General features: G+C 42.6%; 46 protein-coding genes (2 of these 46 cut by a window edge). 19 read left to right on the forward strand and 27 right to left on the reverse strand.

The window, feature by feature from the left end:
* Window positions 1–431: the 5' portion of a transketolase family protein gene (locus ATC1_RS03340; protein WP_201777235.1), read on the reverse strand. It extends 589 nt beyond the left edge of the window; 431 of the gene's 1,020 nt are visible here — the first part of the coding sequence; its start codon is at window positions 429–431; the stop codon falls past the left edge of the window.
* The gene (locus ATC1_RS03345) at window positions 361–1,299 is read right to left on the reverse strand and encodes a transketolase (RefSeq protein ID WP_269079290.1); all 939 of its coding nucleotides are present in this window, start codon (window positions 1,297–1,299) and stop codon (window positions 361–363) included. The genes ATC1_RS03340 and ATC1_RS03345 overlap by 71 nt, the downstream gene beginning before the upstream one ends.
* 167 nt (window positions 1,300–1,466) lie before the next feature.
* Between ATC1_RS03345 and ATC1_RS03350 the strand changes: the two genes are divergently transcribed.
* A complete protein-coding gene (locus ATC1_RS03350) occupies window positions 1,467–2,426 on the forward strand; it encodes a sugar-binding transcriptional regulator (RefSeq protein ID WP_062278377.1) in 960 nt (319 codons plus the stop codon).
* Between the two features lie 32 nt (window positions 2,427–2,458).
* Here the strand turns inward: ATC1_RS03350 and ATC1_RS03355 are convergent, their stop codons facing one another.
* The 3 genes from ATC1_RS03355 to ATC1_RS03365 form a co-directional block, all read right to left on the reverse strand.
* The gene (locus tag ATC1_RS03355) at window positions 2,459–4,651 is read right to left on the reverse strand and encodes a DUF6541 family protein (RefSeq protein WP_062278379.1); all 2,193 of its coding nucleotides are present in this window, start codon (window positions 4,649–4,651) and stop codon (window positions 2,459–2,461) included.
* A 324-nt stretch (window positions 4,652–4,975) separates the two neighbouring features.
* Entirely contained in the window at window positions 4,976–7,321 is a 2,346-nt protein-coding gene (locus ATC1_RS03360) for an ArnT family glycosyltransferase (protein WP_062278381.1), read from the reverse strand.
* Window positions 7,290–7,760 (reverse strand): GNAT family N-acetyltransferase, encoded by a 471-nt coding sequence (locus ATC1_RS03365; RefSeq protein WP_062278382.1) that lies wholly within the window; start codon window positions 7,758–7,760, stop codon window positions 7,290–7,292. The genes ATC1_RS03360 and ATC1_RS03365 overlap by 32 nt, the downstream gene beginning before the upstream one ends.
* A 513-nt stretch (window positions 7,761–8,273) precedes the next feature.
* Between ATC1_RS03365 and ATC1_RS03370 the strand changes: the two genes are divergently transcribed.
* Together ATC1_RS03370 and ATC1_RS03375 are read left to right on the forward strand one after the other, a co-directional pair.
* Window positions 8,274–9,047: an MBL fold metallo-hydrolase gene (locus tag ATC1_RS03370; protein ID WP_062278384.1), complete on the forward strand. Its 774-nt coding sequence runs from the start codon at window positions 8,274–8,276 to the stop codon at window positions 9,045–9,047.
* Window positions 9,025–9,960 carry a DMT family transporter gene (locus tag ATC1_RS03375; RefSeq protein WP_062278385.1) on the forward strand — a complete coding sequence of 312 codons (936 nt, stop codon included), beginning with the start codon at window positions 9,025–9,027 and terminating at the stop codon, window positions 9,958–9,960. Before ATC1_RS03370 ends, ATC1_RS03375 begins: the two co-directional genes overlap by 23 nt.
* Before the next feature lie 93 nt (window positions 9,961–10,053).
* Here the strand turns inward: ATC1_RS03375 and ATC1_RS03380 are convergent, their stop codons facing one another.
* The 6 genes from ATC1_RS03380 to msrB form a co-directional block, all read right to left on the reverse strand.
* Window positions 10,054–10,731 (reverse strand): DUF6320 domain-containing protein, encoded by a 678-nt coding sequence (locus tag ATC1_RS03380; protein WP_062278386.1) that lies wholly within the window; start codon window positions 10,729–10,731, stop codon window positions 10,054–10,056.
* 3 nt (window positions 10,732–10,734) lie between these two features.
* Entirely contained in the window at window positions 10,735–12,003 is a 1,269-nt protein-coding gene (locus ATC1_RS03385) for a hypothetical protein (protein ID WP_062278388.1), read from the reverse strand.
* Window positions 12,004–13,350: 1,347 nt separating this feature from the next.
* Window positions 13,351–14,298, reverse strand: a complete 948-nt coding sequence (locus tag ATC1_RS03390) for an ABC transporter substrate-binding protein (RefSeq protein ID WP_062278390.1) — start codon at window positions 14,296–14,298, stop codon at window positions 13,351–13,353.
* Window positions 14,299–14,353: 55 nt separating this feature from the next.
* Window positions 14,354–15,331, reverse strand: coding sequence for an ABC transporter permease (locus ATC1_RS03395; RefSeq protein ID WP_062278392.1), 978 nt, complete (start codon window positions 15,329–15,331; stop codon window positions 14,354–14,356).
* An 11-nt stretch (window positions 15,332–15,342) separates the two neighbouring features.
* Window positions 15,343–16,830 carry a sugar ABC transporter ATP-binding protein gene (locus tag ATC1_RS03400; protein ID WP_062278394.1) on the reverse strand — a complete coding sequence of 496 codons (1,488 nt, stop codon included), beginning with the start codon at window positions 16,828–16,830 and terminating at the stop codon, window positions 15,343–15,345.
* A gap of 788 nt (window positions 16,831–17,618) precedes the next feature.
* Window positions 17,619–18,557 (reverse strand): peptide-methionine (R)-S-oxide reductase MsrB, encoded by a 939-nt coding sequence (gene msrB, locus ATC1_RS15025; protein WP_062278397.1) that lies wholly within the window; start codon window positions 18,555–18,557, stop codon window positions 17,619–17,621.
* Between the two features lie 345 nt (window positions 18,558–18,902).
* On the opposite strand from msrB, the gene ATC1_RS03415 reads away from it, so the two are divergent.
* The 8 genes from ATC1_RS03415 (at window position 18,903) to arsB (ending at window position 27,668) form a co-directional block, all read left to right on the forward strand.
* The gene (locus tag ATC1_RS03415) at window positions 18,903–20,105 is read left to right on the forward strand and encodes an MFS transporter (RefSeq protein ID WP_172667702.1); all 1,203 of its coding nucleotides are present in this window, start codon (window positions 18,903–18,905) and stop codon (window positions 20,103–20,105) included.
* Entirely contained in the window at window positions 20,105–21,319 is a 1,215-nt protein-coding gene (locus ATC1_RS03420) for an MFS transporter (RefSeq protein ID WP_062278402.1), read from the forward strand. The genes ATC1_RS03415 and ATC1_RS03420 overlap by 1 nt, the downstream gene beginning before the upstream one ends.
* 249 nt (window positions 21,320–21,568) lie before the next feature.
* Complete coding sequence (gene arsM / locus ATC1_RS14560; RefSeq protein ID WP_082174640.1) at window positions 21,569–23,002, forward strand: class I SAM-dependent methyltransferase; 1,434 nt, start codon at window positions 21,569–21,571, stop codon at window positions 23,000–23,002.
* A 24-nt stretch (window positions 23,003–23,026) separates the two neighbouring features.
* Window positions 23,027–24,508 carry a permease gene (locus ATC1_RS03430; protein ID WP_062278404.1) on the forward strand — a complete coding sequence of 494 codons (1,482 nt, stop codon included), beginning with the start codon at window positions 23,027–23,029 and terminating at the stop codon, window positions 24,506–24,508.
* A 138-nt stretch (window positions 24,509–24,646) separates the two neighbouring features.
* On the forward strand, window positions 24,647–24,886 hold the full coding sequence (locus ATC1_RS03435) for a thioredoxin family protein (RefSeq protein WP_062278982.1): 240 nt from the start codon (window positions 24,647–24,649) through the stop codon (window positions 24,884–24,886).
* Between the two features lie 272 nt (window positions 24,887–25,158).
* Window positions 25,159–25,638, forward strand: coding sequence for a thioredoxin family protein (locus ATC1_RS03440; protein ID WP_172667703.1), 480 nt, complete (start codon window positions 25,159–25,161; stop codon window positions 25,636–25,638).
* Window position 25,639: 1 nt separating this feature from the next.
* Entirely contained in the window at window positions 25,640–26,317 is a 678-nt protein-coding gene (locus tag ATC1_RS03445) for a cytochrome c biogenesis CcdA family protein (RefSeq protein WP_062278407.1), read from the forward strand.
* A 292-nt stretch (window positions 26,318–26,609) separates the two neighbouring features.
* Window positions 26,610–27,668: an ACR3 family arsenite efflux transporter gene (arsB, locus tag ATC1_RS03450; RefSeq protein WP_062278408.1), complete on the forward strand. Its 1,059-nt coding sequence runs from the start codon at window positions 26,610–26,612 to the stop codon at window positions 27,666–27,668.
* 763 nt (window positions 27,669–28,431) lie between these two features.
* Here arsB and ATC1_RS03455 read toward each other — a convergent pair.
* The gene (locus ATC1_RS03455) at window positions 28,432–28,731 is read right to left on the reverse strand and encodes an ArsR/SmtB family transcription factor (RefSeq protein ID WP_062278410.1); all 300 of its coding nucleotides are present in this window, start codon (window positions 28,729–28,731) and stop codon (window positions 28,432–28,434) included.
* 248 nt (window positions 28,732–28,979) lie between these two features.
* On the opposite strand from ATC1_RS03455, the gene ATC1_RS03460 reads away from it, so the two are divergent.
* The gene (locus ATC1_RS03460; RefSeq protein ID WP_062278412.1) at window positions 28,980–29,852 is read left to right on the forward strand and encodes a DMT family transporter; all 873 of its coding nucleotides are present in this window, start codon (window positions 28,980–28,982) and stop codon (window positions 29,850–29,852) included.
* 174 nt (window positions 29,853–30,026) lie between these two features.
* On the opposite strand, the gene ATC1_RS03465 is transcribed toward ATC1_RS03460, so the two are convergent.
* Window positions 30,027–33,332 (reverse strand): UvrD-helicase domain-containing protein, encoded by a 3,306-nt coding sequence (locus ATC1_RS03465; RefSeq protein WP_062278414.1) that lies wholly within the window; start codon window positions 33,330–33,332, stop codon window positions 30,027–30,029.
* A complete protein-coding gene (locus ATC1_RS03470; protein WP_062278415.1) occupies window positions 33,329–36,388 on the reverse strand; it encodes a PD-(D/E)XK nuclease family protein in 3,060 nt (1,019 codons plus the stop codon). The genes ATC1_RS03465 and ATC1_RS03470 overlap by 4 nt, the downstream gene beginning before the upstream one ends.
* 130 nt (window positions 36,389–36,518) lie before the next feature.
* On the opposite strand from ATC1_RS03470, the gene ATC1_RS03475 reads away from it, so the two are divergent.
* Window positions 36,519–37,007 carry a heme-degrading domain-containing protein gene (locus ATC1_RS03475; protein ID WP_062278417.1) on the forward strand — a complete coding sequence of 163 codons (489 nt, stop codon included), beginning with the start codon at window positions 36,519–36,521 and terminating at the stop codon, window positions 37,005–37,007.
* A gap of 111 nt (window positions 37,008–37,118) precedes the next feature.
* Here the strand turns inward: ATC1_RS03475 and ATC1_RS03480 are convergent, their stop codons facing one another.
* The 6 genes from ATC1_RS03480 to ATC1_RS03505 form a co-directional block, all read right to left on the reverse strand.
* The gene (locus tag ATC1_RS03480) at window positions 37,119–37,943 is read right to left on the reverse strand and encodes an undecaprenyl-diphosphate phosphatase (RefSeq protein WP_172667704.1); all 825 of its coding nucleotides are present in this window, start codon (window positions 37,941–37,943) and stop codon (window positions 37,119–37,121) included.
* Between the two features lie 183 nt (window positions 37,944–38,126).
* Entirely contained in the window at window positions 38,127–38,753 is a 627-nt protein-coding gene (locus tag ATC1_RS03485) for an HAD family hydrolase (protein WP_062278419.1), read from the reverse strand.
* 21 nt (window positions 38,754–38,774) lie between these two features.
* Entirely contained in the window at window positions 38,775–39,014 is a 240-nt protein-coding gene (locus ATC1_RS03490) for a hypothetical protein (protein ID WP_062278420.1), read from the reverse strand.
* Between the two features lie 285 nt (window positions 39,015–39,299).
* Window positions 39,300–39,941 (reverse strand): hypothetical protein, encoded by a 642-nt coding sequence (locus tag ATC1_RS03495; RefSeq protein WP_062278422.1) that lies wholly within the window; start codon window positions 39,939–39,941, stop codon window positions 39,300–39,302.
* A 3-nt stretch (window positions 39,942–39,944) separates the two neighbouring features.
* Window positions 39,945–41,090, reverse strand: coding sequence for a carbohydrate kinase family protein (locus ATC1_RS03500; RefSeq protein ID WP_062278424.1), 1,146 nt, complete (start codon window positions 41,088–41,090; stop codon window positions 39,945–39,947).
* Entirely contained in the window at window positions 41,078–41,755 is a 678-nt protein-coding gene (locus ATC1_RS03505; protein ID WP_062278425.1) for a D-lyxose/D-mannose family sugar isomerase, read from the reverse strand. Before ATC1_RS03505 ends, ATC1_RS03500 begins: the two co-directional genes overlap by 13 nt.
* 445 nt (window positions 41,756–42,200) lie before the next feature.
* On the opposite strand from ATC1_RS03505, the gene ATC1_RS03510 reads away from it, so the two are divergent.
* From ATC1_RS03510 to mmsB, 6 genes are all read left to right on the forward strand, one after another.
* Entirely contained in the window at window positions 42,201–43,226 is a 1,026-nt protein-coding gene (locus ATC1_RS03510; protein WP_062278427.1) for a LacI family DNA-binding transcriptional regulator, read from the forward strand.
* Window positions 43,227–43,500: 274 nt separating this feature from the next.
* Complete coding sequence (xylA, locus tag ATC1_RS03515) at window positions 43,501–44,811, forward strand: xylose isomerase (RefSeq protein WP_062278429.1); 1,311 nt, start codon at window positions 43,501–43,503, stop codon at window positions 44,809–44,811.
* 4 nt (window positions 44,812–44,815) lie between these two features.
* Window positions 44,816–46,339, forward strand: a complete 1,524-nt coding sequence (xylB, locus tag ATC1_RS03520) for a xylulokinase (protein WP_062278431.1) — start codon at window positions 44,816–44,818, stop codon at window positions 46,337–46,339.
* Window positions 46,340–46,746: 407 nt separating this feature from the next.
* Window positions 46,747–47,841: a multiple monosaccharide ABC transporter substrate-binding protein gene (gene chvE / locus ATC1_RS03525; RefSeq protein WP_062278433.1), complete on the forward strand. Its 1,095-nt coding sequence runs from the start codon at window positions 46,747–46,749 to the stop codon at window positions 47,839–47,841.
* A gap of 378 nt (window positions 47,842–48,219) precedes the next feature.
* Complete coding sequence (mmsA, locus tag ATC1_RS03530) at window positions 48,220–49,788, forward strand: multiple monosaccharide ABC transporter ATP-binding protein (RefSeq protein WP_062278434.1); 1,569 nt, start codon at window positions 48,220–48,222, stop codon at window positions 49,786–49,788.
* The gene (gene mmsB / locus ATC1_RS03535) at window positions 49,772–50,953 is read left to right on the forward strand and encodes a multiple monosaccharide ABC transporter permease (RefSeq protein WP_062278436.1); all 1,182 of its coding nucleotides are present in this window, start codon (window positions 49,772–49,774) and stop codon (window positions 50,951–50,953) included. The genes mmsA and mmsB overlap by 17 nt, the downstream gene beginning before the upstream one ends.
* A 398-nt stretch (window positions 50,954–51,351) precedes the next feature.
* Here mmsB and ATC1_RS03540 read toward each other — a convergent pair whose 3' ends face one another.
* From ATC1_RS03540 to ATC1_RS03570, 7 genes are all read right to left on the reverse strand, one after another.
* Window positions 51,352–52,911, reverse strand: a complete 1,560-nt coding sequence (locus ATC1_RS03540; RefSeq protein WP_152024211.1) for a hypothetical protein — start codon at window positions 52,909–52,911, stop codon at window positions 51,352–51,354.
* 358 nt (window positions 52,912–53,269) lie between these two features.
* A complete protein-coding gene (locus ATC1_RS03545) occupies window positions 53,270–54,010 on the reverse strand; it encodes a hypothetical protein (RefSeq protein ID WP_062278439.1) in 741 nt (246 codons plus the stop codon).
* 18 nt (window positions 54,011–54,028) lie between these two features.
* Window positions 54,029–54,679 (reverse strand): hypothetical protein, encoded by a 651-nt coding sequence (locus ATC1_RS03550; protein WP_062278441.1) that lies wholly within the window; start codon window positions 54,677–54,679, stop codon window positions 54,029–54,031.
* A 184-nt stretch (window positions 54,680–54,863) separates the two neighbouring features.
* Window positions 54,864–55,520, reverse strand: a complete 657-nt coding sequence (locus ATC1_RS03555; RefSeq protein ID WP_062278443.1) for a GDSL-type esterase/lipase family protein — start codon at window positions 55,518–55,520, stop codon at window positions 54,864–54,866.
* The gene (locus tag ATC1_RS03560) at window positions 55,517–56,083 is read right to left on the reverse strand and encodes a 4Fe-4S single cluster domain-containing protein (RefSeq protein WP_062278445.1); all 567 of its coding nucleotides are present in this window, start codon (window positions 56,081–56,083) and stop codon (window positions 55,517–55,519) included. The genes ATC1_RS03555 and ATC1_RS03560 overlap by 4 nt, the downstream gene beginning before the upstream one ends.
* Complete coding sequence (locus tag ATC1_RS03565) at window positions 56,084–56,305, reverse strand: DUF2997 domain-containing protein (RefSeq protein WP_062278447.1); 222 nt, start codon at window positions 56,303–56,305, stop codon at window positions 56,084–56,086.
* 223 nt (window positions 56,306–56,528) lie between these two features.
* A protein-coding gene (locus tag ATC1_RS03570; RefSeq protein WP_062278449.1) for an Hsp70 family protein crosses the window boundary here: on the reverse strand, window positions 56,529–57,671 show its 3' portion. It continues 426 nt past the right edge of the window; only the last 1,143 of its 1,569 coding nucleotides appear in the window; the start codon falls outside the window, past its right edge; its stop codon occupies window positions 56,529–56,531.

Genomic DNA, 57,671 nt, shown 5'->3' on the forward strand with positions numbered 1-57,671 from the left:
CCCAGTCCACCATAACTGACGCCGGAACTGATACCCAGCAGTGCGACCGGATTATTAGAATAAGCCACATCGTTTTTCACCTGTTCAAATGAACGTGCCGATAAAAAGCTTCCCGGTGAAATCGTGAACACTTTTTTCCCGCAGGAAGCCAATCCAGCAGAAATGCCCACAGAGTTCTGCTCAGCAATGCCCACTTCGATGAGTTGTTGGGGGAATTGCTCACTGAATCCAGTAACACGTCCTGAGCCGCGTGAATCACTGGTTACGATCATCAGATTCGGATCATCTTTTGCTCGATTGATCAGAATCTGTGCCATGTATTCCAAATTGGGTAATCCTTTTTTTAATGGAGGCAGCATGTCAAAGAGCCTCTCTTTCAGCTTTAAATTCGCGCAACGCCTGCTGTAATTGATCTTCTGAAGGTACGCCATGATGCCATTTCGCCTGATTTTCCATGTAGCTGATCCCTTTTCCTTTAATCGTATTGGCAAGGACCAGGCTCGGTTTTCCCTTTTCAAAAGGAACTGCCTGAAAAACAGCCAGCAGTGCATCCGTATCATTCCCGTCAACTTCCCGCACCGAGAAACCGAACGCTTCGAATTTTTCTTTTAGAGGTTCCAGGCTCATCACATCTTCCGTGGAACCGGAAATTTGAAGCCGATTTCGGTCGACGATAGCAATGAGATTATCCAGTTGATAATGGGCAGCCGCCATAGAAGCTTCCCAGATCGAACCTTCAGCCAATTCGCCGTCGCCCATCAGGCAAAAAACGCGGTAGTTCCTGTTATCCAACTTGCCGGCAATGGCCATCCCGACAGCAATAGACAAACCATGACCCAACGCGCCAGTGCTCTGTTCAACGCCAGCAATTTTACGGGTGGGATGACCGGCAACAGGAGAAAGGTACAATCCAACTCGCTCGCTCCATGATTCTGGCATAAAACCGCGTTCGGTTAAAATTGCATAGAGTGCTTCCGCAGCGTGACCTTTGGACTGAACATAACGGTCACGGTTCGGATCATTCATACGATCCGGTGCGACATTCAGAATCCGGTTATATAGCACATTCAGAATATCAATGCAGGAAAGATCACCACCTGTATGACCGGCATTTGCTGCTGTGATAATTTTCAGAGTTAATTCTCTATAAAAGATTGATTTTTCTTTTAGTTCCTGATCACTCATTTTCAACCTATCGTCAGTAAATCGAAAGTTGGAAAGGCCTTTTTCGAAACGAGAGGAAATTCGTTGTCCTGCTATTTTTTCAATATTTCGATTCGTTGACCTATTGTGGTACACTATAATTGAATAATTATTCAATTATAGATATTCATGCTTTTTTATTTTTACTAATCATACCCGAAATTTTTGAATATATTATCAAATATGAATAATTATTCATTTATGTGACAAAATCGTGACGAAAGTCATTGATTGTCATACCACTGACGTTCAAGGGGGACAAAATGGGGAGAAAAGAAGATCCACGGCTCATTGCTCGCGTTGCGAGGTTATATTATGAATCCCGTGTGCGCCAAAACGAAATTGCTGAACAATTAGGACTTTCTCAGGCGGCTGTTTCGCGTCTGTTGACGCTGGGTGAAAAAGAAGGCATTGTCAAAATTGTCGTCAATATTCCACGCGGTGTTTATACCGAGATGGAGGAAAACCTGGTCGCAAAGTACGGGTTAAAGGATGTGGTAATTGCTGACTGCGCCTCCGAAGAGGAAGGTCCCGGCATGATTCGAGAAATCGGAGCGTGCGCTGCGAGTTACCTGGAGAATACCATTCGCCCCAATGACATCATTGGATTGTCCTCCTGGAGTTCGATGCTGATCTCCACGGTCAACGCAATGACACCTGTTCCGCGAAAAAACGGCATACAGGTCGTTCAGATTCTGGGAGGACTCGGGAATGCCAGCTCACAGAATCAATCTGCCTACCTCGCCAGCCACCTGGCTTCACTTGTCAATGGTACTGCTTACTTTTTACCGTTGCCGGCGGTCATTAAAACTGATGAAGTTTATCAGACGATTATTCAGGACAAATCGGTCAGTGATGTCCTTTCACTCTTTCCTTTCGTGAACACAGCACTGGTCGGAATCGGTGCGCTGAATCCATCCAGTCTGCTGGCAGCCAGCGGTAATGCGCTTTCCGAGAAAGATATTCGCATTTTGGAGAGTAATGGCGCTGTGGGTGACATCCTGCTGCGGTTTTTTGATCAGAATGGCAATGAGATGGATCAAAGTCTGCTGACAAGCCATGTGATTTCCATGGAAATTGCGCAATTAAAAAAAGTGGAAAGGGCTATCGGGATTGCCGGTGGACGGCGCAAATATCGTGCGATCCGTGGTTCTTTGCGCGGCAGATTGATCAACATTTTGATCACCGATCAATTTACGGCACAGCGGTTGCTGGAAGAATGAAAGCGCTTTTCTCTACCCCCTATCAGGAGAGTTCAGGCATCGATTTTTCGACGGCGAAAAAGGAGGATCAGAATCAGTGTGATTAAGCTGACTCCCTCTGAAATGCGCTGCACAAGCGTTTTGGCATACCACACAAAAAGGGTTCCACTTTTTACATCCGGATCGATCTGTACACTAGTCAATCCGTGTGGCCCCTGAAATACTTTTTGCTCTGATGGATCGTTGCTGTTTTGTTCCAGTCGCGCTCGATATCCGGTGTAATACAGCAAAGGGATTTCCACCAATACGGGATCCGCAGGTTCGCTGTTGATTTCGAAATCCACGGAAAAAGTAAGACCTTTCCGTCGAAAGGATTTGGTCACATAATCCGAGACGGATGCCAGCACCGTATTTCCATTCTTATCAATGAACTCACTGTCAGCATTTATTGGCAGCCATTCAGCTCCGGAAATGCGGTTGCTTTCAAGCTGAAAATCTTCTCCATGGTACATCTTTTGATTCATGAGATGAGAAAAGAACGGGATCACGCCGATCAGGCAAACAGTCAGTGTTCCCAGAATTACCCATGCATGTTTTTTAGAAAAAAGAGTTTTCCAAATCAGACCACCAAGTGCGGCGAAACAACACACAGGAATCATCAGTGTCCGCCAAGGGAATTGAATCCGGTTATAAAACCATGCAAAGTGTAACCACGGAAAACGATTGGTACTGGCCGCCAGAAAGAGCAAACCTGTCAGGAATAGCGGAAGCGAAAATCGGAACAAGTTATTCTGTTGGCGTATTTTTTTTGCAGCAAATAAAAAGATCAATGGAATCAGAATCAATGGATAACCAAAATAAAGCCGCTGGTAAATATTGTTATACTCAGTAAAAAAAGAAAAAATTTCGCGCAGAGTTAGCAGATAACTGCTATTGATTTGATCCGCCTGATTGGAAAACAGAAAATTGGCTTTAATCGGATTGGTCAGAATTTGTTCTAACATCGGACCCCAGAAAAAAGCCGTGACCAATACGGTTACGATAAAAGCTTTTCCTATAGCGATTGGAATTCGGCGATCTTTAACGATCCGATCAAGATAAAAAAGCAGGATGAACATGGTCATGACCCCGCTGATCGCCAACCCAATCAGATGGGACAACAGCAATCCTGCGAAACCGGCAGCAAAAACCAGCCAATGGTCTGGTCGGTTATTTAGAATATCGAACAATCCCCACAAAACAAGCGGAAGAAAGATAAAAACCTGCATCTCTCCCAACGCTCCGCGGAAGTAAATCACTGCCAGCCTGTAGACTGCCAAACTGTAAAAAATTGCTGCAACCAGGCCAGCAAAGCGCGACTTAGCGATGCGGCTGATAAAAAGATACATGCTCAGCATTGAAAAGAAGTTGCACAAAAATGTAAAAATTTTATATGCGGTGAGAATATGGAAACCCAACAGCCGCAGAATTGCCGGAAAATACAGGAAGAGATCCGGATAAAACAAGCCCGAGCCGTACCCGTAACCATTCAATGTGTATTCATAAATTCTTGCCGGCAGATAACCAGAAACAAGACTCTCTTTGATGCCTTCGATGCGCATCAGATGAAAAATCAGATCCGTCGACTGCGGAAAACCGCTGTTGAGTAAGGGAGCAGAGACTATGAGGGATACCAGAAAAATAAAAAGACTGGTTTTCTCGGTGAGCGGTTCGGCAAATCTGCCCATCCGTTTTCGGTATTGCGCCGTAGCGAATACTCGGAAATATAGCAAGATCAAAAATGCCAGCAATACAAGCGAACTAAACAGGTGTCGGATGATGTTCTCTTTTAAAATGACGAAATCGGATATGATCTTGATGTGTTCAATACGAAAAGCACCAGAAGACTGACTGTAATAGACCCCGATTTGCATATCTGCGGCGGATGTTTCAATTGAAAAAGGGATCACATCATCGATCGTTCCGACATCAAAGGTATCCGTTTTGACCAGCTCTCCATTCAGATATAGATTGTAGCCGTTGTACTTATTCTCATTGACACCGGACAGAACTGCCCGGTAGGATCCCTGAGACAATCGGATGCGCTGTGTCACAGGTTGATTGCCTCTGGTATCGGAATCGGGATAGAAGGATCTGCGAACAGGAATGACTTGTTCAAAATGAAACATGTCCATATTGACAAGAATCAGAATGATTGTGCAAAGGATGAACCATGCAGTGATATTTTTATATTGATGTTTCTTCATCTTTCCATGTAAGTCCGGATTCTGATTAATGATTTTACGTCTATAGTAAAAATTTCTTTGATAATATGTCGAATCAATGGTTGTACTGAAGAATTCGAATTTCCCGTCTGCTTTTCAATTTTCCATAGTCAAGGAAAAACAGCAATTCAAACTATGATGGCGTGTCTTGTAGTTCATTTATCCGTGTGCGAAGCACATAAATAGATCGACAATGGAAATTTGCAATAGATATTAATTCTCAACTATTCGAAATTCGAATTTATTTGAATCAATCGTGTAAAATGCATTTATTTTAACGATTCATCCAAAGGTATTGAGTTTTTTTCATTCCTTTCCATAACCTTCTGGCCAGATTGCATCGGTCGGTCCTTGATTGACGACAGCGGACAAATCAATCTGATCCAGGAGTGCTTTGACTGCCTGTAAATTGAAATGGCTGCTTTTCTTGAAAATCCAGACTGGTGGATGATCATAGACGCTGAATGCTTCCTCCGCAGACCAGATGCTCAAATTTTTAATCGGCAGCTGCGGCTGCTGATTCCAGGATACTGTGCCGGCCAGGTCGGAGATAACCAGCGGACCGATGCGAAACGGACGCTGAAACGCTGCCACTAGTTCAAAGCCGAGATTGCCGTCAAACAGCGCCTCATAATACGCTATGGTCATCGGGTACGTCAATGGAATTCTGCAGACACTCCACATGCCCCGCTGGCTGGGCAAGATCAAGTAATCGGATTTATCGAGTGTATCCAGCAGCATTTTCTTTTTTTCTTCGTTGTCGCTCCAGCGCACCTGGTTGGTTATTCCGTTATACAATTGGCCGAAAGGATCGTATCCATCCAGAGGAAACGGCAAACCTTCATCCCAATTTTCATTGGCGATCACGTTTCTCCGCAGCATGAGTTCCGATCCTGAACGCAGGTTCACCCGAATGGAATAACGCTCCCCTTTTTTTAAATAGGTCGAATTCAGTGGGATATCCACCGAACCGTCCTCCAGTTTTTTGGGAAGCGCTGCAATCGAATCCGATATCACTTGCTGATAAGGATCGATGATCTGAACTTCCAGCATTCGTGTTTCTTCTGATTGAGAAACGGAGCGGACATGCGGCATGCTCAATTGGAAGATCCGGATATCGCGGGCGGGAATGAATGTCTGCTCAAAGGTGGTTTGTATGGAAAGCGGCACGACACTGTCGGCGTTGACCGGGATACTGATGGGGTTCTCTCCGCTTTCATCCGTACCGGCAAGTTGAAAGACGGCTGGGATGTTCTCGTAGATCCAGCGCACCGCTTCGACACGGGAGTGTTCCTGCCCATAAATGGTATTTACGAATACCGCTGCCCAGATAATAGCGCCGGAAAGGACGAAACAGGTTGCTGCAGCTGGAAATGCTTTTTTCCAGCCATTTGCTCGCTTCCAGAATGCTGTCAGTCCCCAGGCTGCCAACAGACAAAACGTCGGGTAGACCGGCAGCATGTAGCGGATACACTTAACAAAGCGTGTCCCCATAAACAGAAAGAAGAAGAAGGACCAAACGACCGGAATCAGCAGGGCTTTCCATTCGCTGTTTGTTGAACGGATAATGCGCAGAATTGCGTATAGTCCGGCGATCCAGACGGCAATTCCCAGTGGGACGCCCATGCCGTAAAAAATCATATTGATCAGCGGAAAGAGCACTGGAATACGGTGTGCCCATTGTTCAGATGGCGGACCTCCGCCGATTCCACTGGATTCAGCGGCAGCCACTTGCATACTATCCCACCAGTCTCGATTGATATGCCAGGTCAACAAGGACGTATTTCCGGTAGGAGCGCGAAAACTCATCGGCTGAAAAAGGCGGAAGGATAAGACCATCATGATGGCGCTGAACAGGCACATTCCAAGTGCCAGCAGGATAATGCGCCTGAGTTCTTTTTTTGAGCTCAGCTTTTGCTCTGCGATGGCAATGAATGCTGCAACAACGACCATCATGCCCAGTACGGCATGGTTGATTTTACAGCTGATCGCCATTCCCAGAAAAATGCCGAAAAGGCCGAACCATAGCCATGCTCGGCTGGTGATCTGCCAGATGCCACGTGTGTCTTTTCGGATTATATCGGATTGGGAAATTTTTACAGCTGCCAGCAGCGTCAGCATGCAAAAAAAGACAGCAAAGGTGTCGACAGTCATAAAATGGGACTGCTGTATCTGCATCACTGCCATACTGCTTAATGCGGTACTCAATAATGCCATGGTGACACTATGGAACAGCATCCAGGTCATTAGAAAAAGCAGGATCAGCGTGCCGGTATCAATTATCGCTGAAACATACCGACCTGTGCGCCGCAATTCGGTATAGCCGGTCGTGTCGACGGCTTCTGCCGTCAGGCGGATAATCAGCATCGGAAGCTGTCCCCAGCGCATTCGGTTATCTGGACCATCGACGGTTTTTTGACCGTTCAGGTCGTATTGGTTGTAGGGACTGAGTGTTGATTCACGCGTATTAAAATAATTGCTGATGGATCGTGGAATGGAAAGTCGTGTCAGTGTATTGGTCAGTCCATATTCATCTGGATGCAACAGTGCACCGGAATCCCAGTCCATGTTGGTAAAGCGGAAACATATACCGGTAAAAATGATGCACAACAAAAAGAAATTAAAGAGCGTCTGATATCGATTCTTGTTCATTTTTTTCCATCACAATGGCATCGCAATGATCGGCATAATAAGATGGCCAGATCCCGACCTCGCGGTAGCCAATATTTTTATAGAGATGAATTGCTTCATGGTTCTTCGTGCTGACGCATAAACGAATTTTAAGCGGCAACAAGGCTTTTTCGCATGCTTTCAGTAGAGCCGATCCAATTCCTTGTTTACGGTATTGCGGAAAAACCCCCAAGGTGATGATCCAGCCGGTTTGTTCGGATTTGCGGATTTCAGCCGCGGCAAATCCAGCCAGTTCTTCGCCATAGGCGGCTTTATAACGGATGATGTCTGAGGCGATCAGTGTGCCGGCTACGTCCAGAAATGTCCAGGCATCTTTAGTAAAGCAAACCTGCTCCAGTTTGAGAATTGCATTTAGATCACGCAGCGAAGCTTTGGTAATGATAAAACCCATATTCATCATTTTATCTCATTCTTCCGCGATGTCATTAATTCGAAATATGAAACAGAAAATCCAAATTTGGAAAGATTTACTTGTTGTTGTGATGTCTTTGAGTGAAACTCAAAAACATCACAACAACAAACTTTCTCAATTTATTTGAAAAGGATGTCAATATTTCGAATCGCTGCCGCGATGTATTTCATTGTGAGCCTTGTAATGGAAAACCTGTCATTGCGAGCCCCGCAGGTGGTGTGGCAATTTTCTTGCTCCATCAAGTAAAGGGGGCTGTACGAATAGAGATTGCTTCGTCGGGCGGATACCCTCCTCGCAATAGCAGAATACTGTCTAAACTCCGCAGATGCGAAGAAATATATTGGTAAAACACATATTCACCATTCTATCTTATTCTTCCTGTCATTGAAAATTTTCTCTCTAAATCTGGCGATATACCAACAGCTTCAATCAATATTTCTTTAAAAATTCACCCTCATGTAAGTTTTTTGAATTTCCATCTCCTCAGTTATAATCATTCGAATGATTCGAACAACTCACATTGATGATTTTTTTACGATTGCGCAGGCAGATTTTTTTCCCAATGAAAAGTTACAGGTTAACAGTGCCATTCTGAAAGGCAGGGATTATTGTGTTGTCTGGGATACATTTTCCTATCCCAGGAATATGATGGAATTCTCTCAACATCTTGAGAAAAAAACTGCGATGGCTGTGTATAGTCATGCTGACTGGGATCACTGCTGGGGCACTTGTGGATATCCTTTTGAGCATGTGGTTGCACATACCAATTCATTGGACCGTTTTGAAAATGAACTCCCATCCACATTGAAGAAGATGCGGAACGAGCATGCGAATGGCTGGAAGGGTGTCAAACTGATCACACCGGACGTCACTTTTGATGAAAAATTGACAATTGACATGGGCTATTATTCCCTGGAGCTTTATCAGTTTCGCGGGCATACTTCGGATAGCATCGTTGGTTTCATCCCGGAGTGGGGTGTTTTACTGGGCGGGGATTCGTTTGAGGCGGTGCCTGTGATCAATGATCCGGCTGAGGTCCCGCTCTGGCTTCACAACCTGGAATCCTGGATTAAACGCAGCGATGTGAAAAAAGTTTTCCCGGGGCACGGCAGTTTGACCGATAAAACCATTATGGTAAAGAATTATGAATATTTGCAGGGATTGTCAGAGAAAAAGATGCTGCCAGCTCCTGTGGATAGTAAATTTTACCAGCAAGTTCACACGGATAATCTGAAAAAGATGGGAGTTGTACTTGGAAAACAGTCAAAATCTTGAGAATGTAAAAACAAAGCAATTCATTTCCGAAGGGATGCTGCTGACGACAGCAATTATTTGGGGCAGCGGATTTATTCCTCAGAAAATTGGCGCGGATAATTTATCCGCTTTTGCATTTAATGGCATTCGTTATTTACTTGCAGCTCTTTTCATTCTTATTTTGGCTAAGTTTCAACTTCCTTTTTTCAAGGAAGGCGGACTGCTGACGTTTTTCTCAGGATGTATACTATTTATTGCAGCGGCGCTTCAGCAGTATGGTATGAAACAGACGACAATCGGTAATGCCAGCTTTATCACAACCATCTATGTAGCACTGGTCCCTTTTCTCTCATTTCTTTTTTTCCGACAGAAAATTAAACGTAGCGCTTTTATCGCGGCAATTTTTGCAATCACTGGATTGTACTTTTTAAGTACGGCAGGCAAACCGCTGGATCATTTTGCCATTGGTGATGCAATTGTTTTTATCGGTTCCAATTTTTGGGCACTGCATATCATAATTGTCGGTAAAGCATCCAGAAAGACGGATCCGATTCAATTTTCAGCCGGGCAATTTCTGGTTTGCGCTACTTTAAACTTACTGTGTTGGGGAATTTTTGAACAGGGCGACACAAACGGCAAATTGGCTTTCACCTTTCCGTTTATTCTTTATTCCGGAATTTTGGTCATCGGCGGGGGGTTTACGCTGCAGGCAATCGGTCAGAAATATGCCAAGCCGTCCAAGGCTGCTATTATTCTTGGACTTGAATCGGTTTTCGGATCCATTTTCGGAATGATTTTCATGCATGAGACATTTACGGGAATTCAAATCTTTGGCGCTGTGTTGATCTTTATCAGCGTGCTGGTGGCTGTTCAGGATGATCGTGCGTGGAAGGATACTTTATTGTTCCGGATTTTAAACAGTTTGAAGACTTAATTTCAAGTCTGAATTTTACATCATTCAACGATGTATATGAGCTTTTTCAAAATCCAGCGATTCAAAAAGTAAGTTAATAATTCCATTTCCTGGCTACAGATTCATTCTTTTACGAATTTCTTTTTTTAATTTATCGCGTCCGAAGATGAATAAACCGCAGATCAATAAGACGGCGAACATCATCGCAGTGTAGCTCGGCCAGAGCACATCGATAACACCGAACGCAATCAGAATCAGCGGGTAAAAACCGATCACAGCCATGATAACTGCAGTGATCAGGTAATCATGCCAGGCGATACGATAGATGATCACAAATAAAACAATAACGATGGCAACTGCGACATATAGCAGCGGATAGACATAATTAAGAGACCAGCCTTTATTGCCGAAAATCCGATCGATCAGATACAGGTAAATCTGAACACCGATCATCTGGTCAATCAGCATAAAATTCAGATTCATTGTCTTCAACAGCGGCAGACCTACCAGCAGCCAGGAAATGATGATCCCGCCAGCGACGACCAGTGACCAGGGCAGACCGTTCCACGTGAGCACATTCACAAAAAAACAGATCAATGAAGCTGCAATCGAAATAAAGAAGAAAATTTTCGCAAGAAAATTCATCTTTCTTTTCCCGTGTCTGTTTTTGGAATAAGATGGGTACAAAAGGGTGGTTTCGGACTGTCCCAATTGATTCAATCCAACACCGCATAAGGGACAGCGGATGGCATTGGTGTTCACCCAGACATTACATTCAAGGCATTTTTTCATCTATTAACCTTCACTGGTTTCAATCGTGACTTGCAGCCCATCTTTTGCTAAAAAGCGGAAGAATTCTTTTTCCAGTGTTGTCTCTTTAATGGAGGACGAAAAAGTAATTGAAACAATCCCTTTATATGAGCAAACGCTGCAATTCACCGGAATTTTATCCGAAGTGCTGAGCCCAAAATCAAAGCGAGCGATGAAAGGCCGCATGGAATCTGGAATCCCGATCACACCGATATTGGAAAGACTGCAGGTGAAAAGGTCTTCGCCGATCATCTGGTGAACTTGTCGGATGACCGCCAGTTTCACATCCAACGGCACCGCGCGGATGGCAGCATTTTTTTCGAAGGAGACGTTAGGATTCATTCTGGCAAGGATTTTTTCTCTTTGAAGCTGCTCCTTCATCTGTTCCGATACTTTTCTTAAAAGTGATTCAAAGCGATCATCTTTTTGCTGATATTTCTCACCGATGTTCATATAAAAAGAGAAATTACGAACAGTCCGGCTTGGAAAAATTGCACGCAGGTTAATCGGAACCGATATTTTTACAATATCTTCCGACTTAATCAGGGATTCTGAGGCGTTGAAATAAGCTTTAATTAAAACTGCTGTCAAGTATTCGGTCACAGTTGCATGATATGCATGAACTTTGTCCAGCAGATCTTCTGTGGATATCAATCCGTGGATCAGACGCGAATGTTGAAACGGGAGACTGCTTCCGGAATAATGAAATGCTTTTTCCTCAGCACGGCTAGTCACGATTTTTGGATCATAATAGCGGACAAAACTGTTTTCAGTTTCTTCAGGATCAATTTTTGTCTCTAAAGTCCGTATCAGACCCTGTGTAGCGACAACTTTTCCCTGAAGACTGAGATAATAGAATACCAGGGTCTTCAAGAACTCAATTCCTCCCGTAGCATCCGCGATTACATGGAAAATCTCCAAATTGATCCGTTTGCCAAACCAGGTCACTTGAAAGAGAAAGTCGTTGTTTTTGGATGCGTCCAGCATCTGGCAGGGGTAAGCGGTTTCTTCACTGACTGTTGGATGGTTGGTGTTCGGTTCAAAATAATTCCAGAATACACCCCGTTTCAATCGGACATTGAATGAAGGATAGCGCTGAATCGTGACATACAATGCGGTTTGCAGCATTTCCGGATCCACTGGATCGGTCAAAGTACAGCTAAGCCGAAAAACACTTGCTTGTTTAGGAGACATTATCGCAGGGTATAGTTTTGCTGCCGTATCTAATTCAAACCACGTATCTTCTTTTTTCATTCCCAACTCTGATTATAAAAAGTCTTAATCCGTTTTGTGCAATTTATTGTACATCTCAATTATCTGTTTTCTTATTTAATAATAAAGATTGCTTCGTCGGGCTTATGCCCTCCTCGTAATGACAGGTCGTGACGGGAGTCACACAGAGGCGATATTTGTCATAGCGAGCCCCGTAAGGGCGTGGCAATCTCCTGCCATAGTTGAAAAGATTGCTTCGTCGGGCTTAATCCCTCCTCGCAATGACAGGTCGTGACGGGAGTTACACAGAGGCGATATTTGTCATTGCGAGCCCCGTAAGGGCGTGGCAATCTCCTACCAAAGTTGAAAAGATTGCTTCGTCGGGCTTAATCCCTCCTCGCAATGACAGGTCGTGACGCGAGTCACACAGAGGCGATATTTGTCATTGCGAGCCCCGTAAGGGCGTGGCAATCTCCTGCCATAGTTGAAAAGATTGCTTCGTCGGGCTTATGCCCTCCTCGCAATGACAGGTAGTGACGGGAGTCACACAGAGGCGATATTTGTCATAGCGAGCCCCGTAAGGGCGTGGCAATCTCCTGCCATAGTTGAAAAGATTGCTTCGTCGGGCTTAATCCCTCCTCGCAATGACAGGTCGTGACGGGAGTTACACAGAGGCGATATTTGTCATTGCGAGCCCCGTAAGGGCGTGGCAATCTCCTGCCATAGTTGAAAAGATTGCTTCGTCGGGCTTAATCCCTCCTCGCAATGACAGGTCGTGACGGGAGTTACACAGAGGCGATATTTGTCATTGCGAGCCCCGTAAGGGCGTGGCAATCTCCTGCCATAGTTGAGAAGATTGCTTCGTCGGGCTAATGCCCTCCTCGCAATGACAGGTCGTGACGGGAGTCACACAGAAGCGATATTTGTCATAGCGAGCCCCGTAAGGGCGTGGCAATCTCCTGCCATAGTTGAGAAGATTGCTTCGTCGGGCTAATGCCCTCCTCGCAATGACAGGTCGTGACGGGAGTCACACAGAGGCGATATTTGTCATTGCGAGCCCCGTAAGGGCGTGGCAATCTCCTGCCATAGTTGAGAAGATTGCTTCGTCGGGCTTAATCCCTCCTCGCAATGACAGGTCGTGACGGGAGTTACACAGAGGCGATATTTGTCATTGCGAGCCCCGTAAGGGCGTGGCAATCTCCTGCCATAGTTGAAAAGATTGCTTCGTCGGGCTTAATCCCTCCTCGCAATGACAGGTCGTGACGGGAGTCACACAGAGGCGATATTTGTCATAGCGAGCCCCGTAAGGGCGTGGCAATCTCCTGCCCCATGAGAATTAAAAAGAGTCTGGCAAATGCAGCCAGACTCTTTTTTGATTGTTCTTCCGGATTATTTGATATCCTTCAGGTTTTCTTTTGTGGCAACAGTAACACCAGTGTCGACAACAAAAGCTTCTTCGTCAGCAATTTTTTCGCCATTGATCAGCTTCCAAGCTGCCTTGACGCCTTCGTTACCCATTACCCACGGATTCTGAACCATGGTTGCTTGAATTACGCCGCGTTCCACCAGATCTTTAACCTCATCGGAGAAATCGAAACCGACCACTTTAATGGTGCCGGCTTTTCCAGCCTGATCGACTGCATTGCCAGTGCCGACGGTGGATCCTTCGTTGCAGGCATAGAAGCCAGCCAGGTCAGGAGTCTGCATCATGAAGTCTTCAGCATAGTTGAGGGCTTTCTGTTTATCGCCATCGCAGTACTGCACACCGACGATTTCGATATCGGGGAATGCTTTTGCCATTTCATCGCGGAAGTCGCCTTCGCGGGTCATGGTTGTCTGGGAACCAGCCTGGGCATTGATGATGGCAATTTTGCCTTTCCCGCCCAGCAGTTTACCAAGTTCCTGAGCAGCAGTGCGAGCAGCAGCGCCATTGTCGGTCTGGTAAATCACCTGGAATTTCTTCGTATTGGCGAGTGTATCGATCAAAATCATCGGAATTCCGGCATCATAAACGGCTTCGATGGCAGGAGCAAGCGCTTCTGCATCCATCGGGGCGACCATGATTGCATCCGCTTTATTGGTGATCTGATTTTCAACCATGCTTGCCTGTACCACGGAGTCAACTTTTGTGGAAGGTGCATCGAAGACCAGTTTTACATCATTTCCTGCAGCGACTAACTCAGCTACTGCTTCTTCAGCGCCAGCTTTTACCTTCAGCCAGTGCTGGTCCATGGAATCCATCGTGATCAATGCAATGGTGTAGCTATCTGCAGCTATTGCGGTGGTGCAAATGGAAAGCAGCATAGCTAATACTAAGAACAACAACGCTTTTTTCATTTCCTATCTCCTTTAGACTATTACTCAAACTGCCCACGGCAGTTTTATTCACCAATTAATCATTGCGGCGGAACCGATCAATGAAAACCGCTCCGATGATCACAATACCAATAATCATTTTTTGAATAAATGGGGATGCACCGGATAAGTTTAATCCGTTGCGCAGTGTTGCTATGACAAGCGCTCCTAATACAGTCCCGGGGACGATTCCCTCGCCTCCCAGTGTGCTGGCGCCGCCGATAACAGACGATGCGACTGCATCCAGCTCATAGCCATCTCCTGCTGTGGGAGCGGCAGAAATGACATTGGCTGTCATGATCATGCCCGCCCAGGCTGCCAAAAATGCGCTGATGGTATAGACGATTATCAATGTCTGATTCACATTGACGCCGGACAGACGAGTGGCTTCATAATTGGATCCCATCGCGTAGGTGTATCGTCCGACTTTTGTTTTTGCCAGTACAAAGCCAAAAATCACCGCCAGAATGAACATAATCCAAACTTGATTTGGAACATTAAACAGCCAATTTCGCTGTGTACCAATTTGTGTAAAGGATTTTGGCAGGCTTCCGATCGGAATTCCTTGCGTCAGGAACAGAGCCAGACCGCGAATCGTGGTCATCGTTCCCATTGTCGCGATAAATGCAGGAAGCTTGCCGTAAACGATCAAAACACCATTCAATACACCGACACCTGCGCCAAACAGCAATCCTGCAATCATCGAAAGCCAGACTGGCCATCCTGCACGCATACAAATTGCAGCGACGATACCGGAACATGCGATTACGGAACCGATGGAAAGATCAATACCGGAGGTAATCAACACAAAGGTCTGTCCGATAGCAATGATGATAATCGGTGTCGCCTGTTTGAGAATATTTAAAATATTCATTGATGAGATAAAATTCGGATTGGCAATTGTAAATACAATTGCCAAAACAAGGAGTGCACCTGCTGTACTGACGATTTGTCTCGTTTGTCGGGAAATCTTTCTTCTTTTATTCATGGTTGGTTTTGCTGCAGCTTGATTCATAGGATCCTCGTTTACATGTATTGTGTTGCGTACTGCATAATCAATTCCTGGCTTGCTTCGGATGCGTCTAATTCCGCTGTGACCCGTCCTTCACACATGACGACAATACGGTCAGCCATTCCCAATATTTCTGGAAGTTCTGAAGAAACAAAAGCAACACCGATCCCTTTTTTCTTCAGATCATTCATCAGATTGTAAATATCCACTTTGGCGCCGACATCGATACCCCGCGTTGGTTCATCAAACAGGATGACGTGAGCCGGTTTCACCAGCCATTTCCCGACAACCACTTTTTGTTGATTTCCGCCACTGAGGTTTTTCACGGTCTGGCTGACGGTCGGAGTTTTAATGGTTAATTCATTAATCATCTCTTCGGCAATAGCGATTTCTTTTCGGGTGTTCACAATACCATTTACTGTAACTTTTTCCATGTTGGGAAGGGTGGCATTTTGGTATACCGGCATGGAGATGCATAAACCGTCTCGCTTTCGATCCTCAGGGACACAGAAAACTCCGGCTTCAATTGCTTCCAGCGGTTTATGGATGTGGATCTCTTTCCCGTGCAGAAATAGCTGTCCGCTTTCTTTTTTATCTGCGCCAAATATTGCCCGTACCGTTTCAGTTCTTCCGGCGCCCATTAATCCGGCAATTCCAAGGATCTCACCTTCCCGTACCTGGAAACTCACATTTTTGACTGCTTTTCTGGCAGTAAGGTTTTTCACTTCAAAGATGATTTCACCGGCTTGCGTTTTGATCCGCGGGAATTTCTCTTTCAATTCACGTCCGACCATATAGCGGATAATCTTTTCCTGTGTTGTATCCTTATAATCCATAGTGATAATATGTTGTCCATCACGGATCACAGTCACTCTATCAGCGATGGAAGCCAGTTCATCCAATCGATGAGAAATATAGATAATGCCATGGCCTTCCTGTTTCAGTACATGAATGATCTTAAATAATTCGTCGATCTCTTTGATCGTAAGCGCCGATGTCGGCTCATCCATGATAATAATCTTCGCATTCGTTGAAATTGCTTTACCAATTTCAACCATCTGTTGTTTCGATACTGTCAATTCACTGACTCTGGTTGTCGGATCCAGATCGACATCCAATCGTTTCAGTATTTTTCGTGTATCTTCAATCTGTTTTCTTTGATTGACAAAGAGACCCTGGTAGGGTTCTCTTCCTAAATAAATGTTTTCCGCGATGGATAAGTGACGGCAAAGGTTTAATTCCTGATGAATGATACAGATGCCCATATCCTGGGCAGCTCTTGGGTTTTGAAATTCTACTTCCTGCCCGTTGACGATGATTTTTCCTTCGTCTTTTGTATATACGCCGGAAAGGATTTTCATCAAAGTAGATTTGCCTGAACCATTTTCACCCACCAGAGCATGTACTTCACCTGGTTTCAGATCGAAGTTCACATGGTCTAATGCTTTGACTCCGGGGAATGATTTCGAGATATCAATCAGCTCGGCTAAAAGATCTCCCATAATAAAATTCCGCCTTTCCTATTTTTTTGAATTCTTTTTCGAAAACCAGTTTGAAAATGCAAAGAATTTATCGTGTTCATCGTTTTGTAAACGTTTACTTCCGGTCAAAAAAAAAGATGATTCGTTATTGAGCATTTTTTCTGTCTTTTGATGAATAAGCAGCGTGGCGATTCAAATTGTGATTGGGATGTGTTGTTTTTGCGCAAAAACAACGTAACAACAAATTTTCTCTTTTTTCTTATCGGGCTTTTTCAAATTATGAATTGCTTTAAACAGAGACAGGTCCTTGATTATTTCGATAAATTTCCGCAAGATCAATTTATTCTGTAAAAAATATAAACAGATTTTAAAAAGTATATACCATTTTCTATTTTTGAATAATCGCCATTCTGCGGTAAAAGATGTTTGTCATGTTTTTTGATGATTTAATTCGCAGTACTTGTGCTCTAAAAATACACAAAATAATAACTGATTTTCCCATGATCATCCTTCTTTTGCAAATAAATCATTTGATATCTGGATTTGTCATTGTTTTCTGTTCGCTTGAATATCTATCCTCCCTCAGCAATTCGGAATTCAAAAAGTAAAATTGCTATTGAGAAGTATTTGTATATCATGTAGAGATAACTTAAAAGTAAAATTTATTGTTCTTCTGGTTTTACGCTATGTGTAAAACCAGAAGAACAATACTGAATTCTTTTCATATTTCGAATTATTTGCTTCTTTATAGGAATAGTTGTTTGTTGTTTCGAGTTTCTGATGGTTTCGAATCCAATAACTTGTTACCATTAGAACTGGTTCAATAAATAGCCATACCCTTCTGCTTCCATTTCGTCTTTGGGGATGAAACGCAGCGCTGCGCTGTTGATGCAATAGCGCAACCCTCCAAGTTCTTGCGGTCCATCCGGAAAGAGGTGCCCTAAATGCGAATCACCGCTGCGGCTGCGGACTTCAATTCTGGACATGTTGTACCGGTTGTCTTGTTCATAGGTTATCACTTCTTCCGCAATTGGTTTAGAAAAACTTGGCCAACCACAGTCGGAGGCAAATTTGTCTTTTGATATAAAAAGCGGTTCTCCGGTTACGATATCCACATAAATCCCTTCTTCAAAAGTATTCCAATACGAATTGGTGAATGGACCTTCCGTTCCGCTGTTCTGTGTTACATCCAATTGTATGGGTGTTAAACGCTTTTCTAATGTGCTTTCGTCCGGTTTGGGATATAGATCAGGATTAATCAGAGGTTTTTTTGCAAGATCCAGATCGATATGGCAATATCCGCCGGGATTCTTTTCGAGATAATCCTGATGATATTCTTCTGCAGGGTCAAATCGGATCAGCGGCATCACTTCCACAGCGATTTTCTTTTTATATCTTGTTTGAATGCGAGCGATTTCGGCATCAATGACCGCTTTGTCCGCTTCGTTGACATAGTAAATGCCGGTTCGATATTGAGATCCAATGTCATTTCCCTGTCGATTGACGCTGGTTGGATCAATAATTCGAAAATAATGCTGCAGGATTGCGCTCAGGCTGATAATTTGCGGATCATATTCAAGTTTGACCGTTTCCGCATGGCCAGAATCGTTGTAGAGCAGATCCTCATAACTCGGATTCTCGGTTTTCCCATTCGCATAACCGACAGTTATATCGACAATTCCATCAATTTGGGCAAAATACGCTTCAACTCCCCAAAAACATCCACCAGCAAGAAATATGATTTCCATGGATCCTCCTTAAGAAATAACTTCGGGGTACTCTTTTTCACTATTTCGTTTCCTCAATAAAATCATAACAATAAATTCTGCGAATATCACAAATCGTTTCAGTAATTGGAAAGATAAGAGGATTATTTGTAGTTGTGATATTTTTGCGCTTCGCGTAAAAATATCACAACTACTTTTTTCCCCCGATTGATTTAAATAGCAAAGTTGATGTTTTGAATTACTGATATCGCGCAAAAACATTACACCAACAAAGAATCATTCCCATATTTCAAATAGCTGGAAAACTGGTTTCTATGTTGAATTCTTTACTTTATGTATAATAATGTGGAAGGATTACCCGAAACTATGATTCAAAACTGGACTGCGAAAAAAAAAGAACTGGCAAAAAATCGGAAATTCTATGCCTTTATCTATTTACTTAGTTTCCTGACGATTGGACTGGAGTCCGCCGCACTGGGGCCGACGATGAAACTGCTTGCAGTATCAACCGATAGCACGCTCGCTGCGGTCACCGTCTTTGTGACCATTAAATCGTTTGGTTATATGACCGGTTCCTTTATCGGTGCAAAATTTTTTGACCGTTTTCGCGGTCATCAGGTGTTGATTCTTAGTATTGCAACGATGACGGCCATCATGTTGTTTATCCCGTTTGCCGGCAGTTTCATTGCAGCCGTTATTCCGATGTTCCTTCTGGGTTTTGCCGAAGGAATTACGGATATCGGAGGCAATCTGATGATCATTTGGGTTTTTCAGGATAATCTGGCGCCCTATATGAACGCTTTGCATTTTATGTTCGGTTTCGGATCTCTATTAGCACCAATGATCACGGCGAGTTTTCTTTCATTTGAAAACAGTCTGCTGTTAACCTATTGGGTGATTGCACTGCTTTATCTCCCTTCCATGATCGGATTATCTCTGCTGCCGAGTCCGGAACGGATTGAGAGTACAACGCTGAAAGAAGAAAAAAACCGGCAGACTCGCTTGATCATCCTCTTCTCATTAATATTTTTTGCTTATGTGGGTGTGGAAATCACCTTTGGAAACTGGATTTTTACCTATGCCAGTGAATCCAGACTGGCAACGGATCTTCAGGCCGCTTTCCTGAATTCAACGTTCTGGGGCTCATTTACAGCAGGCAGACTGATCGGTATCTTCCTGTCGAAAAAGGTCAAACCGAAAACTATGCTACTGATAAACTTTACCGGAACGGTTTTCTGCCTTCTATTGTTGGTTCTGTTCAGGGGTAGTGTCACAATTTTATGGACAGCTTCGATGTTGCTGGGTCTTTTCCTGGCTACTTCCTATCCGACACTGATGGTTTTTGCCGGCAGTCTGTTTACAATTACCGGATCGATCACACGCTGGTTTATGGCTGGATCTGGTCTGGGTGTGTTGTTGATCCCATTTGTTATGACCTATCTTTTCGATAAATTGGGAATTCGTGTTGTACCAATTGTATTATTTATTGTCAGCCTGGTTGGATTGATGAATTTGATGGTTATGCTGTTTTTCGCTGATAAAACGATACAAAAAACGGTGAAAAACTGATGATCCACACTCCGACCTTATTTGAATCCAGACTTCAAAAACATCGAATTTTTTATGCCATTATCTATCTGCTTAGTTTTTTGGCGATTGGACTCGAATCAGCCACGTTAGGTCCAACCCTGAAACAACTTTCCATTGCAACAGGCAGTTCGCTGGCTGCGGTTACGACCTTTATCGCGATCAAAGCACTGGGATATACGGCGGGTACTATTATCGGATCGAAATTATTCGACCGATATCAAGGGCATAGGATCATGGTGATCAGCATCGCATTGATGTCTTTTGGAATGCTGATGATCCCTTTTGCTCGAAATTTTGTGGTGGCGGTTTCATTGATCACAGTTTTAGGATTTGTCGAAGGTGTGATTGATATCGGTGGCAATCTCCTGATTATGCGAGTATTTCAAGACAATCTGCCTCCCTATATGAATGCCCTGCATTCTATGTTTGGGGTTGGCTGCCTGTTTGCGCCGCTTATTACCGCACATTTTATGACTGCCGGAAACAGTCTGCAAATGACTTATTGGGTAATTGCTTCCTTCTTTATCCCTTCAATGGTTGGATTTTTGCTGCTTCCAAGCCCGCCAGTGATCTCAGCCGTCAAAATGGAAGAAAGCGGACGAAAACTGCATGATCAGGTTGTCGTCTTATTCGCAATGTTGTTTTTTGCATATGTAGGGGTTGCAATCACTTTTTCAAATTGGATTTTTACTTATGCCAGCGAATCGAAAATGATGTCAGATATTTCTGCTGCGTATCTGAATTCACTTTATTGGGGTTCATTCACGTTGGGTAGATTGATTGCAGTTTTCCTTTCCCGTAAAATTGAACCGAAAAAGCTGCTGATCTGTGATTATATCGGATCCGCTTTAACGTTAGGTTTCATGATGATTTTCAGAGGGAATTCTGCAGCGTTATGGATCGGCACAGTGTTCCTCGGTTTATTCCTGGCAACCGTTTATCCGACAATGATGGTCTTCGCCGGTTCGCTTTTCCCGGTTACTGGTTCGGTCGCAAGCCGCTTTATGACCGGTTCTGGAATGGGTGTGCTGACTATTCCATTCCTGATGACCTACCTGTTCAATCGCATCGGAATTTCTATTGTACCGGTTGTCTTATTCATAGTCGGTTTGATTGGCTTGATCCTGTTCTTGTTGACGTTGCTCCTGATTGAAAAGAAAAAAGTCCGAAATAATCCATTTCCCGAAATTTAATAAAACTCTTTTGTGATAATAGCGAAAATATGTTGTTACATGATGTTTGTGTAGAGCACAGACATGGTACAACAACATATTTAACCGCCCATATTTCGAGTTATTGGGTATACCGATTCAGCAGTTTTATCAATGATTTGATTCTGTCATTGAATTTTATAAATACTTCTCAATCAATATTGACTTTTTAGGATGTGAGTTGTATATTTACATATTGAAAATATTCTATATGAAAAGGATGACAGAAACATGGCATCGGAGACTTCCTTGAAGTATTTCAATGATAATGCACCTGATTGGGACAATATGCGGACTGCTTTTTTCAGCGAATCAGTTCGCGAGGCATCGATTGCAAAGGCATGGCTGCGCCCCGAAATGGCTGCTGCGGACATTGGCGGCGGGACGGGTTTTATAACTGCCGGGATAGCTCCATTAGTTCGTGAAGTTCATCTGGTTGACCAATCGTCGTCTATGATTGAAATCGCTCAACAGAAACTCTCTTCTTTCACAAATATTCGTTATCATGAGGCGGATGGAAGACAAATTCCGCTTCCGGATGGTGCTGTGGATGTAGTTTTTGCGAACATGTACTTGCATCATTGCACGGATCCTTTGCTTTCAATTCAGGAAATGGTTCGTATTCTGAAACCGGGTGGCAGAATCATTATTACGGATATGGATGTCCATCCGTTTACCTGGTTGAAAGATGAAATGTCGGATGTCTGGATGGGATTTCAACGCACACAGATTTATGACTGGTTTAAAGCAGCTGATCTTGTCAATATCATAATCGATTGTACCGGACAGGATTGCTGCGCTCAATCTCACTGTGAAGTAATAGGGGAATCGGATCGAAATGCAAAGATCAGTATTTTTATTGCAACCGGAACACGAAGACAAATCAGACAGAAAGAAGTGAAGAATACTTATCGTGTCATTGCTGAAACACCAACGGGTTGTTGTGATTCGATTTCCTCAAATCAATGCTGTTGTACAGCGCATTCGGATATCTTTCAATCCCCTGTGAATTTTTCTACCGGTTATGACCAGGAAGAAAAAGCTGCAATTCCAAGAGAATCAGAAGCGCTATCCCTGGGATGCGGAAATCCGACGGCGATGGCATCGTTGAAACCCGGTGAAGTTGTTTTGGATATCGGATCAGGCGGAGGTGTCGACTCCTTCCTGGCTGCCCGAAAAGTTGGTCCGTCAGGAACGGTGATTGGTGTTGATATGACACCAGCCATGCTGGAGAGAGCCAGAGCATCTGCTCAGAAAAATGGATATTCCAATGTTGAATTTCGATTCGGCCAGGCAGAATCACTGCCGGTTATTGCCAATTCTGTCGATGTAATTATTTCGAATTGTGTTATCAATTTATGCGAAGATAAAGGACAGGTTTTTCAAGAGGCCTTTCGAGTTATAAAACCAAATGGACGGCTGGAAGTCAGTGACATGGTCAGCAGTAAGGCGCTGCCGGCACATATTCAGGCAGCGAATTGGTCCGGTTGTGTATCCGGCGCATTGCCGGAAGGTGAATACCTGGATTTAATTCGGCAAGCTGGTTTCATAGATATCAAAACTAATCGAAGTACCAGCGCGGGTTTCATAGAGGATGTGGATGTATATTCCGTGATTGTTTCGGCAGTAAAACCGGTGAATCAGGAAAATTGCTGCTGTCAGTAAAAAAAATATTGTTGAGGTGGTCTTATGGAAATTACTACGTTTTTATTGAAATTGCTTCAGGGAGGGCTGGGAAACCTTGCTTCTTACCTGGCAGCACACGTATTGCTATGCCTGGTTCCGGCATTTTTTATTGCCGGCGCTATGACTGCACTGATCCCGAAAGAGAGCGTAACACGCTTCTTAGGCCGCAATACGCCAAAATTTATATCTTATCCAGCTGCTGCGCTGGCTGGATCGGTTCTGGCAGTTTGTTCCTGCACAATTGTGCCCCTGTTTGCCGGTATTTATAAGAAAGGAGCTGGACTTGGTCCTGCCATTACTTTCCTGTTTTTTGCTCCGGCTGCGAACATATTGGCTTTGGTGTATACCGGCGGCGTGATTGGTCCGGATCTGGCTTTTGCCCGACTTTTCCTCTCACTCGCATTTGGAATAGGAATCGGGTTGATCATGGCACTAATCTTCAGCCGTTCCGACGTTGCGCATGACAAAGCTGCGGATGAGGGATTTGCTGGAAAACAAAATCAAGGTATGCGAAAAATTGTGGCGGCATTTTTGCTGATTTTAGTAGCTTTATTGCTTGCTGGAACGCTTAAAGTCAATCTGTTAACGGATTCTTATGCTCAGATCACGCTGCCAGTATCCGGAGTAGATCGCTTTCAGGACTTCCTATACCGATTAGTACCCTATGATGCTACGAAGGGTGAGGAAGGCATCACGGCTCAGGGTGCTTTCTTGATTGTTTTACTCATTCTCATCGGGTTATCTGCCTGGAAAGGATTTGAGAAAATCCATGAAGGCTTCAGTCGATGGACCTGGTTTACATTTATCCTGGTCGGATTGACGCTGCTCACAGCAGCGCTGGGAGTTCAACCGCATTCTGCAGGTTTGGACATTCTCTTTACGGGAAAATTTTTCGCTGAATTATTAGCCCTGCTGGTCTTGGGATGGATTCTGCGCAAGCATCTGAGTGAAGACGAGCAGCGCAATTTTATCTGGGAATCCTGGCATTTCATGAAACAAATCTTCCCGCTGCTGATTATCGGCGTTTTCACAGTTGGTATTATTCGTGTTTTAATTAGACCGGAATGGATTGAAGCATTGGCCGGCAGTAACACATTGCTCGGGAATCTGGCTGGTGTCATTTTTGGTGTATTTATGTACTTTCCGACATTGGTGGAAGTACCGATTGCCAATATGTTCCTTGGGCTCGGCATGCATCGCGGTCCGCTCCTGGCTTATCTGATGGCTGACCCGGAATTGAGCTTGCAAAGTATTCTAATTACTGCGACAATTATTGGTAAATTGAAAGCCTGGGTGTATGTGTTTTGGGTAGCACTTTTTAGCACATTAGCTGGTTTAATCTATGGAGCTTGGGTGGATGGAACAAGTCTGGCTCTGCTTTTGTTATACCTTGCGATTTTCCTGGGAATATTAATCATGCTGCTGATCTGGTTTGATCGCCGTAATAAAAAACGGATCAATGCCGAGCATATTTCATCCAATTAGGCAGCGTTTCTTCTAATGGAGTACAATAATTTTTTCCCTTAATCGTACGGCTGAGAATGTCGATAATGAAGGTCAACAAACGGTTTGGTTCTTAAAAAAACAGGGATATGAACCGAAGGAAAAATGAATGAGGTCAAAATGATAACAATAAAAGTTTTAGGTTCTGGTTGCCCCAATTGTAAACGCGTTGAAGCGCTGTCACATCAGGCAGCTGATGCGTTAAAGTTGGATGTCGAAGTGATTAAGGTTACTGATTACAATCAGATTCTTGATTACAATATACTGTCTACTCCCGGGTTGGTGATTAATGAAAAAGTAGTCTGTTCAGGGCGAATCCCTTCTCTGGAAGAAATCAAGACCTGGCTGCAGAACGCCTGAAGGCAGCTTTATTGAATGGTAACCTGTGCATTCTCCAAAAGAAAATGCACAGGTTTTTTGTATAAATTCACCAATTCGAAATATTGATTAACATTTCGAATCAATCGAAAAAAATGTTGTAGTATTGTTTTTGCGTGGATCGCAAAAACAATACTACAACAAAGAATCCTTCCCAAATTTCGAATGAGTATGTATGAATTCTTTACCGTGCATATTTTTTAATCCTGCTTTCTGATATAGTATTATTTTAAAATTGGAAACAGGGGATGCTTATGGACACCGATCAAAACTTGGAAAAGAAGAAAAATATCCGTACAATTCTACTGATTCTCGGCATTCTGATTTTAATTATTGCTGTTTATTTTCTGAAAACTCAAAAAAAACTTTGGGACGATACTGCTAATGACAACCCAAAAGCAGTACTTGCAGGTGAGACCGCAGAAGAACGCTACGAACGTTTAATCCAGAATGGGGAACCAATCTTTATGTTCTTTCGGTCTGACAGTTGTGAAGCCTGCCTTGAAATGAAAAAGATTGTTGACCAAATTTTTCCAGATTATGAAGAGAAAATTGCTTTTATTGATGTAGACGCTTATGATCCGCAGAATAATTCCTTAATGAAACGAGCCCATATTCAAGCGATTCCGACGTTGTTTTTTATTGACAAGAACGGACAGGCAAGCTATGCTGTGGGCGTTATGGAAGCCGAACAATTTCAGGATCAACTGCAGCTGTTAATCGAAGCGAACTGAAATGAATATTGATCCATCTCTCTTACAACCGACATCCATTCTTGGTTACATCCTGGTCTTTCTGGGTGGAATCGTCACATCGATAGAACCTTGTAACATTGCGATGATCCCATTAATTATGGGAATTGTCAGCGGAACGAAGAATTCCTCTCGTCTGCGATCTTTTGCTATCTCATCCTTTTTTGCCCTGGGACTGGCCGTTACCTTTACGGCAATGGGAGTAGTGGCGGCATTGGTCGGTGGATTAATTGGCGGCAATTCCCGAATATGGTATTATCTGGTCGCATTCGTCTGTTTCATCATCGGCTTTCAAATGTTTGGTCTCATTCATTTGTCTTTTCCCTCCAGTTTCGGAAATATCCGCGAAAGGATCCAGCGGAAAGGCCTCCCAGGAGCTTTGTTGTTGGGACTGGTCTCAGGGTTGGTTTCATCGCAATGCGCGACACCGGTTCTGGGCGCCATCCTGACCTATGTGATGGCACAACAGAGCGGTTTGCTATATGGAGCCATTTTATTGTTTGTTTACGCTCTCGGGAGGGGAATTCCGATCATCCTGGCAGGAACGTTTACCGGCTTTCTGAAGACATTCCGCGCTTTTGGACGCTGGGCCGGCATTGTTGAAAAAGTCGGCGGGATTATCATGATTGGCGTCGGCATTTACTTCCTGTGGATTGCCTGAAACCTGTAATCGATCTGCAATTCGATATTCAGATGAATCATTCAAATCGAGCAAAAAAATGTTTTGTGTTGCTTTTGTGGCACTATGCAAAGGCGATTGAACAAAAAAATTTCTTCCCCATTTGAAAATTACTGAATTCGTAATTTCCATTGTCTTTTTGAATTTTAAAATTTCCTTCATTTCGATTAAAAATTGGATATTCATAGATTGATAATTTTCTATATGAATGATAAAATTTCGCATAAATACTGCGTTGTAAGGTTTTATCTTTTGTACGAAAGAGGAGAGAATAATGGAAAAAGGAAAACAAAGCAAATTGTCGTTTCTTGACCGGTTTTTGACATTATGGATATTCATCGCTATGGCGATCGGCGTTCTTGCAGGGTATTTATTTCCGGGACTGGCTGATTCCATCAGTCGGATGAGCACCGGAACCATCTCCTGGCCGATTGCGATTGGCTTGATTGTTATGATGTACCCGCCATTGGCCAAAGTAAAGTATGAAGAAATTGGGAAAGTGGCTCAAAACAAACAGGTGTTTAAACTTTCCCTGATTCAAAACTGGATCGTCGGACCGTTGTTAATGTTCGTTCTCGCTATCCTGTTTCTTGGCGATAAACCCGGATTTGCCACCGGGCTGATCATCATCGGCCTGGCACGGTGTATTGCGATGGTTATCGTATGGAATACACTGGCAAAGGGAGACAACGAGTACTGTGCTGCGCTGGTTGCCCTGAATTCCATTTTCCAGATCCTACTTTATACCGTCTATATCTATATTTTTGTCACATTGCTGCCCAAATGGCTGGGATTGTCCTGGGGAGGACAGGTTGTCAATGTGTCCATGCTCGAAGTAGCAAAAAGTGTGTTGATTTATCTCGGTATTCCATTCGCAGCCGGATTTATTTCCAGATTTGTTTTGATCCGTACCAAATCGAAATCCTGGTATGAAAATGTATTCATCCCTAAGATTTCGCCGCTTGCACTGATTGCACTGCTTTACACGATTATCATTATGTTTATCACAAAGGGAGAACAGATTATTCGCAATCCGATTGATGTAATCCGTATCGCCATTCCTTTGCTGATTTACTTTGCAGTCATGTTTTTTGTCAGTTTCTACATGGCATACAAAAACAAAATCAATTATGAACAGTCCGTAACACTGGCATTCACAGCTGCCAGCAATAATTTTGAACTGGCCATCGCGGTAGCTGTGGCGATTTTCGGAATCTCTTCGGATGTTGCCTTTACTGCAGTGATCGGTCCATTGATCGAAGTACCGGTCATGATCGGTCTGGTAAATGCTGCGTTGTATTTTCGGCGAAAGTACTTTCATATCGCAGGATAACAGAAATCTGACTGTAGCAGGATGCAGCGCTGTCAAAAAGCGCGATCCATAAGAAATGCAATTAACATAGAAGAGTCTGCCCAACCAGAAGAAGCAGACTCTTTTTTGTTTTAGCTCTTTGCTCTCAAATAAATCAGGCTGGTGACAGCAATTCGAAAAATGGAGAGGATTCAATAATGTTGTGATGTTTTTGCGCTTCGCGCAAAAACATCACAACATCAAGTTTTTCCCGATTGATTCGAACTGCAAGTCTATTTTCGAATTACTGGGCTGGTGATTTGAAATCTGAAAAAGTCTTTTAAAACCTGAATTTCTCACCTTTTGAAAAAAGAAAGTCCAATTTTACGCTTAAATTTGGTGAATTCAAAACACTAATTCGAAATACTCAGGGGAACGCACATGGTAAATTGTCATCGCGAGGAGGGCATCAGCCCGACGAAGCAATCTTATCTCACATGATAGAGGATCGCTATTAAACGGACATGAACTCATGATCTTACACCACCGATCAGTTAGCTTGAGTGACGAAAGAAAAGATCAGATGTCTGATTCCCCCGATTGCAATAACAACGGAAGTTGATATATCCTTTTCAGTCATTCCTCATACGGTGATGAGGAAGATCTCAAACGCCAACACATCGATCCTACCCTCTCAAGCAATAGCTTTTTCTCCACCGATTCGAACTATGGGAAAAATTCTATATTGCCAGCGTAAATCAGACTTCGAAAGAAACAGGATATGAACTATCACCCAATCCGATCATCAGCACTCGCTATCACTGTTGGTACAGATGATTGCATTCAGAAAATTTTTAAAATCATGGATACAATCCGTATTCAATGAATAGTGCATCCATTTTCCTTCTTTTCGAGCACGGACAACACCTGCATCGCACAACACTTTCATGTCATGGGAAAGTGTAGGCTGCGTAATCTGAAACTCTTCCAAAATCTTGCAGGCACATAATTCACTGTTGGAGATCATCGTGATTATCTTCAGTCTTTTGGGATCAGCTATTGCTTTCAGTATTTTTGATTTTTCAATATAGATCTCTTCAATCATTTCTTCCTTTTTATGAAGCTTCTGTTTATTCCCATTTTCGATTAATTGTTCGTATTACGGCAATTCGAAATTTATATCATCCTTTCGAATTAAGAGCATAACTTTCTCTTTTTGTTCAAAAGGTTGTACCAATTTTCGAAATACTGTTTACGTCATGATCAAGTGATCGTTGATCATGAAGATGATTATAATTTGACTCACTCTTTTTGTCGGGACATCCATTTCTCGTATGTCTTTAAGGACTTTTCATGAAGATAAAAAACAATTATCACATCTTTGCAATTATAGCAATTCTTGGCTGGACATTGGCATATGTTTATACCAAACTTTCTTTGAAATACTATTCTCCCATGTCCGTAGGATTTTTGCGATACTTCATTGCTTCCATCATTCTGGCGGCTTTCCTGATTATCGGGAAAGTCAGACCTCCGCAAAAAAAAGATTTCTTGTGGTTCCTTGCATCAGCCACCTCCGGTTTTTCGTTGTACATGATCGTCTTTAATATCGGAATGTTACAGGTAACTGCAGCTACCAGCAGTATCGTCATTGCTACCGCCCCAATTTTTACTGCGTTACTTGCCTGGATTGTACTGAAAGAAAAATTGAAGACTTACCAGTGGATTGCAGTATTTCTGGAGTTCGCCGGTATCGTGATTCTCACGTTAATTGGAGACCGTTTTTCTTCTAATACTGGTGTACTGCTGCTGCTTTCCTGTGCGATCATGCTGGCTATCTACAATCTGCTTCAGAAAAAATTGACAAAAACATATTCGGCATTGCAGATCACTGCCTACAGCATTCTGATCGCAACAGTGATGTTGTCCATTTTCTCTAAGCAGGCATTTCGCGAGTTGAAGGCTGCTCCGCCTGATCAAATTTTCAATATTTTCGTTCTGGGAATCATTCCCAGCGCAATTGCTTATGTCTGTTGGACAAAGGCGATTGCATTGGCGCCAAAGACATCCCAGGCGACCATCTATATGTTCTTTGTTCCGCTTTGTACAGCCATTGCCGGAATTCTGATTGCCGGAGAAAACTTGGATCTTTCCACCATTTTTGGCGGAACTGTGATTCTGTCGGGTATGCTGTTATTCAATCGAGAGGCTTTTTCAAAAAGTTAATTTTTTGATTCTCGTCTTATGCAGAGAAGAGCGTTTGATTCTTTATGGCTGCAATTCGAAACAGGGAAAGAAATACTTGTTGATGTGTTATTTCTGCGCGAAGCACAAAAACAACACATCAATAAGATTCCCCTTTTTTCTCACAATGCTTTCCCACATTTCAAATGATTGACTTTATGGAAAAAGCAGCGTATCAAACGCTTTTTGATTGTACTTCAGATCATCATTTTTCCAAAAAACGCTCGTTTTTCCGCAATCATCTAAAAAACAAATCGCCGCACTGACAGGACAACGCAACATCAATTTCGCAGCGCGTTCGTAACGTCTGATCTGTTTGGTATACTTTTTTTCCAGAATGAACCGCTCGTCTGGATTTCTTATTGCATCTGTCTTGAAATCCAGTATCTTCCATTGGTTTTCAAAGCGGTACAAAAGATCGATTACGCCGTGTTCTGGATACGCAACACCCGGCATATCATAGGGAATCTCATGATATCGTGCATCGGCTGCATTGATTTCCTGCCAAATTGCGGATTCTTGGAAAGCGGACAATAATTGAATCGTCCTTTGTATGGCTGACTCCTGTTGCGATTCGGTCAATTCTTTCAATTCGAGGGACATCTGTTCCATTAATGGGCTAAATCCGGTTTCTTGCGGAAAAGTCCAAATTTCTAACGCCTTATGTACGAGAATTCCCACTTTCTTGCCTAAAATGCCTTCCTGAATTTCTGCCGGTTCCGATTCAAATTCCGCAGATGTCGTTGATGAAATTTTCTGCATCAATGAAATGGAAAGGTGTTTTTGTTCATTTTCACAGGATACGTTATCGGAATCTTGTTTTTCGTAGATTGGTATTTCCTGTTGACTCGATGTCGCTATCCTGACCAGGAAAGGTTTTCCATCGCGCGTTTTCATCTGTCTCTGCGATTGCTCTCGGATTTCTGACAGCTCATCTTTCCAGGGATCGAGCAATTCGCTGATCCATCCATTCAATCGTTTCTCCGTGAAATGTCCGCTGATGATTAATTTATCTTTAGCCCGTGTGAATGCAACATATAACAGCCGTTTTAATTCCGCTTCATTCTGTTCTTTTTCATCTTTCTCGGCAAGAATATAACCCATTGATTCAGGCTCAGTGCGAATTTGAATTCCGAATTTTTGAGATATGATCCAGGATTCTGCGGAACGGTTATTCTGATGAGCGGCATCAGCAACAACGACAATCGGAAATTCGAGCCCTTTCGATTTATGAATGGTCATCAATCGAACCGCTCCGATAGCGTCAGATGGAGCTTCTCCTTCTCTTGTGCCTGAATCATTCAAATTACGTAAATAGGATAAAAAATCATTCAGTGAAATCATTCCGCTTTGATGGGCATCCGAAATGAGTTTATCCACGTTTCGCGAAAATTGTTCATTTGGCATGGATGCCAGCAGAGATCGGTATTTTGTCAGCTGGATTAATTTCGACAGAACGGTTTCGACGGATGCTCTGCCGGATAGAGAGAATAATTCTTGCAGCACATAGAATACACGTTCTGCAGCTTTCTTGTCATTAGCGGATAAAATTGACTGGTTATTTTGCAGGGATTCCCAGAGATTGGCAGGTTTTTCAGGTTTGCCACCTTTCGTAAGATTCGGCCAACGCAGTTGAAAAAGGCCATTTTTTGACAGGTGAAAAACCGGACTGAGGAGCATACCTGCCAATGCGAGATCATCTGCAGGGTTTGCCGCTGCGGAAAGCATGTTTAAAATATCTCGGATTTCCGGGCGATCATAGAATCCTTTGCCCGATACTGTCACAAATGGAATACCGCTTTTTTCGAAGACCGATTCATAGATTGCAAATCCGCTTGATGCTCGGAACAGCAAGGCTACATCATCCCAACTCTTCATAAAATCACTGTTTTTCAGCTCTTGCAGTCTGGCTGCAAGCTGTGCTGCAGAGGTTCTTTTTGCTTTATCAACTGATCCCGGATCGTATCCAAGCAAAAATTCGAGTTCCGGTTCCTTTGGCTGTTCGATTCTTGTTCTCATAGAAGCCAGTGGAGCAAATGGAATCCAGTAGGACTTGTTGGGGATGTTCTGGGTTCCCATCAGACGGCTGAGAAATTCACCACTTGCGTCTAATAAATCAGGGTCTGTACGATAAGTTGAATCCAGGTCAATGGACAATCCTTCCTTCTTGCAGATACCCCGTTGTACAGAGCGGAAAACGGTTACGTCTGCTCCACGGAATCGGTAAATACTTTGCCTGGCATCTCCCACTGCAAAAAAGCTCCCGGGCTTATCAGATATAATTTCAAGCAGGTGTTGCTGCCGGTAATTGGTGTCCTGAAATTCATCTACCAAAACGGCTCTGATCTTTTCTCGCCATATTTTTCTCACAGCCGGATTTTCCAATACAATCAGCGTTTTCTCTTCCAGATCATCAAAATCCAAAACCGTTTGCTGATGCAGAATATCTTGATATTGCTTCAGTAATCCCTGAAATGCAATTCGAAAAAGATCGATAAGCTGCTGATATTGGTCTTCATTTTCCTTGGATGGCATCCGGTTATTTTTATCCAGAATGTTTTTCCAATTCAAATCAAGATATTCTCGAATGATTTTTAGCGCACGTTTTGCTTCAGATGTAGCCTTTCCGGCTGATAATTTCATTTTTTCTGTATAAGCAGCCTGCAATACCTTGATCGAAGCAAAGGAATCACCTTCCCGAAAATAGGCATCCGCCTGTTTCCAGAGGACAATAAATTCATCAAGCTGCATAGCCAGTTTGTCACCCGCATCTGCTGTCAATTCCGCTGGATTCAGCCCTGCGATCCATTCAAATTGAGTTCGAACATTCTCATCCGAAAACAATTCTTGCAATTTTTCGTGGATCATCGATTGCAAATCAAATGTACGCTCAAAAATCCCCTTTGTTTCAAGACGCCGATCCAGCATTCCGGCAAGAATTTTGCGTATTTCATCGATTCTAAATGTCTGAAAAAGCGGATGGAAATTGTTCTTTTCTGTCATGAATTCGAGCCATTCTTCTATGGCTCTAACTTTTACCATGGAACACTGTTTTTCATCCAGAACGGAAAAATCAGGATCAATTCCCGCTTCTGCAAAACTGGTTTTTAATATTTGAGAACAAAGACTATGGATAGTTCCGATTCTTGCTGAATCCATCGCATTTAACCGATCCAGCCATTTTTCCCGTTCTTCTGGATCAACGCTTAATTGAGAAATTTCAATCAGCTTGCTTCGGACGCGGGATTTCATTTCGCGGGACGCTTTGTCCGTAAAGGTAATTGCAGCGATTTCCTCCGGTCTATATCCATCATCCAGTAAGGTCAGAAACCGTGCAACCAGGGTATGCGTTTTGCCGCTTCCGGCTCCTGCAGTGACAATCACATCCCGCTTTCTCTCATTTGCAGCCTGTTTTTGTTTTTCTGATAGTTTGTCGAGAAGTTGAATCAGCGCTCTTGTCATGGTCTATCTTCCCTTTGAAACAGGGCACACCACGTGGCTGCACTGCAGTAGGATGGACATTTTCCATCGATCGGATTGGCAGGAAATTCCCCCACTTCTAAAATTTGATAAAACTGTTTGATTTTTTCCATAATTAAAGCCCGAAATGTGGCCGTTCGATCCATTTCCTGCGGATCCATAAAACCGGAAAGTTTCAAAGAGCTGGCTTTTGCAGATAGAATTGCCCAGTAAAATCCTTCTTCTATACGGCCGATTTTCAATGCATCGGCTGCAGCTAAAGCATAAAGGAACAATTGCACACGTCTTCCGCTAAAAACATCATCTGCCGAAAAATGGGTACCGCCAATCTTGTAATCGATGATGCGCAGATTCCCGTTGCGGTTACGGTCGATCCGATCAATGATTCCACGAAAGTTGAGAGATATTCCTTCGATATCGATTTTCAGAAACGGCTTACCGCGTATTCCAAAAGCGGATTCTGCCGCAACCATTAACCATCCTTCACTGATTTCAGATAACTTTTCGATTGTTTGCATCAGTTGTTTTTTTAACTGATTTTGCTGAAAGATCCATAATCCTGATGGGCGGAATTGATAAATGATCGGGGCTTTCGGAAAAGTGCAATTGCAGGCTTTCTCCAGTTGTTCCAGCAAGAATGTTTTATCGGTTAAGTTTTCCGCTTTCTCAAAGGTTAATTGAAGAATCCGGTGCAGTAATGATCCCAATTGTTTTGTATCCAATTCGAACGCCGGTTCTTTTATCGGTTCCAGAAACAAGATATTACTGATAAAGTATCGAAATGGGCAGTACAGACCATTTTCCAACTGAGACGAGCTGAAGATCTGCTGGCTTCGAAATTGTTCCGGCAAATTCACACAAGAATCACATGCGCCGGATGACAGGAGTCCTTCTAACATCGGATCCCTTTGAGATGCTTCAAGCATATCCTGATTATTATCATCGTCGGCATATTCATCTCGTTTTCTCTGTAGAACAGCCCAGTATTCTTTTTCATCCTCCGAGGCTGCTTCCGAAAGCGGCCTTTTCGTTGAAGAACGAATTCGCTGGACGGTATTCTCCGGGACGATTTGTCTGATTGCATTCCAATAAAGCGATTCCTCCCATTCATCTCCCGCATCCGTGATACAAGGACGGCTGATCAATAATTTCTCGTCAGCTCTTGAGAGAATCTGGATCAATAATCCGCTTTGATCGTTATCAGCAGACACAGGTATCTGTAATAAATCCTGAAATTCTTTTTTGATAATGACATCTTCTGCGACAGCAGATGGGAATATGCTTTCTCCAAAGCCTAAAAAGGCAGCTGCCTGAAAGCGAATACCGCGAGCCCAGGTAATTTCACCGGTGAATATGGAATTTGCGAATTGTTGCGTGGGATTACTTCGCTCTGAAGCTGTGATGGTTTCTGTCAGTGCACTCAGAAAGTCGTTATAATCGATATTTTGCCGTGGAACCATACGATCTTCTATGATCAATTCTTCGAAACAGGCGGTTAACGCAAAATAATCTGATTCTTCTTCTTGACGAATATGCGATCGAAGCTGAATTTTTTCACAGACTCCTTTCAGCCATGCAATCCAAACCGGGATCTGCTGGTTTCCTTGCGGAGGGGTGATATTGTCAAGGAATGCTTGCAATCCGTTTTTCAAAAGCAGAAGCTCAGCGCTATCAGGAAAACACGAATAATCCAGGAACTGATTTCCATCTTCGTCATCCACCTTTTCTGTTGCATCTTCCTTTTGTAAAATATTCCAGGCTTCCTCCCATTGTTCTGAGCCGCCAGTAATGCTCAACTGCCGGCTGATGAAATCCAGCCAGTTGACCTGTTCCGGTGTCAAACCCGAGCTGATATATGGGAATCGCAAGCAATTCATCAAATTATTTGTTTTCAACCCTTCCGGCTGTAGTCGGAGTAAGCTAAAAAGTGTTATAACAACAGGGCTTTCGATCAAAGATACTTTTCTGCCAAAGTTCAACGGAATTTGCATCTCTTCGCTGATTCTGCGTAAAGCAGGAGCATATTTTTCCAGTTGTGGCGCAAAAATTGCGCAGGACGCAATCGGAATTGCATCACGAATAATCCAGCTTTTCATCTGTCGCAGTACTTCTCTGACTTCGTCCTCCTGTGTCCCGGCTTCCAACAGGATCAGCGATTTTTCATCGGATGGATTTGTTTCAATCCACTTGACTGGCTGTTGTTTAAAAATATTCTCGACGATATACCTGAGAATGTCCGGTAAGTGAATCGCACTTTTTACAGTGTTTTCTGCAATTTGGATATTCAGTACTTTTTGGATCTGTTCCAGCGAACGGGAAAATCTGCGATTGACCAGCCGTTCTTTTTCTTCCGCTTGCAGCGATCCTGGAAGGGTCAGGTAAATTTCATCGGTGATTGGCTCAAGATTCCGGATCAACCAGAGCTGGTCTTGATCAAAATTGTCAAAACCATCAATAATAAGCAATCTGAAAGGATCAAGATGGTCAGGCTTTTTTTTGATTATCTCCGCAGCAGCCTGGATCACTCCGGAGGGGCTGACCCATCCATGATCCGATAAAAAAATCTGATACTCCTCAAAAATCAAATTAATTTCAATTTCTTGCTGTGTTTGGACAATCGATTTCATTTGATCTGCTGAAATGCAATTTTTTTCAAAATCGGAGAATGCTTTTGTGACTACTTTGGAAAAACCTGCTGTATTCCAGACATTACAGTAATAGTTCAGTTTCCCTTTCGCTTGAATGTGCCGAATTGCTTCACAGACAATTTGCCGGTTTAATGAAGGATTAATAATAATTTTTCCTGACAACGCTTTTTCAAGTATCGAACGTGCAAACTGAGCGAATGTGTTCACTCTGATACCCCAAGAGCCTGAAGGAGAAGCAAGTCTTTTTTGAAATGCCTGCAATTGCAGGCTGTCAGGAACTAATACTTGTACTGAAGCCAGCGGATCATCAGATTTGATTTGGCGTATTTTTTGAAGGCAGACGGTTGTTTTGCCAGATGCAGGAAGATCCATGATGAGTTCAATTGTCATGATTTGTATTATCATCTCAAATCATGTTTTGGGTCAATAGCAGTGTCGATATGTATGGAGTTCGAATTGCTGCTGTTGGCATGAATCCGTGTACAATGAAATAGAATCAAGTAAAGGAGGAAATTCAGGTATGCCACAAGAAAATATAAGCATCAATGAACTGGAAATCTTAAAAAAACAGGAAGAACAGTTTCAGTTTGAGCATTTCACCAATGAAGATATTTGGAAACTGGGCAAATGGATGACCGAAGAAGCCATTCGGCAGGCGTTGCCCATTGCGATCAGTATCCGATTGTTTTCCGGAGTTATTGCATTTCAATACTTCTGCAAAGGTTCTAAGCTAAATAATGAAACATGGATGAAACGCAAAGAATTGACAGTCCGTGAAATGGAAATGAGCAGTCTTCGAATGTGTATGGAATTTGAAGCAGCTGGAAAAACAATGGAAGATAAACTGATGGATCGTTATACCTATGCCTGCTGCGGCGGAGGATTTCCAATTCGCATCCGAAATGCAGGCGTGATTGGATCGATCATCGTTTCAGGACTGCCGCATAAAGATGATCATGCTTTTATCATCCATTGTCTGGAAGGCTTTTTCCGCTCGGAAAATCTTTAAGAATCAAAACTGTTTTTCAAAAATAATGAGTATATGCAAATCTCAGCCTGCATATACTCATTGCATTAAAATTTTGATCGAAGCGTCTGTGTATCGCCTGAATATTCGGGATTATCGGAGAAGACTGAAAAATAATAGTACAAGAATTCCAAGAAATATTCGATAATATCCAAATAGGGTAAAGTCGTGTTTTTTTATATAACCCATCAAAAATTTGATAGCTGCTGCGGAAACCAGAAAGGCAGTGATCATTCCGGCAAAAAGTACAGCTATTTCTATGTTAGAAAAACTGAATCCGAATTTAAGCAGTTTTAAACCGCTGGCTCCTAACATGATTGGAATGGACAGGAAGAAAGAAAACTCTGCGGCAACGCTTCTGGATGTCCCGATCAGGATAGCGCCAAGTATTGTTGCGCCAGAACGCGATGTTCCCGGAATCAGCGACAGCATTTGAAAAATGCCGATCATCACTGCAGCAGCATAATTTAATTGTGATAATTCGTTGATGCTGCTGTTTCTCGTTTTATTTCTGCGTTCAATCAGGATGAATAAAATTCCATAGATAATCAGTGTTGCTGCAACTGTCTTAAAGTTGAAAAACAGCTTGTCAATTTGATCTTCGAACAAAAAACCGATCAAACCGGCTGGAATACATGCCAGGAAAATCTTCAACCATAATTGAAAGGTTTCTTTCTTATGATTCCCGTTTCTATTTGAAGAAAATGGATTGAGCTTTTTGAAAAAAGTGATAATTACGGCAAGAATGGCTCCCAGTTGAATTACGACAAGGAACATTTCTTGAAAAGCATCGCTCATGTTCAAATGGACCAATTCGTTCAGGAGAATCATGTGACCTGTGCTGCTGATGGGCAGCCATTCTGTGATCCCCTCAACAATCCCAAAAACAATTGCTTTAATTATTTCTGTTATATACACTTGGGCTCCGTCTGCTCTTTAGATTTCTCTGTGCATTGGTTCACTTGTTTTATACGAACATGTGAATCAAACGATTTGGAATCTTGGAAGAGTTACTGGTCAAAACTCTGATAGCCTTCAGATTGAATGATAAAAAGCGAACATGGGACAGAATTCGCTCTTTATTACATAACCTAAAGAAAATTATTCCTGAAAAATAAAGAATGGTTCAATCTCCGCACAAGCCGGAAGGTGAATGGCGTTCAATCCTGCACGGATTGCAGCTTGTGTATTTTCCAGCATATCGTCGATAAAAACGGATTTTTCGGGATTTAATTGGTAAGAATGGATCAATAAATCGTAAATTTCCTGCTCAGGTTTGATGACCTTGTGTTCATAAGAGAGGATCTGTCCGTCAAAATCTGAAAAAAAGGTGTTTCGTTTTTTTATCACAGCATAAACTTCATTGGCAAAATTCGAAAGGACATAAATTTTTGCACCGGCTTCCTTAATTCGATACATTGCTGCAACATTTTTAGGAATTCCGTTAAAGTAATAAGGCCATTTGCGCAGATATTGCCTGATTTCTTTGCGCAGTGAAGGCTCTTTTGCTGAAGCAATTTCGACCAGTTCAGAATTCGTAATGGTTCCACGATCCAGTTTTGACCATGTTTCCGTGTCCTCAAATAATACGGAGGCCAAACGGTCATGCAGATCCGGATGAAATCCCATTTCGCCCAAAAATCTGCGCGGTGAATAATCCAGCAGAACGTTCCCTAAATCAAAAATGACAGCTTCGATTTCTTTTTTGTTTTCTTTCAAAAAAACCATTGATGATTCCTTAATAAAGATCTATTTTTTATGGATAAATTTTGGCAGCAGAATTGCAAACAATCCTAAAACGATAAAAAAGATCACGATGACCAGCATCATCCAGTCTGAATTTGTCACCGGTTTCTTCATAATGGAAGGTAAATTGAAAATACCGGCTGCCAGAAATACAATTCCTACGAAACTTCCGGGGTTCAGAACTGTTTTTTCCTGTTTTACTGTTTCTTTATGAGTATCCTTGTTTTTACTTTTTTTTTGCATAAGCCCTTTTCATGCTTATTCTTAAATGGTTCGAAAATCCTTCAGAATTAAGTCCGCATCAAAATAACCATGTATCTCAATTATTAGCAACTATTGAAAAAAGTCTGCGAATACTCTGAGAGCGAATCCAGGATTATGGGATTTGAAATAGAATCATAGGATAAGATGAAGAGTTATTTTTATGTGGAGCACAAAAATAACTCTCCAACAAATAATTCTGCCTCTCATTCGAATCGCTGGAAAAATTCATACGATTGGTATGAACGATCGCGGTTGCAGTAACAGTTATTCTTCTTTCTTTTCTGTATCTTCAATTGATTCCGATGTTTTAACTGATTCTTCCTGTTCATTTGATACGGATTCATCTGCGGATTGTTCCATGCTATCCGAAGTGTTCTGCTCAACTGAGATTTCTGCATCGGGTGTGTTTTGTATAGGCTCGATCGTTTTCTGTGTAAGCGTTGATTCCTGTTTCTGTTTCCTTTTATCCAAGTAGTCTTTCAACAGCGGCCATGCCATCAAACAACCGGCGACGAGATAAATAATATCTCCGAACGCTGCCAGTTTTCGATCCTGGGGATTTTCGAGTTTCAGTGATCTTGGCAATTCAGTTATCGAATACACAACCAGATAAAGTCCCATTCCGCGCATCGCATAAGTGAATCCGCGGTTGATCTTGTCGTCTTTTTTACTTTTCCCTTTGGGTGAATCCGCTGGTTCCACACTTCCTTGTATTGAAGCTGATGGATCCGATGAAATTTCTGAATTTGTATTTCCGTCCTCATGATCTGAAGGAAGTTCGACAACCCCTGGATTTCCGTGCAGCGGCATTCCGCAAAAAGCACAGTTTGCCAGATCGTCGTTGTTGGGTTCAAGACAATTGGGACAAATTTCCTGATTATTTCTTGTAATTTGTTTTTCTTCCATTCTTTAAAACTCCGTTTTTATTTTCCAGTTTGAATTGATCCGGTCGCATAATTTATCCCACGATAAAAGGCCACTGAAGGCATCCGGTTGTTCACAACAGCATGCACCTGCACCTGCTGCGATTTTTAAAGTTTCTTCCGGTGATAAATCGCGAAGAAGCGCTGAAAGGAATCCAGCGATACAGGTGTCACCAGAGCCGCAAGTTCCTTTTACTTCCACTTCGAAGCAGGGTTGTTTTACAGATAAATTCTCCCAACTGGAAAGGTCGGAAGGGCAAGATGCTCCCATGGTTGAAAGCCGTTTCGTATCAGAAGTCCTTAAGAAGACTCCCCGGTATCCCATCTTAATAAGTATAACCTTACATCCCATTTCCAAGAGTTGTTGTGACAAATCGCGCAAGAGTACGTCATCCACATGTTTGATCAAATCACCAGTACTTGCCAATCGTTCATAAAGACTGCGATCGAGCATGAAAAGAATTTCTTCAATGCTAGGAAGAAAAAGGTCGACATATGGGAGCGTTTTTTGCAAAATTTTGTTCCATGGCGCTTGTCCGGATGAACGGGTAGGATCCGGTACGCACATGTCCATGGATGTCGTCAATCCATAGTTTTTTACTTTTTGATAAAGTGCGAGCAGTTCCGATCCCTCATCTGCAATCATTGTCCGGATCATCGGAGGATATCCGAAATGGAAAAGGCCGGCGGATTTCAGAAGTGCGTCATCAACATCCTTCGCTGTAAAATAATCGCTGGATCCGGGATGATGAAAAAATCTGCGATCCTGATTCCTTGGATTGATCACATAAGCATGGCCGGTCATATGATCAGAATCAACAATCAGTGAATCCAACAGCCGTTCATCAATCTTTCGATACAAATCCTTGAGAATTTCCGCGAAACTGTCGTTGCCGATTCTGCAGATAAGTTTTGTATCGATACCCAGCCGATGCATTGCCAATCCGGTGTTGGAGACAGAACCGCCAGTGCTCAATAGGGTTTCATCGGTTTCAATCAACTTCCCGGGTAAAAATTGGCGGTCAAAATCGGAACCTTCAATATTTTGCATGCCCGGGATGATATCCAGACAGACTAATCCTGCAGCTATCGCCGCATACCGCGGCTTTTTTGTTTTATCTATCGAATGCATCGATAATCTCCAATTAACGGATGATAAATCGGTTCGTCCTCTTCAATTTGCGGAAATCTTGGAATTGACTCGTAAAAGCGATTGTCCGTGTGATCATCGTTGATTTTTGATACTTCGCCTACTAAAACTTTACCTTCACCCCAGAAACTGTGATACAGTCTCTGCGGAAGTGTCACGCTTTCTCCTGGATCCAGCGAAAGAATGCTGCCTGCTTTTAAAACCGTGCGAATTCCATCCACGTAGACAGTGATCGGAGATTCCCGGTCAAATTCATCGTTTTCGGTTGCCTGATAAAATTGAAGTTTGAGTTTTCCACCGCCACGGTTGATGATATCCTCCACTTTATCCCAATGAAAATGGAACAGACAAACCTGCTGATCCTCCATGATCATAATCTTTTCACAATAGGGCTTCTCATAACCGGTCTCCTCAGTACTTCCGTTGCGAATGGTGAACAGAAAAAGACCTTTCTGATGGAATTGGTTTAACCCAAAATCTGTAACATCCCATCCTAATTCTTTTTCAAGAATTTCGTGAATTTCATTTTTGTCTGCTCTTTGCCATTCTTCCCATGTCCAGTCAGCCCATTTAGGTAAAAAAAAGCGGTTTTCTTCAAAAAATTTTTCTGCATCACGAATGATGGTATTGATTTCTGATCGTTTCATATATCTCCTGTTTTCTGATTTTTCAATCCATAGCATGTCGTTTTTGGAGTAAATCATAATATCTGAGTAATAAAAACGCAATATTCTTAATCCAACACCGGCTGTTCGAAAAAAGGATTAACGTTTCGAATCAATCAAGAAAAAAAATTGTTCTTTTCAAATTTCGAAATGCTGTGAACGTGCACGATTACCAAAAATCGATATATACTTGTTAAAAGAAAACATTTTCTGATTTCATCTGTAAAAAAGTCAGAACCAGCAATTCGAAATATCGATTGGACTCTTGATTGTTGTGAAGTTTTTATGCTTTGCACAAAAAAACCACAACAAAAAGTTTTGTCCGATTGATTCGAATAACAAGTCGATATTTTAAATTACTGAATCTGAACAACGGTTAGCGTCTTTCTTTAAATAAATTGCCGTGGTTTGTTACGGAGAGGAAAAAATGCCTGGATCCATAAAAGAAATTGCCCGAATTGCAAATGTCTCCCGCGGAACTGTGGACCGTGCACTGAATGATCGCCCAGGTGTGAATAAAGAAGTAGCCAAACGTGTCAAGGAAATTGCAAATGCGATGGGATACAGACCCAATGTCGTTGCCAAAGCATTGGCAACGCATCGGAAACCCACAGTCATCGGCGTCATCATTAACAGTGAAGGGAACCCTTTTTTTGACGATGTTCTGGCGGGAATTGATGCGGCAAAGCAGGAAATTTTCGATTTTGGTGTGAATGTGGTAGTAAAAAAAATGAAGGGCTATGATCCCAAACAGCAATTGAGTTTGATCCGGTCTCTGGTTGAAGATGGTCTGGATGCGCTGGCAATTACTCCCGTCAGCAATCCATCCATACGAGATGAATTAAATGGATTAATTGCTGCGGGAATCCGAATCGTTTGTTTCAATCTGGATCTGGCTGATGTGAATTATTTAGCTTACATTGGATGCGATTACTATAAGAGTGGAGAAACATTAGGCGGGATGATCGGATTTGTTACCGGTGGCAAAGCCTTATTGGGTGTTATTGCCTGCACCAATAATCTGGAAGGACACCGCAAACGTATTGAAGGATGCCGCAGTGTTTTAGCCAGTGAATATCCGGAAAGCCGCATTGTTGATATTATCGAAGCAGAAGATAACGATGAAATTGCGTATGAGAAAACTTTGAAAATGTTACTGGAACACCCTGAGATGAATGCATTATGTTTTAATGCCGGCGGAACAAGCGGCGGATTAAGGGCAGTTCGAGAACTTGGCTTGGAAAAAAAATTCAAAATCTTTACTTTTGATATGACGCCAGTAGTCATTGAAAGCATTCGAAATGGAATTGTGCAATCCACAATCTGTCAGCAGCCGTTCGAACAGGGTTATCAGAGTATAAAAATCCTGTTTGATGCGCTGATGAATAATCAGGTACCAAAGACAAATCATATTTATACCGAATTGAATGTAAAAATCCGATACAACATTTGACTTATTATCTGTGATTCGAACTTTACGAAGAATCACTCGCTGATGCGTTGTATTTGCGCATCGAACAAATTTTACAAAATTGCGAGTTTTTTCTCATAGCTGAGAGCTAAATTGTAGAAACCCTTCATTAATTATTGATGTAAAAATGTCATAGGATAATAGTTACATAAGACGGATTGACCAAATTGCGAAGATTTATAAAATTAAAGATTACAATAACGTGCACGTGCACAATTTTTTTCGAAATCGAATCGATGAATTGGGAAGGGATCACATGAAAGAATATTTTCCGAGTATTCCAAAAATTAAATACGAAGGTGCCGCGAGTGACAATCCGCTGGCATATAAATTCTACAATCCGGAAGAAGTGATTGCCGGAAAGAAAATGAAGGATCAATTAAGATTCTCCGCTGCTTATTGGCACACAATCTGTGCTGCAGGGTCGGACATGTTTGGCGCTGCAACAGCGGATAAGACCTTTGGGAATACTGATCCGATGGATTTAGCAAAAGCCAAGGCTTATGCTTTTTTTGAAATCATTGACAAACTGGGTATTGAATTTTTTGCTTTTCATGATCGGGATATTGCTCCGGAAGGGACAACGCTCAGCGAGTCGAACAAGAATCTGGATGTCATGGTTGATCTCTTCGAATCCCTGATGAAAGAGTATGACAAAAAACTTTTATGGGGAACGGCTAATATGTTCAATAATCCGCGATATATGCACGGAGCTGGAACGTCCTGCAACGCGGACGTATTTGCATATGCTGCAGCCCAGGCAAAGAAAGCAATTGAAGTTTCTGTTCGTTTAAATGCCTCTGGATATACATTTTGGGGTGGACGCGAAGGCTATGACACACTGCTGAATACCAATATGGGTTTGGAAGTTGATAATATGGCTCGTTTCCTGAAACTGACAACGGAATATGGCCGCAGCATCGGCTTCAAAGGCGCCTATTATATCGAACCAAAACCGAAGGAACCAACCAAACACCAATATGATTTTGATGCGGCGACTGTCATTGGATTCCTGCGGAAATATGGTCTGGATATGAAACTGAATCTGGAAGCAAATCATGGGACACTTGCAACCCATACATTTCAACATGAGCTGCGCGTTGCCAGAACCGAAGGATTTTTCGGATCTGTGGATGCCAATACCGGCGATTTGCTGTTAGGCTGGGATACTGATCAATTCCCGAATGATGTTTATGATACAACGCTGGCGCTTTACGAAATTATTAAAGCCGGAGGATTCACAACCGGTGGCTTGAATTTTGACTCCAAGGCGAGACGTGCTTCCTTCAAGCCGGAGGATGTTTTCATTTCTCATATTATGGGGATGGATTCCATGGCGTTGGGCCTGCGCTTTGCAGACAAATTGATCAAAGATGGTCGGATTGACAAGTTCGTTGAAGAACGATACGCCAGTTATTCGAGCGGAATCGGCAAGAAAATTGTTAATGGCACTGTCACAATTCAGGAACTGGAAAAATATGCGCTTGAGCAAGGCGATGTGAAAACGAATCAGAGCGGTCGACAGGAATACCTGGAGGGCGTTATTAATCAAGTATTATTCGGATAATCCTATGGCGTATTTGATTGGTGTAGATCTTGGAACAACCGGGACAAAGACCGTTCTGTTTGACGAAACAGGAAAAATTTTCGGTTCAGTAACCTTCGAATATCCTTTATATCAGGAACATAATGGCTGGGCGGAACAGGAACCGGAAGATTGGTGGAATGCTGCAAAAAACAGTATTAAAGCTGTTCTTGATCAAAGCAAAGTCAATCCTGCTGAAATTAAAGGCCTGGGTATTTCCGGACAAATGCACGGTCTGGTCATGCTGGATAAGGATGGGAATGTTTTACGCCGGTCAATTATCTGGTGTGATCAGAGAACTGCGAAAGAATGCGAGCAGATTACGGAAGCTGTCGGAGCAAAACGGCTGATCGAAATTACTGCAAATCCCGCTCTTACCGGTTTTACTGCTTCAAAAATCCTCTGGGTCAGGAATAACGAACCGGCGATTTATGAACAATGTGCTCACATATTGCTGCCTAAAGATTTTATCCGCTATCGACTTACCGGCGAGTTTGCAACGGAAGTCTCCGATGCATCTGGTATGCAGTTGCTCGATGTGCCCAACCGCTGCTGGTCTGAAGAAGTATTGCAAAAACTGCACATCGATCGATCACTGCTCGGTAAGGTTTATGAATCTCCGGAAATTACAGGCGTCCTTACGAATAAAGCTGCTGGTGAAACTGGATTGAAACCTGGTACTCCGGTTGTTGGTGGCGCAGGTGATAATGCCGCTGCGGCAGTCGGCACCGGCGTAGTTCGGGATGGACTTGCTTTTACAACAATCGGTTCCTCCGGTGTGGTTTTTGCGCATTCCTCCAGTATCACGATTGATCCGAAAGGACGCGTTCATACATTCTGCTGTGCGGTTCCGGGAGCCTGGCATGTTATGGGTGTCCATCAGGCTGCCGGGCTATCGCTTAAATGGCTGCGGGATAATGTGTGTATTCCGGAAATGGCTGAGGCTGAAAAGCTGGGAGTCGATCCCTATGTCGTAATGGGTGCAGAAGCGGAAAAAGTAGCCTTAGGATCGGAACGTCTGATTTATCTCCCATATTTGAATGGGGAACGGACGCCTCACCTGGATCCGAATTGCCGGGGTGTATTCTTTGGTTTGTCCGGTATGCATCGACGTCCACATCTCATTCGTGCGGTCATGGAAGGTGTGAGCTATTCATTGCGGGACAGCATCCGAATTCTGCGTGAGATGAATGTTGAAATTTCTGAGATGATGGCTTGCGGCGGCGGCGGTAAAAGCCCATTATGGCGGCAAATGCTGGCGGACAATTATCATTGCCGTGTAAAAACTGTCGATACGCAGGAAGGACCTGCTTTGGGCGTCGCTATTCTGGCTGGTGTTGGAGCGGGATTGTTCCATTCAGTGCCAGAGGCTTGCGAAGCTTTAATCCATAGTGATGTGGTGCAGGATCCAATTGCAGAAAATTCGAATTATTATGATCGGGCGTATCCGTTATATCAAAAGCTGTACGCAGATTTGAAAAATTCATTTGATCAGTTGACGACTTTGTAATATTTTCGTTATTGGAAATACTGAATTGCTGTTTGAATTAATCGGGAAAAATTGGTTGTTGTGATGTTTTTACGCGAAGCGCAAAAACATCACAACAACCAGTACTCCACCTCATATTTCGAATTGCTGTAATCATTTGATATTAAGGTAAATTTGATTATTTTCGGTTAAAATTGGACTTTAACAATTTGCAATAGATTTATCATCATGTTTTTGGAAAAAGCAGTGTTGGTCATTGATCCTGAACGAGCGCTTTTATCTTATTTTTCTATGAATATATGTATAAATTTAAGAAATATAACATGATGATTGGTACTATACGAAATGCAGAATAATATTACAATTCTATACTGTCTAATTTATGCCGGATTTTTCCGGGATAATAAATTAATAAAGGAGAGGTATAAATGAAAAAGTTAGTTGTTGTTTTGTTAGCATTAGCAGTTCTTATGTCTTTTGCCCCTGTATTTGCAGAAGGTGAATTAGTTGGTGTAGCTATGCCTACCAACAGTCTCCAGCGCTGGAATCAGGATGGTGATAACATGAAAGCTCAACTGGAAGCAGCAGGCTATAAAGTTGATCTTCAATACGCAAACAATGATGTTGCGATGCAGATTTCACAAATTGAAAACATGATTACAGAAGGCTGTGACGTGTTGGTTATTGCATCGATCGACGGCGGCGCATTGGGTGATGTTCTGAAAACCGCAACAGAAAACGGGATTAAGACAATCGCATATGATCGTCTGATCACTGGAACCGAATATGTTGATTACTATACCTCCTTTGACAACTACAAAGTAGGTACAATCCAGGGTACATTCATTAAAGAAGCCCTTGATCTCGACAATGCTGCCGGCCCGTTCAACATCGAATATTTCGGTGGATCACCGGACGACAACAACGCCCACTTGTTCTATCAGGGTGCAATTGATGTGCTGCAGCCATATATTGACGCAGGAAAACTTGTCAATCCTTCCGGTCAGAAAGATTTCGAAACCGTCGCGATTCTTGGCTGGGGTACTGATGATGCCCAGGCTCGTATGGATACTCTGATTAACGGTTGGTATACCAGCGGAACAAAATTGGATGTCGTTCTTTCCCCGAATGACTCCTTAGCCCTTGGTATTGCAAACTCCCTGACCGCTGCCGGTTTCACAAAAGAAAATTGGCCGATCATCACTGGTCAGGACTGCGATATCCCGAATACCGTCAACATTATCAAAGGTTTACAGTCCATGTGCGTTTTCAAAGATACCCGCACACTGGCAGCACGCACTGTTACAATGGTTGGTCAGATTCTTTCCGGCGCTGAAGTTGAAGTCAATAATACCGAAGATTATGACAACGGCGTCAAAGTTGTTCCTTCCTTCCTGTGCGATCCAGTATTCTCGAATGTAGATAACTACAAAGAAATTCTGCTTGACTCTGGCTACTATAGCAAAGAAACCAATCCAGAAGCTTATGCAAAGATTACGGAAGCAGCAGAAGCCGCGAAATAATCGGGTAATTTAGAATCGATACGAAGGCAGTGTGGGTAGCCATACTGCCTTCAATTTATACTTGATCACTTGATGCAGTTTTTGTTCAGCGTTTCTAAATATAGATTTGCTGATTGAATCAATCGGGAAAAAATTGTTGTTGTTATGTTTTTGCGCGTAGCGCAAAAACATAACAACAACAAAGAATCCTATCTTATAATTCGAATTACTGAATTTTATTTTTACAAGTTGAAATATTAATTGCAGACTATAGCATCGAAGCGACCGAAATCATTTAATAATTTATCCCTTTGCAATCATCATTTCAGCCTGATAAATCTAAAATAAACAACCTGACCCATATCAGGTTATTCCATAAATGTGAAGGAGAAAAGCTTAATGGAAAAGATACTTCTGGAAATGCAATCGATCATTAAGGATTTCCCTGGTGTCCGCGCACTCGATAATGTCAATTTACAGGTTCGAGAAGGCGAAGTTCATGCATTGGTTGGCGAAAATGGTGCCGGCAAATCAACGCTGATGAACATTTTAAGCGGCTGGTATGGATACGGAACCTATGAGGGAAAGATTATCTATGATGGAAAGGAATGTGAATTTCACAGTCTGAGCGATAGTGAGAAAGTTGGAATCGTCATTATCCATCAGGAATTAGGCTTAATCCCGTATCTGTCTATCGCTGAAAACATGTTTCTCGGAAATGAAACAGCAAGAAAAGTGGGGCTGTTGAAAGTTATCGATTGGAATGAATGCCACAATAAAGCGATTGAGATGTTGAATCGTGTTGGATTGGATGAAAATCCAGAAACACTGATTAAGGATATCGGTGTCGGCAAACAACAAATGGTTGAGATTGCCAAGGCAATGGCAAAAAATGTGCGGCTCCTCATTCTGGATGAGCCGACTGCATCCTTGAACGATCAGGACAGTGAGCATTTGCTGGAACTCATTCGCGGTTTGAAAGAAAAAGGTGTTACCTGCATCATTATTTCTCACAAACTGAATGAAGTGGAGAAAATTGCTGATGCGATTACGATTATTCGTGACGGTACAACGATTGAAACACTTTATAAAGGCATTGACGAATTCACGCAAGCTCGCGTTATTAAAGGGATGGTTGGCCGGGAAATGAAAGATCGTTATCCGAAACGCGTTCCAAAAATCGGTGAAGTCTGTTTCGAAGTAAAAAACTGGAATGTAGAACATCCGCTTTTTGAAGGAAAGAAAATCATTGAGAATGCGAATTTCAATGTACGGAAAGGTGAAATAGTCGGTTTCGCTGGATTGATGGGTTCAGGCCGTACGGAATTGGCAATGAGCGTTTTTGGCAAGGCTTACGGGAAAAATATTTCTGGTACGATCATAAAAAACGGACAAGAAATTGTGTTGGGCGATATTTCGGATGCGATTTCCAAGGGAATCATGTACTTGACTGAAGACAGGAAAGGTTCCGGATTAAATGCGATTGATGATATTCGACATAATATTACAATTGCAAACCTTCAGACAATCAGCAACGGCCGCGTAATCAATCAGAATGAAGAGATTAAAGTGGCGGAAGAATACCGTGACCGACTGGCAATTCGATCGACCGGTATCTGGCAGACAGCGGGAACACTCTCCGGTGGAAATCAACAAAAAGTCATGCTCAGCCGCGGTTTGTTTGCAAATCCGGATGTATTAATCCTGGATGAGCCGACGAGAGGTATCGATGTCGGTTCGAAATATGAGATTTACAGCTTTATGAACAAACTTGTTGAAGAAGGGAAAGCGGTAATTTTTATTTCTTCTGAAATGCCAGAATTGCTCGGTATGTGTGATCGGATTTTTGTACTGAATGAAGGTCACATAATTGCAGAATTAACAGGTGATGAAATTTCGCAGGAAAATATTATGGAGAAAATATTAACGGATACCAGAGAGAGGTCAGAACATGGAACAGATCAATAAATCATTCAAAGCAAACATCCGACAGTATGGAATGATCATCGTTATGGTGGTCCTGGTGTTATTCTTTTATGCAACTACCGGTGGAAAATTTGTCAAACCGATGAATGTATATAACATTATCATGCAGAATGGTTATGTCCTGGTTTTGGCAATTGGTATGCTACTTCCGATTTTAATTGGCACCATTGACCTCTCTGTCGGTTCTGTCGTTGCAGTTATTGGATCCATTGCAGGCATCATGATGTATCGCTGGGGACAACCGGTCTGGCTTGCTTTAATCGTTTGTCTTCTGTGCGGTTTGATTATCGGTATTTGGCAGGGATTCTGGATTGCAATTGTTAATTTACCGCCGTTTATTGCCACATTAGGCGGTATGCTGATCTTCCGTGGAATAACACTGGTTTTACTGCAGGGTAAAACATTAGCTCCGCTGCCAAATTCCTATGTCCAAATCTCCTCCGGATATATACCCGATTATATTTCGCAGATTCTTGGGAAGGAAAGTAAACTTAATATTACAACGATGGTAATAGCTGCCATTCTTTGTTTTCTGGTATTGCTTGGCGAATTGCGTACACGCCGACAAAAATTGAAATATGGATTCCAAGCTTCTGGAATCGGGACGATATTATTCAAAGTAGCTTTGATTTCAGCGGCAATTCTGTTGGTTTCCTGGCGGCTTGCTTTATATAAGGGTATTCCTTTTGTTCTGGTCATTGTGGGCGTTCTTGCAATTTTTTACACCTTCATATTGAACAATACAACAATCGGCCGTCACATTTACGCGCTTGGGGGTAATGCCAGGGCAGCTGAACTCTCCGGTATCAAAGTCCGCAACGTTCGATACGGAATTTTTGTCAACATGGCTTTCATGAGTGCTGTTGCGGGTATCGTTTTTTCTTCACGCTTAAATTCAGCCAGTCCTCTGGCAGGCCAGAACTTCGAAATGGATGCGATTGCTTCATGCTACCTGGGTGGTGCATCCGCATCAGGCGGTATCGGAACGATCATGGGAGCGCTGGTTGGCGGTTTAATCATGGGTATTCTGAATAACGGTATGTCATTGATGGGAATTTCTTCGGATGTCCAACAGATCGTCAAAGGTCTGGTCGTGATTTTTGCTGTCGCTTCCGATATTCTTTCCAAAACAAAATCGTCGAAATAATATATCTATTTCTTATGCAATGCAAAAAGAGCTGATTTCTAATCAGCTCTTTTTAATACGCATGTGGTAGTCGATTGCTTCGCAGCATTTGTCATGACTAACTTTGCTCCTGTGTGGCTCGCAATACGAGGATTCAAAGCTGTAGAGCTCTCCTGAGTTTCTCACTTATTGAAAAAAAGCCCAATTTTACGCTCGAATTTGGTGATTTCAAGTAACTAATTCGAGATGCTCAGGGGAACGCACATGGCAAATTGTCATTGCGAGGAGGGCGCCAGCCCGACGAAGCAATCTTAAGTATTAGAGAAAAAAAGCCTTAATATACATGGGGATAAAAGATGATTTATCCTAAAGGAACAAACTCCAATCATCTTTTCCACATTTGGTATTGCCGAATTTATTCATAAATTACCAAAAATATACACATTTTCCACATATGCTTTTGCATGATTGCAAATGCCGCTGAGAAAATTCTGGACGTGATCCCAGGTTAATGCATATTGATAAGCTGCTGTGATCCGCATGGCATTCTGGATACAGCCGCTGCCTGAATAATAATTGGCTATTGTAAATTTCCATAAATCTTCGTAGGATGCGGTGTGTTCGCAATCTGATCCAGTAATATTTTGGATGATCTGGTTGACTTGTGCTGCGCTCGCTCGAATCACAGCACCAAGCAGATCGATTTCTTCATACGTTCCAATTTTTTGCAGAGCACTACCGCGCAATAGTTGTTGTTCCATTGCTGGAAGCTCTGAATATTGGATCTCACATCGATCGGCTTTTTGTGGAAAAACAGCTTTGCAGAGCTTCATATAATAGGGCGTATTCCAGCGCAGCAGGAGGTCAATACCATTCTCCGTGATCATCCCCAGTCCGTATTCGTTATCAATTTCCGAATACGGCCAGAATTGTGATTCCTGCGCAATCATACCCTTGATGATGCGCGGTGGAACATGATTCCGAATTCCTGATTCAAAGAGCAAATCGTTATATTGATTCTGCATCGTAAAGATCATGTCAGCACTTACTTTCTCGCCGCATCCATTTGCAGATCCATCGCTCATGAGGCCATAATTATTGCAATGACTGGTATCCACCAATCCATGCGTAATAATCTTTCCAGCTAAAATGCTCAGATGAAAGGTGGTTGTAAGAAAATCAGATGAGAATGGCGCTTCATAGATCTTTTGATTTTGCAGGTTAAGCTGAGGAAAGACTTGCCAGATATCCGAACAGAAGGGAGCTGCTTCCGGATATGCAGTACTGATCAAATCAAATTGGTATATCGGACTGCTTGAATTTGAAACAATCGCAGCCCGATATTTAAAACGGTCATGGACTCCTTGTATCCCATCCGGAGAAAGTGACCAGAATTCCACCCATTTCCCTTCTTCACTGGTGATTGGTAGTTCCATCTGACATTCATCTTCAGCACATTCACCTTCAAAAGTACCAATTTTGATACGAACGGTGGATGATGGGTCATTACGGTCCGATGATTTGTTTTGGAAAATCACAACCGGAAGTTGGTTACAGCGGTCGGAAGGTTCACAACCGTGAATGAAGAAAAGGGGATCCTTCGTTTCAAGCATGTTCTGTTGATCCGGGTCTGAGACCTGTTTCTGCCAGATCTTTCTAAGAAAAAGGCCGCTGCAATCATTTACATTTTCAGAACGAAAAAACGGATGGCTGCAAGCCGGTGTGGTGTACCATAAATTCGCAATTTCTTTCCCGCATGCTGCTTCAATCTCAAAAGATGAAGGGATTCCATCTCCTTTCACAGTGATGTTACATGCAGGTTCCTGATTCGCCCAAAACGCTAATTGCCAGACGGTTTCCTGTTGTGTGATGGAATGTGCGCAAGTTTTACTTCCAAACGACAGGAATATAGCCAAACAATAGATTCCCGCAGCGAATTTAGGAAAATGATAATGGATGAATTCCATAAATCTGTTCATAAAGCAACTGATAATAATTATAAAAAATCTTGCAATACTAATTAAAATAGCAAGTATATTAGATATTATTATACAGGATAGAACTATTGTTAAGCGTCGAAAAAGCTGTAATTCAAGCTTCGGGAAACAATAATTGTTTCAAAATCAGCACGCTGGAAATCTCCATTGATTTCATATTCGAGGTATTCATGCAGGGTTTGCGGATCAAGGAATTTAGAAAAAAAAGATGTCCGAAAATTGCTTCGGACATCTTTTTTTGATTCAAAAACTTCATACCAACAAGTTTTACCCGATTGATTTGAATAGCAAGTCCATATTTTGAATTGCTGTATCAAATCAGAATTTTTTACAGATAAAATTATTTTGCCAGATAGCTGAAAGAACCGCTGCCTCCTCCGATCAGGCTGCCTGAAACACCATCATATAGTTGAAAGTAAAAGGTATGATATCCCAGGTCTTCGCTACCGTGTGCGGCAATCGAAAATGCCCGTTTCCCACCAGGAACGACAGGCTCGTAGGTTGTATCGACAATCACGTTAGGGGAATGACCGGTATAGGTGCCCGATGTTGCTACATTGCGCATTTCGATCAAAGCCGGCCAGACGGTATCCCCGTCATTTTCGAACACCACATCGATATTGAAGAGGACATTTGGAGTATATTCTGTCTCAAACGTCTTGAGTTCCCCTTGATCACCACCTACCGTGTAAGCGTAGGAGTTGACAAATTTTGCATGCACACCTTTATAACTGCCATCGGGATTGGTTTCTCCGGTTTTTATCGCGGTCTTGGTGGGCGCTGCAACAGTGGGAGATGCGATGGCAGTGGCTGATGCAACCGTCGCAGTTGGAGCTGTTGTGGGTGGTATTGGTGAACTGGCTGCAGCATTCGATGGATTTCCCAATTGTGATAATACCCGAGCCTCAACAGTTGCAACAATGGAATCCATCATTCCTTGCGGGTTAATGGTTTGGATCACGGAATCGACAATCAGATTTTGTTCATCCATTGTCAATTGAGGTTTTGGGGTTGCCGCCAATGCCATAGCGACTGTCAAAGCGGTTATGATAACACCGATGAAAAAAATATTCTTTTTCATAAAACTCCACGTAAAAAATTACTGAACTGTCCAATAGCAGCTTTGATATCCGTTAGTGAGGATATTTCCGCTATCATCGGTCAGCGCAAATTGTGAGTAATGACTGCCTAATTCGTGACCTGCCATATTCTGGTTAAAGCTGAAACAAGCCTTCTGCCCGTTAGATACCGTTTTTCCAAGCAGAACCGATTGCGGAGAAGTGGAACCACCATCATTTACTATCACTTTACAGGAAAAGTTCTGGTTCCATGTTCCGGAGCCCTGGTTTTCATAACATACTTCCAGATAGAGTTGGTCGAATGGAACATAGGCGGATTGCACGCCACCGCCCTTTTGCTGGACATAGCAGCTTTTATTCCCTACTGAATAATAGGGTAAAGTTTCTTTAGTGGCTGTTGGCGGAATCGCAGGCAGCGCACTGGTAGCAGTAAATGCCGGTGTGGGAGTGTCGGTAGGTAGCGGTGTTGCGGACGGGTGGAGGATTGCATCCTGGGTTTGAGTCATCGCAAGGATTACGGATGCGGTTTCTTGTGCCGCCTGCATCATCTCTGCTTCACTCATCGTCGGCGTTTTTGTTGGATCATGCGGAATATTTCTGCAGCCTGAGAACAGCAATGCAGCAAAAATCAACATCGTAAAGAGTCGGTTCATTCTTTTATTTATGTTCATGATGCTTTCTTTCTCCCAAAACCATCGGGCTGAATCGCGAATAATAGCAATTTTATCACATACAAAAAAACAGCTTTTAAGCAGCGATGCGAAATATCAAAAAACATTTCGAATCAATTGATAAAACTTGTTATTGTGTTGTTCTTGTGTTCTGTGCAAAAGCTACTAAATAACTAATTTTCTCTCATTGTTTATTTGGAAAAAATGGCCGGATGACGTCAGTCCAAATCTGGTACCCTTCGGCCATGAGGTGGAGATGATCATTCGAAAGCTGGTCTTTCAACGCACCCTGTTCGTTAGCCAGGTGTGAGAACAGATCAATAAATTCATATCCATAGGAACTTGCAAGTTCTTCCAGGTTTTTATTGAGGCGGATAATACGTTTGGAAAAACTCTTGTGCCGCGGAAAAATCGACTGAATGTATACTTTTGTCAGTGGAGTTTTCTCGCGAAATTCCTGAAGAATCATCCGATAGTATTTTATAATAAATCGGTCGTTGTGAGAGAGCCAGAAACCTAAATCGTTCGTCCCGATCAGCAAGAAAACGATTGACGGCTTTCCCTCAATAATCTGATCTATGCGCTTGTAAACGCCTTTGACTGTATCAGCGCTGATGCCGCGATTTTTTACCGGATATTCCGGAAAGATTTCTTCCCAAGGGCCGAAATCTGTAATGCTGTCTCCCAAAAAGACAATATCCCCGGGTTGAATCGGGAATTTTCGAAAATGATCAACTTTTTGATAATAGTAAGCGCTAATCAGATGTCTCTCAATAATTTTATATAATAAATAGGCTGAAATGATAAATATAAGAATATATAAAAAGATCTGTTGTATCATTGAATTCCCTCAATCCTGCCTAATCCGCTCATGATGATGGTTCCATTTTCCTGGATAAATATCTCATTGGTCATAAGATTATTAAAATCTTCTTTCTGATAACGGCTGCTTAATAAGAAAAGTTTCTGATTGCCTGATGCACAAAACTGATTGTAATCAGGTTGCACATCCTTTTGATAGGGGCCGCTGATCAACACATCAGTATTTTTCAGGCATGCGCGATACAGAGGTACCGTATCAAGCAGCGTTTTCTCGTAACCACTGAAAATGAGTACCGACAGCAAGGTTGTTTGTTTGATTTCAAGAAGCAGACAGTTTAGTGCCTCTGCCTGAAGGAAAGGTTCACCGCCGCTGATGGTAATGCCTTCAATATCGCTGCCAAGTCTCATAATTTCTTGCATAAGTTTAGTCACTGACATCCGATAACCTTGGTGCATCGGATGGGTTTGCGGATTACAGCATCCCGGACAATTTTGCAGACAACCTTGCGTCCAGATAACTGCCCGAATTCCTGGCCCGTTCGCGCTGCTTCTCTTCAGAAAGTAATTCAGCTTCAAATCCATCTATTTTCGAACGATTTTCACATTTTCCTTTTTTAGAATGTTCATTGCAATCGGCTGATCAAAAAACTCGGGCGTCATTTCCCGACTGGCAATATTATCTCCTAAAAGGGCTTCTAATCCAGCTGTCGAATCAAGGCAGGTTCTTCCAGGGATGCCGCGTACATGAATCTGGATCTTTCCATTTTCCCCGATGATAACTTCGATTTCTTCTAAATTGATCATGATTCACCTGTTCTTGCCTAAAGCCCGCTTTTTATTGCTTCAGTGTAATTTCCTCTTCAATCGATTATATCCGTTTTCTGACGGGCACAATTCGATTAACGATTCGTAATAAAAACTTGTTTTTTGAGTAAGGGACGAAAACTTGTGGTTGTGTTGTTTTTGCTCTCAGCGGAAAAACAACACAATAATAAATAATCCCTCTCATAATTCGAATCGTTGCAAATCAGGTGAGTCTGATCACTGGAAATCGCGAAAATACTTTCTCGCCGTTTTTCAAATCGAAAGCAGAAATCAGCAGCATCTTATTGCTGTCGATTTCAAACTCAACTGAAAAACGTGCTTCTCCCTTTGCAGCAGGTGGATTGGCAACCAGAAATGAAGGGGTTTGTTCATTCATCCAATAAAATAAGTGGGAATCATTTTCTTCTTGTTCTGTCGGAAAAATCCGGACTTCACCATTTTCGTTGAACATGATTTCAAAGTGACCAGATGGGAATGAGGACTGGCTGCTGATTTCGTAAATTGCCAAGCCGAGCAAAGATTGCTGATCGAAGGCTGCTTTGATGGTCAGTGTTGATATGGGTTCCAATGTTGGATAGCGAGTACGTCGCTTGATGATCGTGTGAAACGCGTACGCTCCATTGGCGGGATTCCGGTAGCGAACTGCGTATTCATGTTGAATAAAATCAAAAATCTCCAGACCTCCGGCAAAACAGGCCGCTCCGCGGGCTACAGCTCCCATGGGCTCTCCAAAAGCCATTTTTTCTATTCCAAATTGATCAATCAGTGTTTTTTGGATCATTGGAATCAGACAACTTCCACCAACCGGAATGACTTTCTTGATTGATTCAACCGGATAACCGTGATCTGCCGCTTGCATCACTGCATCCTTGACGAGTCGATGAACCGATTCAACAAGCTGGTTCTCCGACAGGATATTTTCCAGCTTTTTCCTTGTAAACAGGTTGGTTATCGTCCTCTTATTGGAAAGAGTGAATGCATATTCAACAGACTCTTGTGCGGATAATTGCTGTTTCACTTTTTCACACAGGCTTAATAGAGTGCAACTGTTTTGTATCACTTCAGGTTGATGCGGAGATAATCCGTTTTCTCTACAAACTTCTTCGTAAATCCATCGATCGATGACAGCTCCACCGATGCTGCATCCCGCTTTGCCCAGAATTCTGCAAAATCGATTACCTGATCCCTCGGATTCCTCAGCTATAGTGATAGCTGTCTGCATTGTACTGCCACCGAAATCAAACAAGAGGAAAACTTCCCCGGGATGAACTTTTTCTCCATAACCTGCAGCAGCTGCAGATGCCTCATCTACGATACGAATTCTTTCTGCGTGATGTCGATCGGT

It is taken from the genome of Flexilinea flocculi, from assembly GCF_001192795.1.
GTDB classification, from domain to species: Bacteria; Chloroflexota; Anaerolineae; order Anaerolineales; family Anaerolineaceae; genus Flexilinea; species Flexilinea flocculi.

Bases quoted from the DNA above. Each gene is read 5' to 3' on its own strand.
- ATC1_RS03435 (WP_062278982.1), top strand. From the start codon at position 24,647: ATGATAACAATAAAAGTTTTAGGTTCTGGTTGCCCCAATTGTAAACGC.
- ATC1_RS03550 (WP_062278441.1), bottom strand. From the start codon at position 54,679: ATGAACATAAATAAAAGAATGAACCGACTCTTTACGATGTTGATTTTT.
- ATC1_RS03485 (WP_062278419.1), bottom strand. From the start codon at position 38,753: ATGGTTTTTTTGAAAGAAAACAAAAAAGAAATCGAAGCTGTCATTTTT.
- ATC1_RS03420 (WP_062278402.1), top strand. From the start codon at position 20,105: ATGATCCACACTCCGACCTTATTTGAATCCAGACTTCAAAAACATCGA.
- ATC1_RS03560 (WP_062278445.1), bottom strand. From the start codon at position 56,083: ATGGATTTGAAGCTGAATTACTTTCTGAAGAGAAGCAGCGCGAACGGG.
- ATC1_RS03455 (WP_062278410.1), bottom strand. From the start codon at position 28,731: ATGATTGAAGAGATCTATATTGAAAAATCAAAAATACTGAAAGCAATA.
- ATC1_RS03445 (WP_062278407.1), top strand. From the start codon at position 25,640: ATGAATATTGATCCATCTCTCTTACAACCGACATCCATTCTTGGTTAC.
- ATC1_RS03470 (WP_062278415.1), bottom strand. From the start codon at position 36,388: ATGACAATTGAACTCATCATGGATCTTCCTGCATCTGGCAAAACAACC.
- ATC1_RS03500 (WP_062278424.1), bottom strand. From the start codon at position 41,090: ATGCATTCGATAGATAAAACAAAAAAGCCGCGGTATGCGGCGATAGCT.
- ATC1_RS03555 (WP_062278443.1), bottom strand. From the start codon at position 55,520: ATGATACAACAGATCTTTTTATATATTCTTATATTTATCATTTCAGCC.
- xylA (WP_062278429.1), top strand. From the start codon at position 43,501: ATGAAAGAATATTTTCCGAGTATTCCAAAAATTAAATACGAAGGTGCC.
- ATC1_RS03385 (WP_062278388.1), bottom strand. From the start codon at position 12,003: ATGAAAAAAGAAGATACGTGGTTTGAATTAGATACGGCAGCAAAACTA.
- ATC1_RS03510 (WP_062278427.1), top strand. From the start codon at position 42,201: ATGCCTGGATCCATAAAAGAAATTGCCCGAATTGCAAATGTCTCCCGC.
- ATC1_RS03565 (WP_062278447.1), bottom strand. From the start codon at position 56,305: ATGATCAATTTAGAAGAAATCGAAGTTATCATCGGGGAAAATGGAAAG.
- ATC1_RS03540 (WP_152024211.1), bottom strand. From the start codon at position 52,911: ATGAACAGATTTATGGAATTCATCCATTATCATTTTCCTAAATTCGCT.
- ATC1_RS03370 (WP_062278384.1), top strand. From the start codon at position 8,274: ATGATTCGAACAACTCACATTGATGATTTTTTTACGATTGCGCAGGCA.
- ATC1_RS03365 (WP_062278382.1), bottom strand. From the start codon at position 7,760: ATGATGAATATGGGTTTTATCATTACCAAAGCTTCGCTGCGTGATCTA.
- mmsA (WP_062278434.1), top strand. From the start codon at position 48,220: ATGGAAAAGATACTTCTGGAAATGCAATCGATCATTAAGGATTTCCCT.
- xylB (WP_062278431.1), top strand. From the start codon at position 44,816: ATGGCGTATTTGATTGGTGTAGATCTTGGAACAACCGGGACAAAGACC.
- ATC1_RS03490 (WP_062278420.1), bottom strand. From the start codon at position 39,014: ATGCAAAAAAAAAGTAAAAACAAGGATACTCATAAAGAAACAGTAAAA.
- mmsB (WP_062278436.1), top strand. From the start codon at position 49,772: ATGGAACAGATCAATAAATCATTCAAAGCAAACATCCGACAGTATGGA.
- msrB (WP_062278397.1), bottom strand. From the start codon at position 18,557: ATGGAAATCATATTTCTTGCTGGTGGATGTTTTTGGGGAGTTGAAGCG.
- ATC1_RS03395 (WP_062278392.1), bottom strand. From the start codon at position 15,331: ATGAATCAAGCTGCAGCAAAACCAACCATGAATAAAAGAAGAAAGATT.
- ATC1_RS03380 (WP_062278386.1), bottom strand. From the start codon at position 10,731: ATGAAAAAATGCCTTGAATGTAATGTCTGGGTGAACACCAATGCCATC.
- ATC1_RS03400 (WP_062278394.1), bottom strand. From the start codon at position 16,830: ATGGGAGATCTTTTAGCCGAGCTGATTGATATCTCGAAATCATTCCCC.
- chvE (WP_062278433.1), top strand. From the start codon at position 46,747: ATGAAAAAGTTAGTTGTTGTTTTGTTAGCATTAGCAGTTCTTATGTCT.
- ATC1_RS03505 (WP_062278425.1), bottom strand. From the start codon at position 41,755: ATGAAACGATCAGAAATCAATACCATCATTCGTGATGCAGAAAAATTT.
- ATC1_RS03495 (WP_062278422.1), bottom strand. From the start codon at position 39,941: ATGGAAGAAAAACAAATTACAAGAAATAATCAGGAAATTTGTCCCAAT.
- ATC1_RS03460 (WP_062278412.1), top strand. From the start codon at position 28,980: ATGAAGATAAAAAACAATTATCACATCTTTGCAATTATAGCAATTCTT.
- ATC1_RS03465 (WP_062278414.1), bottom strand. From the start codon at position 33,332: ATGACAAGAGCGCTGATTCAACTTCTCGACAAACTATCAGAAAAACAA.
- ATC1_RS03355 (WP_062278379.1), bottom strand. From the start codon at position 4,651: ATGAAGAAACATCAATATAAAAATATCACTGCATGGTTCATCCTTTGC.
- arsM (WP_082174640.1), top strand. From the start codon at position 21,569: ATGGCATCGGAGACTTCCTTGAAGTATTTCAATGATAATGCACCTGAT.
- ATC1_RS03430 (WP_062278404.1), top strand. From the start codon at position 23,027: ATGGAAATTACTACGTTTTTATTGAAATTGCTTCAGGGAGGGCTGGGA.
- ATC1_RS03440 (WP_172667703.1), top strand. From the start codon at position 25,159: ATGGACACCGATCAAAACTTGGAAAAGAAGAAAAATATCCGTACAATT.
- arsB (WP_062278408.1), top strand. From the start codon at position 26,610: ATGGAAAAAGGAAAACAAAGCAAATTGTCGTTTCTTGACCGGTTTTTG.
- ATC1_RS03475 (WP_062278417.1), top strand. From the start codon at position 36,519: ATGCCACAAGAAAATATAAGCATCAATGAACTGGAAATCTTAAAAAAA.
- ATC1_RS03545 (WP_062278439.1), bottom strand. From the start codon at position 54,010: ATGAAAAAGAATATTTTTTTCATCGGTGTTATCATAACCGCTTTGACA.
- ATC1_RS03415 (WP_172667702.1), top strand. From the start codon at position 18,903: ATGATTCAAAACTGGACTGCGAAAAAAAAAGAACTGGCAAAAAATCGG.
- ATC1_RS03390 (WP_062278390.1), bottom strand. From the start codon at position 14,298: ATGAAAAAAGCGTTGTTGTTCTTAGTATTAGCTATGCTGCTTTCCATT.
- ATC1_RS03360 (WP_062278381.1), bottom strand. From the start codon at position 7,321: ATGAACAAGAATCGATATCAGACGCTCTTTAATTTCTTTTTGTTGTGC.
- ATC1_RS03350 (WP_062278377.1), top strand. From the start codon at position 1,467: ATGGGGAGAAAAGAAGATCCACGGCTCATTGCTCGCGTTGCGAGGTTA.